This is a genomic window from Anaerocolumna sedimenticola (assembly GCF_009931695.1).
GTDB lineage: Bacteria > Bacillota > Clostridia > Lachnospirales > Lachnospiraceae > Anaerocolumna > Anaerocolumna sedimenticola.
Window position 1 is genome coordinate 4,126,688 of the sequence record NZ_CP048000.1, and the last position, 40,813, is coordinate 4,167,500.

Sequence of the window (40,813 nt, forward strand, 5' to 3'; positions counted from 1 at the left end):
ATCTCCCAGTGGTTCCAAACCATTATAAACCATTTCTTTTGCTGCTTCAAAATCAATTTTCATACCTGCATCTTTTACAATAGGTGTATACAGATCATACATATGAAGTTCGTTAAGACCCAGAAGCTTTTTGCGGAGAGATACATAACGGTGGAGAAGAGGTAAATTTTCATGTACCACATCAATCAGATTCGTATATACGGAAAGAGGGACATTACTTTTATCCAGTTCTTTCGCCAGGGTAGACGGATATTTTCTAACCTTTGCATAAAATGCTTCCTGTTTTACATTGGCACTGAAGGTAGCCGCCAAGGTATTTTTAAATTTTTTATATGTGGCATAAAGAGTCTGGAAAGCTTCCTGTCTGACTCTTCTGTCAGAACTTTCTAAAAAGGATACATACCTGCCATGGGTCAATTCCACCATTTCTCCGTCTTCATTTTTAATCTCAGGGAATTTTAAATCCGCATTATTAAACATGGAAAATATGCTGTCCGGAGCATCTGCCATTTCTCCTGTATCTGCAATCAGTTCTTCCATCTCAGTTGATAAAGTATGAGGTTTCTGCCTTATGATTTCTTTTATGGCAAATTCGTATGTTTTTAATTCCTGATTAGAAACAAGGAAAGAATTTAAGGTCTCTTCGGGTATACTTAAAATCTCCGGTACCATAAAGGATAAGGCACTGCTTACCTGGACGGATAAATTCGTTGCCTGATTGGATAATGCCTGGTAAGTACTCTCTCCAGTATCCTCATGATATTTTTGATTGGCATAAACATATACCCTCTCTAAATGCAGAGAAATCTCATCATGTAATTGCCAGAACTCGAAAAGTGTTTCTGCTGATTCAGATAATTTTCCTTGATAACTGCTGATTTTAGGAATTAAATCCTTTGTTAGTGCAAATTCTTTCTTCCACTCTACATCATTAGGAAATAAATCTTCAATCGCCCATTTGTATTTCCTATCTACTTCATTTCTTTTTTTTAACTTTTTCTTCTCCATATTTTTTCCTTTCCGGGTTGTATTTAATAAAAGCTTCTATAAATAAATATGATTAATCATATGATATTAATTATACTACAGTCCTGATTTTTTTATTTTAATGAGTTTGAGACATTATAACATAATTTCCAAATATATGAAAGTCCGGCTGTTAAATTACCGGTAAGTATTTAAACAAAACGTAGACATATCTTGGACTGAAAAACAATAGATTATAGTAATAATTATACTGGAGGAAGATAATGCAATTACCGACACGCTTTAATACATTTCAAAAAAATTTCAACAATAAGAATCGTATCAGGCAGACTTCTTATGATAATAGAAGAATTTATTCAAAGGCAGGTATTGTCCTGTTTTTGGCGATTATACTAATCTTCCCCACTTCCTCCTATCAAGGAGCAAAAAAGGGGCTGCTTTTATGGTTTAATACAGTACTTCCTACTTTATTACCTTTTATTATTGTTTCAAATCTAATAATAGGACTGCAAATAACAAAACCGCTTAGTAAATTACTTTATCCATTTTTTCATTTTTTGTTCGGTATTAGTAAAGGAGGCTGCTATCCTGTTCTAATGGGATTTTTATCCGGAATTCCGGTAGGAGCCAAATCCGTTGCGGATTTAGTAAATCAGGGAAGTATCGATGAGGACGAAGGCCAATATTTACTTGGTTTCTGTAATAATGCAAGTCCTATGTTTATAATGAGTTACATTGCAATTTCTCAATTAAAGCTTCCTGGGATCCGGTTTACTTTATTGTTAATCATTTACATATCCGGTATAATTTCTGCTTTTTTGTACTTCCGCCTTCTTCCGGGCAGGAATAATAGAAGCAATGCGGTATCCATCATGGAGTTCAGTCAAAATAGTATGAGAAACTTTAACAGCGAATCACCAAAATTTGATTTTGCATTACTGGATTCTGCCATAATGAACGGTTTTGAAATAATTACAAAAGTCGGCGGTTATATCATATTGTTTTCAATTCCGGTTCAAATTATATCCGGTCTTGGTAATGATAATTATTTAAAATTACTTCTTATTGGAATTTTAGAAATTACCACCGGTATAAATAAGATAAGTCAGTCTTCCCTGGATATGGGTACAAAAATAGCCTTTATAACTATGCTTACGGCTTTTGGCGGTTTGTCCGGTGTTGCACAGACTAAAAGCGTAATCAATAGTACAAGGCTATCAATTGTTACTTATATAAAGTCAAAATTAATGCATATGGCAATAGCATTTATTCTAACGGTAATCTATATACAGTTGGTTTTATACTGATTTTGATCTGCAGTATCATTTACTTAATATGTTTATTTAATATGTATGAAATTAACTTGGAAATTATTATTTATATCAATCAATGATAAATGTGTTTATTCGATATCCTCTAAGAAAGTATTTTCGTCAAAATTAAAATCATCGTCAGAATATTCTTCGCCGGTTTGTTCGGTTGCACTTTCTTCATTGGTATATTCTTGTCCACTGTTTTTTAATTCGTTTTTGTTATTAATAACGATATCCAGATTACCTTTTAAGGCATTTAATAAATTCTCATATTTCGTTCTGCTGCTTTCATATGCGTTGGTTAAAATGTTTTCAACATCTGAGAGCATCTCCTCCGTATAAGATAGGGCACCTGCTCGGATTTGGTTAGCATCATTATTAGCATCGGCTATAATTTTATCAGCTTCAGCTGCTGCCTTGCTAACCATTTCATTTGCCTGATAATATGCCTGCTGCATAATTTCATGATCATTTATAAGGGAATGTGCCTTTTCTCCTGCTTCAGCCATAATAGCCGCTGCTTTCTCTTCAGCATCTGCTATAATAGCATCACGATTCGAAATAATCTTTTGATATCTCTTAATCTCATCCGGAGTCCTTAGTCTTAATTCATCTAATAAATCATATAATTCATCCTTTGGTACGATTACTTTAGTAGTTGAAAGTGGTTGCATTCTACAGCTTTCTACGAATTCATAAATATCTTCAATTAATTGCTCTATTCTACTGGCACCCATATTAACCTCTCCTTAATTTATTATATTTTTCGTAAACAGACTGCACAATACAGGCAGGCACAAACTGTTCTATTTTTCCACCATAACTGGCTATTTCACGAACTGTACTGGAACTTAAATAAGCATATTCAACACTGGTTGTTAAAAATACCGTATCTACTTTGGGATTCATCTTATGGTTGGTCTGAGCTAACTGCAATTCATATTCAAAATCCGTAATAGCTCTTAATCCTCTTACGATTACATTTGCATTTTTCTCATCCGCAAAATCAACTAATAAACCCTGATAAGCTTCAATAGTAACATTAGGTATATCTTCTGTTACCAGTTCCAAAAACTTCACACGTTCTTCGGAAGTAAATAAAGGTGATTTACTGCTGTTTTTTAAAACTCCGATAATTAAATGATCCACTAACTTTGATGCACGTAATATAATATCTAAATGTCCCAATGTAACAGGATCAAAACTTCCGGGATAAACACCTATTCTCAATATAATTCCTGCCTTTCCTAGCTTCGAGTCTTTCTTTCGAGCCGGATAATGGCTAATATTTAATGTGAAAAACTTCAGCGCTATAACATATTCTTGCTTTTTGCTAATTAATCTTATGTGTAATTATTTTAATTCAATAAATACATGTTTATTTGTTTTATATTCTTTTTCTTTATATATCTGAAATCTTGAATTTTCAAGATATTCAAAACCAGTTTCTATGGAAGCTTCCACAATAATTAAGGTATTGTAATAAATAATATTGGAATTCATAAGAGCTTCTAAAACCTGTTTCTCTAACCTTTTATTATAAGGCGGATCCATGAAAATAATATCAAATACTTTACCCTGAACTTCTAAAGCCCTTATTGCTGATAAAACATCCATTGCCAGAATGCTGGCACCAATATCTAACCCGGTATTATGCAGATTATATTTTATGCAGTCCACCGCTCCTTTGCCATTCTCCACAAATACGGCTGAACCTGCTCCTCTGCTTAATGCTTCTATCCCGATGGCACCACTTCCGCTGAACAAATCTAAAAAATCACAATCTGCTAACCTGGGGTTTAAGATATTAAATAAAGTTTCTTTTATTCTATCCGTGGTAGGTCTGGTTTCCAGTCCATCAACTGTTCTTAATTTTAACCTTTTTGCTTTACCTGCAATAACTCTCATTCTTGCTCCCATTGATTAAATCATGTAAATATGTACATCCATTAGAAAAAATAATAGAAAACTCTAAAAATATCTATTAATATTGTATAATATAAAATTGTTTTGTCAACTTAATTTTACCTTTCTAGAGCATTTTTACTAGTTTTCCATCCTTTAATTTTACTCCATAATATTATATTATTCAACAAAAATTTTGATTTTCATAAATTTGGTAACGTATTTAATCAGATAAAAAGTATTATTTTATTGGATAATAACGAAAGAAAAAAGGCTGCTTTTTTAATAGCAGCCTTTTTTTTATGAGATAAACCTAATTTGTTTTTGATTCATTCGTAAATTATTGCTGACCAGACATAAGTTTTTCTTGTTCAGCAATCATTTTCTTTACCATCATACCACCAACGCTACCATTCTGGTAGGAAGTTAAGTCACCATTGTAACCATGTTTTAAAGGTACACCAATTTCACTTGCAACTTCGTATTTAAAACGATCTAATGCTTCTTTTGCCTGTGGTACTTCTGCTCTGTTTCTACTTGCCATAATAAACTCCTCCATTTTCTTATTTTGAGTCCAACTAGTTAATTTTTTTGTGTGCTTTGATTCAAAATAATTCTGTGTTGTTGTTTGTTACGCTATTATTATGTGCAATCTGTTTTTTAATAATCAGGTAATTTTTTGAAATAAATTTAAAAATAATGTGATTTTTACCGGTTAATTTGAAATATTGCAATTCTTTTGATAAAAAGTATTTTTACTTAATTTTTAACCTTTAGGTTCAATGTGAATAACATAGGTTGCATATGTTTTATCATTCGCTGCCGGAATCGAAAAAACCACATCACCCAAACTTTTTAATAAGGTATCATTAACAGTCTCATATTTCTCCATCTCACATTTACCTACATAAATATATTCAATTTGATATTTATCAATTAAAGATTTAACCAGTTCCTTATCCGATGAAGTATATATGTTCTGTATATCGGCAGCTCTTTTATCAATTACTTCCGTGTTACCTCTCCATAACCATTCATGCACGTACCATCCAAGTACGGTGGGAAGACCGGTAGCTACCGATACACGTTCATAATCGGAATAACTGTCGCCGTTTGCTTCCAGGATAACCGGAGTTCCTTTTATATTCTCATTCATCCAGTTTATTGCTTTAAAATCATAGGGCATCTGTGTTTTTAAATAAGCCGCCGCATCCAAACCTTTATACCCCGCCGTATTAAATATATTACCATACCAGGCTCCGATGGATACTTTGGAGTACCATAAACTGCTTAAAAACAGAATTAACGTAAAAATAACAAATTTTATCTGCCACCGGAACCTGCGCTCTCTTATAAATTTTAGAAAGATAAATCCGGCAGAGGTTCCAAACAGGATAAATGCCTGATAGGTCAGTTTAAACATAGTATTGGCTCTTTTATAATCACCAGAATAGATATCTTTAACATAAACCAGTTCCGGTATTAATACCAGACCAATTCCGCATAATCCAAGGGTTAAAATAAACAATTCGGAAATATTTAATCCGGCTAAAAATTTTATAATCAGATTTGAATGATTAGATTCATTAATTTTTAGTTCACCGGACTCCAATGTTTGGGGTTCTTTTGATTTCTGATTAAATTTTTGAATCAATTCAATGAATAAGCCAAGTACTAAAGTAATCGGAAGTCCCCATAAAATAATGAGCTGATAAAATGGTGTATGTGCATAGGAAATTTGTATTTTCGTTGATATTTGATCAAAATTCAAAGTGAATGGTAATGCAGTTAATTTAGCAACAATGATAACAGTAATCCCCTGAAATGCAGTAATCCAGAATGGTTTTTGAGATAGACGGTATCTGCCGTCTTCGTTTAAGGCAATATCCATTCCATAATCAACTAAATTCGAAAATAATATAACTGCGCCTGCAACTACATAATAAATCGGGAAATCCCAGAAGTTTGTTGTATGGAATAAACCAATGAAAAAACCTATCAATAATATATATGGATTTAGTATCTCTTTCCAAAGCCGTTTCTTATGGGATTTTTCTTCCTGTCCGATCATATTCCTTTGTTTTTTACGGTACAGCATCCATGCAAACAGAATTCCCAGCACTGTCAATACAAATATAATATTTATAACATGTGCATGCAGATCCCCCAATATAAATGAATAACTGGGAAATTCATGTATGGTTTTATCTTTCGTATCCGGATTGTAACCGATATATCTTGTGGAGTCCGGAAACCAGTAATGGGAATCGTCATCACTTTTAATTCCGAGCAGGTTCCGGAGTATTGGAACAATCCAATAAAATAAAGTAAAATGCATATTACCGGCAAAGCATACTCCTGCACCGGATAAAAGACCTGCGAATACGGGGGTCCTTTTATATTTAATAGTATAATCCTCTAAAAAATTTTGGGTTACATTATATATCAAAGAAAGAGGAAGAACGAATGCAAAAGCGGCTAATGTCATTAACATCAGGTTATACCCCACATTTACGGTGCATAAGGAAAGCTTTGTCATAAAAGCTGCCATATATTGACCGACATAATAATAATTAATCGTACTGCCGGCAAACCATAAATCTTTTGGAGGCATATAATCCCCGCGCATCATAATAGTCATAAACCCATAGTCCATGAATTTCTCTGTTCCGTAAGCCTCCGGTTTAAACCCTCTGATATACGTCCAGATTAAAAACAAAAACAGAAAAAGCAGTTCTTCCGTTATCATTGCTGTAATTTTATCCGGTGTAACCATGGAATTTTAGCTTCTTCTTTCGTTTTTATAAAAAGAAAAGCGTTAATACACAGAAACAGTAAACCTGCTATAACACAGGATAAAGAGTTAAATTTCATAATCCTTAAGGAGGAAAGAAACCACATAAGATAACCGGTTAAAGCAAGACCCACTGTCTTTGAAAATAAATATCCGTTATCATGAAAAAATCGAAAAAGTTTCTGTGTCATGGGTAAAAATATAATACCTAGCAATAATAAAACAAACCACCATTTAAAAAATGGAAAAAAATCTTCTTTTAGCAAAAATTTTGCCAAAATGAAAATAAATATTCCAAACATAACTTGAATTACATACTTTATTTTAAAAGGATATCCGCCTTTATCAGGCTCAATTATTGAATTCTCCATAATTAATCTAGACTCCCATCTGTAATCCGTTAACTGATATATTTATTAATTGCCATAAAATCTTTTACTGCCTGTCTGCCTATCCTAAAGATTTTTTTCATGTTAATGGAATTAACTCCGCCCTGTCTTGGTCGGAAAGTAATTGGTAAATATTTTACCGGCAGCTTTTTCTTGCCGTAAATGACAGAAACTAATACATTGGATAAGTTATAATCTTTTGGTATAAACCTGATATTCTCTTTTAAAGTTTCTGCCTGCATAAGGCGAAAAGGTGTATTGGCATCTTTTAATGAGATACGAAAACACAACTGTAATACCAGTTTTAAAACCTTTGTTACAAATAATCTGGACAATCCATCCTGCCGGTTGTTCCTAAAACCTATTATCATGGCATATTGTTTTCTTAGTTCCCAAAATTTCCAAAATTCTTCCGGTAAAGTCTGGCCGTCTGAATCCGTTTGAAATATATAGTCGGCTCCCTGCTTAATCCCATATTTATATCCATATAAAACGGTTGCACCATGACCACCGTTTTGTTTGGTTAATGGTTCAAAAGAAGGTCTAGTCTCTGCTTCTTTTTTCATAATGGAATAAGTTGAATCCCTGCTTCCATCATCAATTATGACTAATTTGCTGTCATTTCCAATTTTATCCACAATATTATACCAATCATTAATTATGTCCTGGATATTTTCTTCTTCATTGTAAGCTGGAATTACAATATAAAGTTTATCCATTTAAACCTCCCTGAAAAATATCAAGAGCCCGTCTTACAACGGCGTCCATGTTATAATAACGGTATTCGGCCAATCTTCCTAAGAATATAACATTTTTTTCTTTATCCATCTCAGCCTGGTATAAACCGAATTGTTCCTTACATTCTTTCGTAGGGAATGGATAATAAGGTTCACCCTCACTGCAGGGATATTCTTTTAAAATAGTAGTTTGTTTGTGTTCCTGCCAGGTTAACTTTTTAAATTCCGTTATACGGGTAAAATCGTAATCGTTTGGATAATTTACTACCGGAGCAGCCTGATATTCTTCCTTGTTAAAAGTTTCAAATATAAAATTAATACTGCGGTATTCCATTTTTCCGAATTTGTAATCATAAAAATAATCCGTAGGCCCGGTGTAAATTAATTTATCATACTTAAGATCCTTAATAACTTCCTTATAATCTGTATTAAGTAAAATCTTAATATTGGGATTAGATACCATTTTTTCACACATCTTGGTAAAGCCGTATTTCGGCATTCCCTGATAGCGGTCATTAAAATATCTGGTGTCCCGGTTTAAACGGATTGGGATTCTGGAGATTACGGATGTGTCAATTTCACCGGGATCAATTCCCCACTGTTTTTTTGTATAAGTCTCAAAAATCTTTTCATAGATATCCAAACCAACCTTGCTTAATGCAACATCCTTGCTGGTTTTAATTTCATCAATTTGAACTGCTTTTCCTTTTAAGAAATTTTCCACTTCATCACAGGAAAGATTCAGGTTATAGAGTTTATTAATGGTTTCCACCGTAATCGGCATTGGAATCAGGTTTCCATCAACATAGGTAAGAACTCTGTGCCAGAAATCATTCCAGGGAGTAAACCGGCTTAAATACTGATAAACCTCTCTATCATTGGTATGGAAGATATGTGGACCGTAATTATGAATTAGAATTCCATCCTCATTATAGGAATCATATACGTTACCGCCGATATGATTTCGTTTTTCTATAATTAATACCTTTTCCTTTAACTCAGCTGCTATTCTTTCCGCTATTGTTAGGCCTGCAAGTCCTGCTCCGACTACGATATACTTATAATACATAATAATCTCCTTTGATTGTATTTTATTTAACTTTTTGTAAAAGTCAAAGCGGATATTCGCAATCCGCTACGCTACTTGTAAGGTTAAACTTCTTTTCCACCCTTTATGCATTTTGCAATTAAATACCGGGGTCTTGCTTTTACTTCATGATAAATTTTGGTAAGGTAGATCCCGATTATTCCAAGGCTAATCATAACGGAACCCCCAATAATTAATTGCAGTAATATTACCGTGGTAAAGCCATCTAAAGCGCGCCCGGTTATTTTCATATAAATTGTCTGTATACCAATGATAAGAAAAAGGATAAATAACACGATACCCATTAAAGTAATGAAGTGTAAGGGAACTGTAGTATAAGAGGTAATCGCATTTAAAGCTAATTTTATCAGTCTTATCATGGACCATTTACTTTTACCGTTCACTCGTTCTTTCACATCAAATCCAATCGGTTTTCTTGAAAATCCTACCCAGGCAGACATTCCGCGAAAAAAAGTAGTACGCTCCGGCAGCTGCTTCCATGCCATTATCACTTTTTTATCAAGGAGTTTAAAATCAGAAGCATTACTAAGGTCTATATTGGAAGTTTTATATATAAACTTATAAAAAACCTTTACTCCAAGGCTATATAGAATTTTTTCTTTTCCACGGGCGTTTTTTACGCCTTCCACCACATCATATCCTTCTTCTCTCCAGATTTTAACCATCTCGGGTATTAATTCCGGGGGGTGCTGAAGATCCGAGTCCATTACTATGGTATAATCTCCGTCAGCATATTCCAAACCTGCACAGATTGCGGCTTCTTTTCCAAAATTTCTGCTTAACCGTATTGCCGTTATATCCGTATTTCCATACGCTAAGAATTCCAGCTGCTGCCAGGTATTATCTTTGGAACCGTCATCGATTAAAATAAATTTATGATAAATATGATTCTCCTTTAACAGATTATCTATTACGCGAATGGAATTTAATATATGACTGCCTTCCCCATATATGGGAATTACGATGGATGCCACCGCTTCTGCAGTCCGATCTTTCTTCTCCGTTAAGCCACTTACCAAAGTTTCCACAAACAGCATCTCCTTGTATAGTAGAAGCCATTCCAAGGAATATGAGCATAATTTATTTCACTCATACTGTCACAGGTATACATATTCGTGACCTCAAAGAAACCGCTTCCTTTATAATACATTATAAATATCTTCCGGTAATACTTCCGATAATTGTTCTTTGGTAGGTCTGTCATATGTTACTAAACGGTTTGCCTGATTTACAACAATCTTTTCAAATACATTCCGTATTCCTCTTGCATTTCCAAACTGCATCCTATTTCTCTTATCCATAGTATCTAGTTTATTTTTTACTTCAATAAGTGTCTCTTCTTCTATAACAAGGCCGGCTTTCCCAGCCATTGCTTTCAAAATAAGTATCAATTCCTCATTGGTATAATCTGCAAAATCGATAAATTTATTAAATCTTGATATTAATCCGGTATTTGCTTTTAAAAATTTCTGCATTTCATCCCGATACCCTGCAACAATGACAACTAAATTATCCCTATGATCTTCCATCATTTTTACTAAAGTATCAATCGCTTCGGCTCCGAAATCATTGGAGCCGATACTTCCAGCCAGGGAATATGCCTCGTCAATAAACAAAACTCCTCCAAGAGCCCTTTCTACTACTTCCTTAACTTTTAGTGCCGTCTGCCCGACATATCCTGCTACCAGTCCGGAACGGTCTGTTTCTATCATATTACCTTCGGATAAAATGCCTAATTCCTTATAAATTTTTGCTACCAATCTGGCAACTGTAGTTTTACCGGTTCCAGGATTACCGGTATAAACCATATGGAAAGACATATCCATCATAGGCATATTATATTCTTCACGAAGTTTCCTAACCTTAATCAGGTTAATCAAGGAATTAATCTCCGTTTTAACCGAATCCAAACCAATCAGGGAATATAACTCTTCCAGATATTCCTCCAGTTTTTCTTTTCTTTCATCCCCTGTCTCTGATTCTGTACGTGAAATCGTTTCTGCAGCAGTATGATACGATAAATCATTTTGTACATGCACTTCGGCTGGTTTGTTTTCAAACTTTTCTTTCTCTATTACTGAATCAACTGCCTTGTTTTGAATCTTTCGGATATTAATCTTAGCTTTGTCCCGATTTAAGATATACTTGTCTTTATATTTTTCAAAATCACCATTGGAAGTGAGCTGCAGGGCATTACTGTATTCCAGTTCTTCACAGCTGATTTTTCGAAAAACGTATCGTTCATCTATTATATAATTTAATTTATCATTACCCTTTAAGAAAGCACTGACCTGATGATAATATCCTAAGATAAAAGAAGTTAATTTCGTATTTTTGGAATCATTTATATATGACATCGTAAGTAATATATTAAGTAATGTATCAAAAAACATTCCGCCGATACAGGAAGATTTCTCTATATCCCGCAGGCTGCACAGCTGAAGTAATATGGGCGGTGCGTGAAGGACTTTTTCCGCCTGATATACTAATACCGTATCATTTTCCAGGACGGATGTCAAACCAAGCATATTGTGTTCCGGTATATCAGCTATAAATTGCCGTTCATCCGGATTAAAACAACCACAAAAAACCGCTAATTGAACCAGGAGCGCCTGAAGGTATAAATCCAGCATTTCTTCAATCGGACGGCGGAGTACAGCTTCCGGTTTTTCCCAGTAGCCCTCCTGTAATAACAGGTCACAATATTTTGCTAAGGTATTGTAATTATCTTTTCCAATCTGATAAAGTTTTGCTTTTGTATAACCCTGGCTCATTATGACACTCCTCCCCTGAATAATTACTAATTATTATACTATATATTTCCATAAATAAAAAGAGGATGTTACGAAATCCAACCGCCTCCCTTTTGGGAAATATTGCCCAAGTCTTACAGCGTACCCATATCAAAAAAGTTTATCTTATCCGCTAATTCCGGATTTTCTTCCAAAAACAGGTCAAATTCCGGTTTTGTTAAACTTTTTGCTGCCTCATTGGCCTTCATTAGCACAGAAGCATCATTATATATATCACCGATTCGAAACTCCATGTCTCCGCTTTGCCTGATACCAAACATATCCCCCGGACCTCTTAATTTAAGATCCTCACCGGCTATATAAAATCCATCATTGGATTTATTTAATATTTCGAGCCTTTCTTTCGTTTCTCTTCCACCCGATCCGCTGACCAAAATACAGTAGGACTGATGTTGACCTCTTCCAACTCTTCCCCTTAACTGGTGCAGCTGTGCAAGTCCAAAACGCTCCGCATTTTCAATCATCATGACGGTAGCATTAGGTACATTCACACCAACTTCTACAACTGTAGTAGAAACTAACACCTGTATATCTCCGGCAGAAAAACGTTCCATAATCTCATTTTTTTCTTTCGGTTTCATTTTACCATGTAAATATTCAACGATAATATCAGAGGGCATGGCTTCTTTTAGTTTTTCCGTATACTCCAACACATTCTCTGCTTCTATTACTTCACTTTCATCTACCATGGGACAAATAACATAGGCTTGTCTGCCTTCTCTTACTTCTTTCGCAATAAAACGATAGGCAGTTGGACGATAACCGGTATCCACCACACAGTTTTTAATGGGCAGGCGGTTTGCCGGCAGCTCATCCACAATGGATATATCCAGATCTCCGTATAATATAATAGCCAAAGTTCTGGGTATAGGTGTAGCGCTCATAACCAACACGTGAGGATGGATTCCTTTACCGGATAAGGCTTCTCTTTGCCTTACGCCAAAGCGGTGTTGTTCATCGGTTACAGCTAATGCCAGATTGTCATATTCCACTTTTTCCTGTATTAAAGCATGGGTACCTATTATCACATCCACCTCATGATTTTTAATCTTTTCATAGGCTTTCTTTTTCTCAGAGGTTGTCATGGAGCCTACCAGCAATATTGTCTTTATCCCATAGTCTGAAAACATCCGGTTCATGGATTCATAATGCTGTTTTGCCAATACTTCAGTAGGTACCATTAAGCTGCCCTGATAACCGTTTAATGTTGTTAAAAGCAGGGCAAGTGCTGCAAGTATGGTTTTACCTGACCCAACATCACCTTGTACTAACCGGTTCATAGTATGGTTTCCGGTCAAATCAGATTTTATTTCTTTCCATACTTTTAACTGTGCTTTCGTCAACTGATAGGGTAATTCACTTATGAACCGGTCACATCCTTCCTGTTCTATAATCCTGAAATCATTATTCCAGACTTTCTTTTTTTCTTTTAAAGCCTGTAAGGCTAATGTAAACTGAAAAAATTCATCAAATACCAGTCTGGTTCTGGCATCTGCCATTGTGTCAAAACATTTTGGAAAATGAATTTCCTGTATGGCGTTTTTATAATTTATTAAATGATACTCTTTTAATATTCTTTTCGGCAGATAATCTTTCGATAAATCCAATTGTTCCAACGCTGTTTTAACCGCTTTGGAAATCGCATTATTGGTAATACCCGCCGTTAAAATATAAACCGGCTGTAATACATTCATCTTTAACCTATATTCTTCTCTTGTATAGATATTTGGCTGTTCTATAACTAAAATACCATTTTTTCGGACTACCTTGCCGCGGAATATAAAATGATACCCCATATGTAATTTGTTACGTAAAAATGGCATATTAAACCAACTCAAATGTAATTTTCCACTGGAATCCTTCACCTGACAGCTGATTATTTTCAGATTCCTTACCTGTTTTGCCTGTACGGCCTGAATAACGGAGGCTTCAATCGAAACTATTTTACCCTCGGTAATATTGATTATAGGAATTGGAGCTTCAAAGACATCATAAGCTCTGGGATAATGCTTCAATAAGTCTTCTATCGTATATAATCCCATTTTGTTAAAATCTTTCTCAGTTTTTTCACCAATTCCTTTGATTGCCCTTAAAGGACCGGTTAATGTTATTAAACCACTATCTCTCATACCTTTCTCCATTTCTGCCTGGGCTTTTTAATACTTTTGACATAATAAATCAAACCTTACTTACCACAACCCTGGTTACTGTACTATCTTCTGTTATATCATGCGATAAAAAAAAGAATCTCCGTGTTTGCCCATAGCAAACCGCTCTAAAGACTTATCCTATTTGCTAAGCTGCTTTAGAGAGCCTGTTAAGCTCGAAGAATCTTTTTATTAGACCCAGGTCAAACCCAGGGATTATTCTACTGAAAGAACGTAGTAGTAAATTGGCTGACCACCAAAATGTACTTCCACATCCATTTCGGGATATTCTTTCATAATTGTTTCAGCCAGTTCACCTGCAGTTTCTTCTGTGATATCTGCACCATAATACAGACTGATTAATTCCGAATCTTCATCAACTAAACCTTTGATCAAATCAAAAGTGGTATCGGAAATATCTGAACCTACAGAGAGAATTGTCTTATCATCCAAGCCCATAATATTGCCTTGTTTAATTTCTTTACCGTCAATGTTGGTATCTCTGACTGCATAAGTTACCTGTCCACTCTTTACTTTTTTCATTTCCTCGGTCATTCGCTTTTCATTTTCTTCAACCGATTTATCATGCACGTAATTAATGATAGAAGTGATACCCTGCGGTATGGTTCTGGATGGAATTACCACAATTTTTTTATCTTCCGTTAAATCTTTGGCCTGCTGTGCGGCAAGTATTATATTACTGTTATTCGGGAATATAAAAATGGTTTCTGCATTGACCTGCTCAATTGCATTTAACATATCCTCCGTACTGGGATTCATAGTCTGACCCCCGGCAATAATATAATCTACTCCAAGTCCTTTAAATATATCGTTAATTCCTTCTCCTATGGAGACGGAAATAAAACCAACTTCCTTTTTAGATGTCTTTGCAGGTGTACTGACTTTCGCCTGCTTCTCTTCTTCTGCCTGTTTTACAGCGATTTTTTCCGCATCTTTAATTAATCTCTCGTTATGCTCTTCTCTCATATTATCAATCTTAATCTTAGATAATGAGCCATAGGTTAAAGCGCGTTGAATGGCAAGTCCCGGATCATTGGTATGTACATGAACCTTGACAATGTCATCATCTGAAACTACTACCAAAGAATCTCCGATAGATTCCAAATATCCTTTAAACTCATGTTCGGTATCCTGGTTAAATTCTTTTTCCAATATAATTAAAAATTCTGTACAATATCCAAACTTAATATCTGCTGCATTAAGTGTATCTAAATTAATGGATACATCGGTATTTCCTTTCACAGTTTGAGTCGTATCAAAATCAACTTCTTTACCAAGTAATACATCATAAGCACCTTTCACAATTTCAAGAAGTCCCTGTCCGCCTGAATCAACTACTCCTGCTTCTTTTAACACGGGAAGCAGTTCCGGTGTATGTGCCAGTACCTCTTCCATGTAATTAATAACCTCTTTGCCAAAGAAAATGAGATCATCTGTTTCCGTAACCAACTCTGCAGCTTTTTCCGCACCGCCTCTGGCCACTGTCAGAATTGTACCTTCCTTAGGTTTCATAACCGCTTTATAAGCAGTTTCTACTGCTTTCCCAAAAGCGTTCGCCATTATAGTTACATTTATTTCATTAAAATCCTTTATTTCCTTGGTAAAACCCCTGAACAGCTGAGATAATATAACACCGGAATTACCTCTTGCACCACGCAGTGAGCCACTGGAAATTGCTTTTGCAAGTCCTTCGATGGTTGGATTTTCCATCTGAGAGACTTCCTTTGCAGCGGACATAATCGTCAATGTCATATTCGTACCGGTGTCGCCATCCGGTACAGGAAATACATTCAATTCATTAATATATTCTTTCTTACTTTCAATGCTTTTTGCTCCTGCTAAAAACATCTTTTTAAGAGTTAAAGCATCTATTGCATTTATAACCACAAGTTTGTTCCTCCTTAAATGTAATTCGTCCATTAGTCTATGACTCTTACGCCTTCGACAAATATATTAATCTTCACAACTTCCATCCCTGTAAATTCCTCAACCTTGTATTTTACGTTACTGATCAGATTTTCAGCAACGGCTGAGATACTTACCCCATAGGATACAATAATATGCAAATCAATAATTATTTTGTTGTTATCTACCGTAATATTAACGCCATGACTGAGACTTTCACGCCTTAAGAGTTTAACAAGCCCATCTTTTACACTGATAGATGCCATCCCCACGACTCCAAAACACTCCACAGCTGAAGAACCGGCATATTTAGCCAATACGTCATTATCTATTGAAACTTCACCGATTTGTGTATTCATGTGTCCTTTCATAGGAACCCTCCAATTCTTATATTTTAACATTCGAAGTAGTACTAATTTACTACAGCATATATGTTTCCATTCATTACTATTATAACCTTTTTTAGAGTAAAATGGAATACTTATTTTAAATTCTACATTTTATATATTTTGCTCTTCTTTTGTGACTATTCAGTCACTGCGATTCCTAAGAACAGTGCATTCATATGCTTATGCACACAAAAAGTATAAAAAGATGCATATTTTGGTGCCAATAACTTAAAAATCTACGATTTTCCCGGGTACATTTCATAGTAATCATCTTTTTATTATTCCATGATTTAGCCTGTTTATGATATAAAGATTGAAAGATATGCATATATTGTATTGTAAATTGCCTGTTTTACTTATCATCAAAATTATTGGAAAATATATTTTATTTAACACCCTGATTATTCAGCTGCCATAGACAGCAGATGGGAGTATATATGAAAAGAATGCTAGGTTTTATATTATTCTGGGTAGCTATCGGTATGACTATAATGCTGTTTATTACCAACGGTATCTTGGCAGTGTGCATCATAATTCTGTTTTTAGTCTTAGGATATAATCTCTTTACCTGTTAACTACGCAAAAAAGCCTGTCCTAATACTAATAGTTTAAACTTCAGTAAAATACTTTAGATTTAAAATATAAGTTTTGGACAAGCTTTCCCATAATTATTCAATATTAATTATGCTCTTTCTACTTTACCGGATCTAAGACATGAAGTACATACGTAAGTTTTTTTAGCTGCACCGTTAACTATAATTTTAACAGATTTTACATTAGCTTTCCACATCTTATTAGATCTTCTATGAGAATGACTCACAGCATTTCCAAAGTGAGCACTTTTTTCACAAATTGCACATTTAGCCATTTAAAGCACCTCCCTAGGTTTTTTTTAAGTCGCACGACCTGCAAACAAATCTATTCTAGCAGAATAAAGCAAATATTGCAAGATAAATTTTAAACTTTTATAAGTAATTCTAATTGAAACTACCAAGAATACTCGAGAAAATAAAAGAACTTCGAGTTAATCAGAGCAAAGCATTCATAAATTACTATATGTTTTCGCCGTTGATAACTTCATTTACTTTATCGTCTATATCATCATCTTTATCTTTGTTGTCTTTTTTAAATCTATTGATAAACTCCGGTACCATGTCCAAAATTTTAGTAATGCTATCCTGATTCTTAACATTAACCAGGCGTGCTGTTCCGTCCTTAATCACTAATACCGCACTTGGTGTCATTTTACCGCCCATACCACCTCCGGCATTATTTTTACTGACGTCTTTAGAAAATGCACCTGCTCCTACACCAAAGCTTACATCAACTAAAGGAAGTATAATTGTTCCGTCATCAAATTTGATTGCATCTCCCACTACAGTTTTTGTTGTTATAAAACTATCCATACCTTTAAATAATGATTCGACTGTTGCATTAAAATTATTTTCACCCATTATAAATCCTCCTTAAGAGCTTTCAAGTTATTCAGTAATTTCCTAAAATTTTTATCTAATATGAGCTGTATACATATTATTAGTAATGTAAGTAATCTTATTCTCCCAGTGCAAAACATGGAACCCTCCAGGATCTCCTCTTCAAAATTAGGTATCACTTGTATGGACCTTCCATAAAAACTATAAAAGACTGCCATTACCCCCAATATTTGACCGGTAGAGCAGGGATCGCCTGTTCCAAACTCAAGTTCCATTTGTAATTTTGTCGGACGTATATGTTTTAAAACTTTTTTTATCGTTAGATAAGATTTGGATAACGCCTTTTTATTACTATCATCAATTAAAAATAATTTTATTCTGTTCCATTTTTCAGAAATATTTAAAATTTTCTCTTTCAGGTTGAATAATTTAACCTTAATACCATGAAACCGCTCTGGTAATTTAACAAAGAAAACTTTAATTTTTTGGAAAACCCTTTTCAAACCTGCTAAAAAACCGCTCTTAGTTTCTTCTGTAATCTCTTCCTCTGTATCAAGGTCCGATTCAGCTATCGTTTCATTTTTAGTAGTATTTCTGCTAATTTCGGCTGCTTTGATCTCAGTTTTGATTATATCTGCCGGGATTTTATTGGTTACTTTCGTTCTCTTTTCTTCAGTTTGTACCTTTTTTATTTCTATTTTATCAGGTTCTGTTTTTTTTGATTCCGTAACTGATGTATTAATATCTATCGATTGTATTTTCTCTGTCTCTGATTTTGTTTCGGTTTTTATCCCGGTTTCAGTTTTAATCTCTGTTTTTAACTCTGTTTCTTTTTGAGGTTTTCTTTCGTTTTTTGGTTCAGTTATTTTTTCAGTCTTACGAATTTTGCTTATTTGTTTTCTTTTTCCAGGCTGCTCGCTGCTTTTCGGATTCCTGCTGTCATAAAAAATTCTTCCAAATAATTTTAATCTTATAAGCAGCTTATTATCCGAATATAATATCAGGATGTTGATGATACTAAGTAACCAGCTAATTTTTGCTTCAGCCCTTATTTCGTCCCTGTTATCAGCATTAATTCGATATCGTATCGGGACCAGAAGCACAACGAGAATGAGAAAAATAAACAATCCCAAAATGGAGGCAAGAATGATTCCGATTATTTTTAAAAGGAATAAAACAATATGGAGCATATATTCTTGGTTTCCTCCTTTTAGCACTCATTCGTTTTTTAAAAATACTCTCTGACACGGAAATCACCGGTTTTATCATATATTTCCATCAGCATATCCTTTACTAAATATTTAGCTTGTCCTTTAGAACCGGCTAATCCAAGGATATAGACATCCCTTTTGGAGTAGTATGGAAATATAAGTTCATTGGCATTGATGATATCAAATAAATTATAGGAATTTGATGCAAAGGTTATACAATAAACCTCGAATGTCAATTCACCTTTTTCGATTGATTTTATGGTCCTTAATTTTTTTTGTGCTTTAGATCTTCGCTAAAATACATTTTTTCTGCCCATCTTATCATATCATAACACCTATTCTTCCATAAACTACCATTAAATATCTTCTGTAATAATTAAAACCGTCTAGTCTGAGTAATTTCACTTATTTTTCCAATTCCTGCTTTCCATAATACCATGGGAGCTTGCGGCGTTTATGTGTATTATACCACAATTTTACATTAAAAATACAGAGTTAATTCTCATAAAGCGACCTAATTATATTAATACAGGCAGTTTTCTCAGCTTTATCATGGCATTGCTCCAGAGTATTTTTTATATAATCCGTTACATCGTTAACTGATTGAAAAAAAACAGGCATCTTATTAATAGTATTTGCCATAACCCCTCTATTAACATATTTAGAATTTTTCCGGAATAAATCGGAAAGTTTAAGAATTAATTCATTCTGTGCATTTAATAAATACTCTTCGTCCACAAGCTTATTTTCCATTATCCGGTCCAATTCCACAAACAGGCTGGTGCCAAGCAGATTCTGTGCCGTATTTAAACAATGGAATAATGGTCCTAACATTAAACTTTCTATCATTTTTACATGTTCAGACTTTATATCATAAAAATAAGCTTCCAAGCTTTGAATTTCTTCTGTCATAAGTTCCTGCCTGCCTTCGGTATAAGTCAATTTTTCTTCCGTCTCTTTTTCCAAAGGAACCTTTTTCTCAGCAAAAAAATGCTGATTTATATCATGAATTAATTTCTTGCAATTATCCTCATCTGCAGGCAATAAAAGGAACTTCATTTCTCCCTGGGGCCCTTCAATACGGTAACCTTCCATATAAGCGTATGGAGCTAAAATTAACATAACGTACAGATGATTTACACATTCCTGTAAGCCATAATAGTAATCCACCGAAGAGTTAATGAAAAAAGCTGCCTCATCAATTTTTTCAGTATATGAAAGATACTCTTCTTTCGTTAGGTTTTTATAATCCAGTGTTTCCAGTTCTTTTCTCAGATTATATAAATGGGGGTATGCCGTATCCATATCCTCCTGCTCATATAACATTGCTCCCGTTTTTATCATATAGAGATAACTGTCAAGCGAGGATCGGTCAGCACCCTTATAAATGGTTAGACTATCTTTAACCAGATCGAAATATCTGGATTTTGTTAATCTTACCGGAAGCTGTCCTATTACTTCTTTTATTTTTTCATTAATGATTACGTTATCTTTGGTATCAAAAATATAACTGATAACTTCTGAAACAAATGCCTCATCATCTATTTCGTCAATCTTATCTTCGTAATTATACTCTATACGGTTAAAAATATATTCATAAACCTGGAATATATCCGTATAAGCAGTCAAAATCTTCATTCTGCTTATAATAGTATTCCGAATTGAATCTAGTTCTTTCACTCCGGTTTCCATTGTTTCACCGGAAAAATTATTCAATAGATTATCTCTGACTATTTGATTCATTTCTTTTAAAAGAGCTTCTTCTTCGACCGGACGTGATTTATTATCTTCTGCATAATTTTCATAAAAAGTATAATAAAGCATGGAAAATTTTATTTTTGCATATTGTTCATATAACGTAACTAAACGGTTAAAATACTGGGGTATATTAAAATCCAGATTTACTCCCTTTTGTATATCCTTACAAATTGTTTTCATATTTTTGTTCATTTATTTCATTTCCTCCGACAACTATCGATACTGCCTTTTACTTAATAGTCTGTTTATAATAAGTAATCCGCAGGCTGTTATAATAAATTTAATATAGGATATATAAGTTATACCCTGCAAATTTTTATTTAATATTATAGCAGTAAATTCGTCAATAAACCAGCTATTTGGAATAATTTTCGAAATTTTTAATAACTCATTGCTTAAAAATCCTGCTGTTATGGTTAAAAATCCAAAGAACCCAAAAAACAAAATACATATAATTCCAATAAACTGGTATCTGCCTGCCTTTCCGGCTAGTTTGCCTATTATGAGAAACCATAAAATCATTACCCCTGAAAATAATTCCAGTAACAGAAAAAGCAGTAAAATCTGTCTTACGGACAGGTTGGTGAATTTACCTGCCAGACTTGCCAAAAGTACAATACTAAACGTGCTTTGTAAAGTTAAAACAGCAGTAAAATGACTTAAATCCAAACTAAATGGCCCCAAAAGCGTAATACCTGTTTTTTCCCTGATTCCTGTCTCTATTTCCAAAACTGCTCCCACCGACATTAGCATAGCTGTAAACCCTAACAACATGGCTATTATCCCCCAAATAACCTGCAGATACAGAATGGTGTTTTCTATTTTATTACCGGTATTACGATTATCCGTATTAACCATGGAAATATCAAAAGCAAAATTAAAATCAGGAGAGACCATTAATGAATTGACGTAGTCCATGTATTCGTTCTGTGACAGCTTCTTACCCGGATTGGAACCTAACCTAAAACTGTTATCTTTCCAGGGTAGAAATTGATATTCGTTATATCCTTTATACAAACATATTTTATATAACATTTCACCGGCTATAATATCGGATAAGATTTTAGCTGATTCATCTCCATCCAAATAATTCATAGTTACTAATTCATCCGTTTTACCCATTTGGATTGAATTTTCATACTCCTTATGTATAATAAGGTAGGCACGGATTTGTTCTTTCAATAACAGCTCTTTTAAGTACTCTTCAGAACCCTCATATACATAAAAGGAAGGTACTTTTTTTAAATTTTTGATTAATTCTTTGGAACTTTCACTTTGATCAAGGTTTAAAATTCCAATCGGTATACTGCTTCTCTCTTCTGCATGAATCGAAAAATTAATTATAATAAATAAAAAGAGGAACAATGATATTATTAAAATACCACAAGTTAATCTGTCATTTAAAATAGCTTTTAAACGGAAAATATAGAGATTATTCTTCACCTGTAACCTCCTCCCGCCTGTATAAGAATATACTTATAATATAAAAAACTACTGTACCAAGGAGGAATGCTGTAATTATTTCCAGTATAAGCTCCTTACCGATCCCTTTCTGTATGAAAAGCATGGCACGGATCATCCAGTAATTGGGGGTTAATAATGAGAGTTTAACCATAAATTCCGGCATATACAAGACAGGAATTATCCCTCCGCCTATTATTGCAAATAGAAAATTAATGTAATTACCTGCTAACATATATTTACGTAAATCATGAAATAATCCGCTTAAAAATACTGAAAAGCAAATACTGAATAAAACTGCTGACATTAAGAATAATTCCATTATAACAGAGATACTTTTCTCAAGAAAAAGATTCGGTATAATATAAACAGCCGACAACATTATAAAAATCATTCCTGCTGAAAATAGTATCTTTTCCAGTAAAAATGCAGGCACCGTAATACCCACCGTATATAAACGTTTTAAAATGCCTGCTCTCTTTTCTTTACTGATTAAAAATCCCACATATAATCCCATAAAATTAAGCAAGATCGTTAATAAGGCAAAACCATAATACGTTAAAAGTGTAGAAACCGGAAAATCAGATACTTTTTTAAAGTTAAAAAATTTATCCTTACCTAATGCCGTAAAGATTAAATCATAAGAAATTTCCACATTTTTTTTATTAATAAGTGCTGATTTCATATCTGCCTGCTGCATCGTATCAAATAAAGCAACACAATTAATTTCCACTGCACGTATGTATTTCTCATAACTTTCCAGCATATTTCTTAATAAAACTGCTTTTACTACATCTGTAGTACTAATAAGAACTTTTATCGGCTGATGTTTGAGATAAATCATATTTTCCGCAAATCCGCCAGGAATCTGCAGAAAAAGATCAAGATTTCCATGATAGAATAAATTCTCAAGCTCTTTCTTATTGCCTTCTACTATCTTTATATAGGAAGAAAAATTTTCATTTTCTCTAAAATATTCCACCAACATTTTAGAATAAACGGAATTGTCCTCATCAGCTACCCCGAACCGGATTCTATTATCTGATGAATTTTTCTGATTTTTGACATTATAATAAGTGCTTATTATTAATATAATAAGCACTAAAATAATTAACAGGATTCTTTTTTTATTTTGAAATAATTCTTTACAGTCTTTTATCCATAAATAAAGCACGATACCGTTTCTCCTAATCACGCTTTGTATTTTTAAATGAAAGCCAGTGGGTTACGATTGATCATTCGGTGCTTTTCTCACATGCTCATGGGTAAATAAATGATCCATGCAATACTCGTAGTTACCGTCACATTTTGAGCAAAAGCGGAACTCTAAGTTTTCATCATCTAATTCAGTACGTCCGCAGACAGCACATTTGTGTCTGGTAATTGTCTTTTTGCCTTTAAAATCTACGATATTACTTCCCCTTCCGGAATTAACCTGACGTTTATAGTTTGCTTTACGTTTAAATTCATTCGGTGATATTCTTTTATAATTTCTTGTCGACAAGAAATAAATGAGGAAGTTACCTAACGCTACCGCAATGGCAATACCTACATAATATTGTTTTACCATAACTGCCGTAAATATTTCATAAAGTACATAAGCACCATAAATATAACCTAAATATTTAACCTTTACGGGGATTACAAAGAACAATAAAAACTGTACATTGGGATAAAGTGCTGCAAATGCAAAAAACATGGAACGGTTAATGTAGGTTAAACCTAAGAATATACTTTGTCCAGTAAAAATGTATACAATAATTACCGCTAATATATTAAATAATATTCCGGATATATAATATAAATTAAAACGGAATGCGCCCCATGCATTCTCCAGAGCATTACCTATCATATAATATAAATATAATTCAATAGCCAGGAACAAAATATTATTACCACTGGTAGGCTGGATAATAAAGGTAAAAATTCTCCATATCTGGCCGTGCAATACTTTATAAATATCCAACATGAGATAAGTCTCATAAAAAGCAGGGTTAATCATATTGATTAAAAATCCGGCTGCATATAAAAGTATGATATAAAACATTAAATTCGAAATTGCGTATCTTCCGTATTTACGATTCAGCTTATTGATAAAGTTCATTTCAGGTACCACTTCTTTCTTATTTTAAAAATCATATGCGTAATTCAAACAGCTTTCAAAACAGGTCTTTTTTTCTGAATATTAAAGCAACAATAAATGTAATGACAAATGCAACGGCCGTTACAATATAAAAACCATAAGGGGAACCATTACCAGGTATTCCATTCACGTTCATTCCAAAGAAACTGGCTATCATGGTAGGAATAGCCATAACTATGGTTACGGTAGCCAAAAATTTCATTACTATATTTAAGTTATTTGATATTACAGATGCAAATGCATCCATGGTACCGCTTAAAATCCCACTGTATATATTAGCCATCTCAATCGCCTGTTTATTTTCTATAATAACATCTTCCAGTAGTTCCGTATCCTCCGGATATTGTTTGATATTTTCTATTTTCAGCATTTTTTCTAACACTACTTCATTTGCTCGTAATGACGTAGTAAAATAAACAAGGCTCTTTTCTAATTCAAGTAGATCTATTAGTTCACTGTTCTTAGTTGATATATGAAGCTTATGTTCAATCTCTTCACTTTTTCTGTCTATGATTCTTAAGTATTGAAGGAATACCGTAGCATTCTTATAAAGAATCTGCAGAATAAATCTGGTTTTTTTAAAGGTAAAAAATTCTCTGACCCTGCCGTCCATAAAACTTTTTAAAACCTTAGTTTCCTCCAGGCAAATAGTTACAATGACATCTTTAGCAACAATGATACCCAACGGAATTGTAACATACCTGTCCTTATTATTTCTCTCTTCCATCGTTGGTATATCCACTAAGATTAAGGTATAATCATCCTCAACTTCAATTCTGGACCTTTCCTCTTCATCCAGAGGTGCCCTTAAATGATCTATATCAATATGACAGGTTTCTGAGATCTCCAAAAGTTCAGTAGCAGATGGGTTAGTCATAACAACCCAGCATCCTTGCTCAATTTCATTAATTTGACGGATTCCATCCTCGTAAGTTTTTAAAATTTCTATCATGTTCCGCTCCTTCTACCGCACAAAAAGGCAGTAGAAAGAATCTATTCAATCTATCTAAACTGCCTTTTGCAGTGATTTATTTTATTATTATACCGTCGATAATTACAACTGGGCCCCGCTTCCATTCGGTTCACATCCTTTCGAATATCTTTTATTATTTTGTTATATTTTAGTATCTTCTTAATTATATGTTTTATATCATCCTTTGTCAAATAAAAAACATATTATAATATACTACATTGCTTTTTCTCAAATTTGAGATACTATTAGTATAAATTTAGATCAGATGTGATAGGAGATCTCAAGTTGAAAGAAAATTTTAATAATGAAAGGAATGCCATATATCGATTCTTTCAACCTTTTATATGTGGCAGTAACACATCTACTAACAGATGTGTTGTGCAATGGGTATTAATATGATTTGTATTTTAGATAAAAATTATTTTCGTTTTTCTGGAAGAATCTTAGAAAAAAATGGTGCACCATGCCTTGGTTTCACCAATTCCATGGTTGAATTTTATATAAAAAGTACTGGTAAAACTTTCGTTAAGGCTAATATCGGAACAAATAAGACGGACGTAATAGATCGGGCAAGACTAAAAGTTTTTATTGATGATTCCAAAGAAGCCTCCAATTTAATTGTATTAGAACAGGAAATGGATTCAGAATTTACTTTAGCAACTTTTGCGGATGAAAAAATTCATAAAATTACTTTAATTAAAATAACGGAAGCCTCCAAATCCTATGCTAAAATTAATGACATATTCGTTAACGGCGGCGAGCTGATTCCTTTTCAGGAAAAAGAGGACAACCGCTCAAAAATTGAATTTATAGGTGATTCCATCACCTGCGGATACGGTGTTTATGGGGCACCTGATGCGGAATATGATATTAAAGATGAAGACGGTACCGTGGCTTATGCCTACCTTGCAGCGAAAGAATTAAATTTAAACGCAAGGTATTTTTCCGTATCAGGATTTGGTGTCTTACTTAAGTGGGACGGTGACCCGGAAGGAAATATTCCAAAAGTTTACCCTTATACCAATTATTTTTTTAATAAAAACGAAAAATATGATTTCAGTGAGTTTATCCCTGATTTATTAGTGATTAATCTGGGTACCAACGATTCCACTCATTTAGTTAAAGAAGAAGTACAAAAAGGATTTATATCTAATTATATAGGGTTATTAAAATTCATAAAATCCTATGCCCCTGATAGTAAAATACTATGTATTTGCGGAACCATGTGTACCAATGCCTTTCCATTTATTGAAAAAGCTGTTGAACAGGCTAAAAAAGAAGGTTTAACAGATCTCTACACTATGGAACAGCCCTATCATGATATCTTAAGGGATGGAATGGCCGGCGGACACCCTTCGTTAATAACTCATCAGAAAAGCGCAAAACAACTGGTATCAAAATTAAAAGAGATCATGCGTTAAATATAGATTTATATAATATGGGGATTGGCTGATTTGGAATATGGCCAATCCCCATAGTCTTTATAATACTATCTGTTTAACTTCTTACGTAAGGTTTTCTCATATTTTGCTGTTTACATATCATAAACTGGAATCAGAATTGTCATTCCTGGGGTTAAGTCCATTCCGCTCATATTATTAAATTCCAGAACATCTTGCAAATCAAGCCCATATTGATTAAGTACTGCTTGAAGAGATTCCTCATCCTGTACAACATAAGGAATTACATTATTCCAGGTTACCGGACTAGTAACAGGAATACACAATTCATCACCTACCTGTAGATTATATATATCTACATAAGGATTTGCTCTTAAGATTAAAGCTAATGGAACATTATTTGCTCTGCTTATGTTATAAAGTGTATCACCTTGCTTAATGTTATAAATCATGCAAGAATAACCGTTATTGTTCATGCAAACCAACTTTCCCAAGGCAGGATATCCTCTTAGGATTCACCTGCTTATAATCAATTTGTAACATTATATTCAATTTATTCCCAGGAGGTTCCATTCCTGTAGTCTTTGGGTTCTAAGGATTATATTCTGATATTTGATAAAATTTATCAATTACATTTCAGAGTATCCTATTTATTAATAATTTAATAATTTTTATAAAATTTTAAATTTGGTTACTAAATTCTTTTGTTGAACTTAATTGACATGTGTCGTATAATACTACATGACATCGATTTAATAATTACATGTAAATCTTTCACAAATGTTTATAATAGGAATATTTTAACATAGGTAAGCATCTATAGGAATTGTCAGCATCTTCAATGCATAATCGAACTAAGCTTTGGTTACTGCTTAATGGGAATCCCACCATAATAGATTATTCGTTACTTGCGAACGAATCAGTTTAAATATAGCAAGGAGATAAAATTATGATAGATAATAGAATTATTACCTTAGGAATTGATATAGGCTCTACAACAGTTAAAATTGCTGTGCTGGGGCAGAATAAAGAAATACTTTATTCTGAATATGAACGCCATTATGCTAATATTCAGGAAACCTTAGCAAAGCTTATGATAAATGCTCATGAAAAATTGGGTGATTTAAGGATTGCACCAATGATAACCGGTTCCGGCGGCCTGACTATTTCAAAACACCTGGGAGTACCTTTCGTTCAAGAAGTCGTTGCAGTTTCAACTTCCCTTACAGACTACGCTCCGCAAACAGATGTAGCCATTGAGTTAGGCGGGGAAGATGCTAAAATCATATATTTTACGAATGGAATTGATCAGAGAATGAACGGTATCTGTGCAGGTGGTACCGGCTCCTTTATTGACCAGATGGCAACTTTGTTAAAAACAGATGCCTCCGGATTAAATGAATATGCTAAAGATTATCAGGCTATTTATCCTATCGCAGCCCGCTGCGGTGTATTTGCTAAATCCGATATACAGCCGCTTATTAATGAGGGTGCCACCAAACCCGATTTAGCTGTTTCCATATTCCAGGCCGTAGTTAATCAGACTATCAGCGGTTTAGCCTGCGGTAAACCAATCCGGGGTAATGTGGCATTTTTAGGGGGCCCTCTGCATTTCTTAACGGAGTTAAAAGCAGCATTTGTAAGAACTCTTAATTTAACCGATGAGCAGATTATCGCACCGGCACATTCCCATTTATTTGCAGCTATCGGAGCTGCAATGAACAGTAATGGGGAATCTGTAACTAACTTTGATGATTTAATTAAGAAGTTAACCTCAGGAATTAAAATGGAATTTGAAGTCAGCCGTATGACTCCACTATTCAAAGATGAATCCGATTATAATAAATTTAAAGAAAGACATTCCCTGCATTCCGTTAAAAAAGGTGATTTAAATACATATGAAGGCGACTGCTTTTTAGGTATTGATGCCGGTTCCACTACAACGAAAGTAGCAGTTGTAGGTGAAGACGGTACTCTTCTTTATTCTTTTTACAGTAATAATAATGGCAGTCCATTAAAAACAGCTATAAAAGCAATCAAAGAAATCTATTCCATCATGCCGGACAGTGCCAGAATCGTACGTTCCTGCTCAACAGGATATGGTGAGGCCTTGGTTAAAGCGGCCTTAATGTTAGATGAGGGTGAAGTAGAAACGGTTGCGCATTATTATGCAGCTGCTTTCTTTGAACCTAAGGTTGACTGTATCTTAGATATTGGCGGCCAGGATATGAAATGTATCAAGATTAAAAATAATTCTGTTGACAGTGTTCAATTAAACGAGGCCTGCTCCTCCGGATGCGGTTCCTTTATAGAAACTTTTGCCAAATCTTTGAATTATGAAGTCGCAGATTTTGCTAATGTTGCATTATTTGCAAAAAATCCCATCGATTTAGGTTCCAGGTGTACGGTCTTCATGAATTCGAAAGTAAAACAAGCACAAAAAGAAGGGGCCAGCGTTGCTGATATTTCCGCCGGATTAGCTTATTCCGTAATAAAAAATGCAATTTACAAGGTTATTAAGATTACAGATCCGAAAGACCTTGGTGAAAATATCGTGGTTCAAGGCGGAACTTTTTATAATGAAGCAGTACTTAGAAGTTTTGAACTTTTAGCAGGCTGTGAGGTAGTACGACCGGATATTGCCGGAATTATGGGTGCATTTGGTGCCGCACTGATAGCCAGAGAACATTATGCAGGTGAAGAAACAACCATGCTGACTATTGATAAAATTATAGCCTTAAAAATCGAAGCCTCCATGGCAAGATGCAAAGGCTGCACCAATAACTGCCAGTTGACCATTAACCGTTTCTCAGGCGGCAGGCAGTTTATCACAGGAAACCGCTGTGAACGTGGTTTAGGTAAAGAAAAAAACAAAGATAATATCCCGAATTTATTTGAATATAAATTAAAACGTCTCTTCACTTACGAACCATTGGAAGATGATAAGGCTTTCCGGGGTAAAGTTGGTATACCAAGAGTCCTAAACCAGTATGAAAATTATCCATTCTGGTTTACATTCTTTACGGAAATGGGTTATAAAGTAATTTTATCCCCGGAATCAACCCGTAAAATCTATGAACTTGGAATTGTATCCATACCAAGCGAATCGGAATGTTATCCGGCTAAGCTGGCTCATGGACATATTATGTGGTTAATAAAACAAGGGCTGGATTTTATCTTCTACCCCAGTGTACCATATGAAAGAAAAGAAGTTGAGGGTGCCAATAATCATTATAACTGCCCTATTGTGGCTTCCTATAGTGAAAATATTAAAAATAATGTTGAAGAATTACGTAACGGACATATCAATTATCAGAACCCGTTTTTATCCTTTGAAAGTGAAGAAATTATAGGCAAGCGATTAATTAATATTATGAAAGATATAACCGATACCTCAGATACGGAAGTCAAAGCTGCGGTACATAAAGCCTGGATGGAATTAGAAGCCGAGAGAGCGGACATAAGAAAAAAAGGGGAAGAAACCATTGCCTATCTGAAAGAAACCGGTAAAAAAGGTATTGTTCTGGCAGGACGCCCTTATCATGTGGATCCGGAAATCAATCATGGTATTCCGGAATTAATTAACTCCTATGGTGTCGCTGTTTTAACGGAGGATAGTATCTCCCATCTGGGTAAAGTAGACCGTCCTTTAGTTGTTGTAGATCAATGGATGTATCATTCCAGATTATATGCTGCAGCATCCTTTGTAAAAACCATGCCTAATCTGGAACTGATTCAATTAAATTCCTTTGGGTGCGGTCTGGATGCGGTTACTACGGATATGGTTAATGATATCCTTTCAAAATCCGGTAAAATATATACCGTACTTAAAATTGATGAAGTTAATAACTTAGGTGCTGCAAGAATCCGTATCCGTTCCTTGTTGTCTGCCGTTAAAGACAGGGAACATAAGCATATTGTAAAAGCTAAGGTGGTATCCAATGCCTTTCACAGGGTTATTTTTACGGAACAAATGCGTAAAGATTATACAATTCTTTGTCCGCAGATGTCACCAATCCATTTTGATATTTTAAAACCTGCTTTAAAATCGAATGGATATAATGTGGAAATCCTTGATAATGACAATCACTCTGCCGTTGATGTAGGCCTTAAATATGTAAATAACGATGCCTGCTATCCGTCCCTGATGGTTGTCGGCCAGATTATGGATGCTCTATTATCAGGCAAATATGATGTAAATAAAGTAGCTGTTATGATAACCCAAACCGGAGGCGGATGCCGTGCAACTAATTATATTAACTTTATCCGCAGAGCTTTAGAGAAAGCAGGCATGACTCAAATTCCTGTTGTATCATTAAGTGTAACTGGCCTTGAGAAAAACCCGGGTATGAAATATACTCCGAAGCTTTTAATCAGCGCTGTTCAGGCTTTGGTATACGGAGATGTATTTATGCGTGTGCTCTACCGGACCAGACCATATGAAGCAGAACCTGGTTCAGCCAATGCCCTTTATAAAAAATGGAATGAAATATGTAAGGTTTCAGTTACCAATGGTAAATGGGGCGAATTTAAAAGAAATTTACGTAATATCGTAAAGGAATTTGACACACTTCCACTCAAAGAAATAAAAAAACCGAGAGTCGGAGTTGTTGGTGAAATCCTGGTTAAATTCTTACCGGCAGCTAATAATTATATCGTTGAACTGTTAGAGGCGGAAGGGGCGGAAGCCGTTGTCCCTGATTTAATTGATTTCTTTATGTATTCATTCTATAATGCAAACTTTAAATCCGAATATTTAGGTTTTAAAAAATCCTCTGCTACTATTGGGAACCTTTTAATTAAAGCAGTGGAATACTGCAGAAAAGAAGCCCGGACCTCCTTAGAAAAAAGTACCCGGTTTACTCCTCCGGTACCGATTCAGAAATTAGCAGAATATGCATCTCCTATCGTTTCCGTTGGTAATCAAACCGGTGAAGGTTGGTTCTTAACCGGCGAAATGATTGAGCTGATTCATTCCGGAGTTGAAAATATTGTCTGCACCCAGCCATTTGCATGTCTGCCAAACCATATTGTCGGTAAAGGTGTTATTAAAGAATTACGCTTACGTTACCCTAACTCCAATATCGTTGCCGTAGATTATGATCCCGGTGCAAGTGAAGTTAACCAGTTAAACCGGATTAAACTTATGTTAGCTACTGCTGTAAAAAATCTGAATCAGTAGTATATTATTTAGGAATAAAATTTCCATCAATGAAAGCTGTAGCATTTATCCTTTACTCCATGAGTTACAGATTATGCAGTTCCGAGTTTTAACACCTTCGTTTATAATAATAGGTATGATACTTTCACTTTATTGGCTGTGATTTAATATTTAAAATATTTAATGTGAATTTTTTATATAAGCAGGAAGTTTATCATAATGTCCTTAATTTAAGACATTACTATAACTCTCCTGCTTTTGTATTACCCAATTATATAACCTGAACGTTTAATTAAACATTTAAACCTATAATTTAAGTTACACAAATAAATGAAAATAAACTGAATGAATTATTTGATTAATTATATAAATCGATTATTTAATAATTTTAAGAAATTTCTTTTTCCCAATCTTTAGAATATCTCCGCAGACAAGTACCATATCGAGATCTTCTAATACGATACTTTCCTTGTTTATTTGCACGCCGCCCTGGGTAATAAGCCGCCTGAATTCACTGCCGCTTGGAATATACTTATCTCGGATCAGAAGCGGAATAATGTCAGCGAGTTTATCCTGATCCAGATCAATGATTAGTTCTGGAATATTATCCGGAATTGATTTCCTGCCAAATGCAGTATCATAGTAATTCATAGCCTCTTCTACATCCAGCGGAGTATGGTACAGAGAAGTTATGACCTTTGCCAATTCATATTTAATATCTCTTGGATTTTCACCGTTTTCCAATTTATTTTTAATCTCTTTTATTTTATCCGGATGTTCATCCGTTGCTAACTCATAATACTTTATAATTAATTCATCCGGTATCTCCATGATTTTTTTAAACATAACCTGGTGTGGTTCATTGATACCGATATAATTACCAAGGCTTTTACTCATTTTTTCTTTACCGTCCAACCCCTCCAGAATCGGCATAAATAAAGCTGTCTGTTGTTCTAAACCCATAGTTTTCTGCAGATTTCTTCCCATCAGGATATTAAAAGTCTGATCCGTTCCGCCAAGTTCAATATCCGCTTTTAAGGCAACAGAATCGTATGCCTGCATTAAAGGATAAAAAAATTCATGTACTCCGATTGGTACGTTACTTTTGTATCTGTTTTGGAAGTCATCACGCTCTAACATCCTTGCAACCGTTGTTGTAGCTGCCAATTTTATAACATCGTCTAATTTTAGTTCACCAAGCCACTCACTGTTAAATCGTACCTCGGTTTGATCTGGATGTAATATTTTAATAATCTGGTCAGTGTAGGTTTTCGCATTTTCTTTTACCTGTTCATCCGTCAGGGCTACCCTCCCTTTCGATTTACCGGTTGGATCACCGATTTTGCCAGTGAAATCACCAATGACAATTACCGCTTTATGGCCTAAATCCTGCATCTGTTTTATTTTACGCAGTACGACAGCATGGCCTAAATGTATATCCGGAGCGCTTGGATCCAGCCCAAGTTTAATAATTAATGGCTTTTTCTCCCTTATGGAGCGTTCCAGTTTTATTTTCAGTTCATCCACACCAACCAATCGGTCCGAACCTTTGGTAATAATTTTAATTTGTTCCTCAATATTTGTTAGCATTCCTTTACTCCTTTTTCTTAATAAATTAAGTTAGGATAAGTACAGGCAGGGGTAATTCCACATGTTTAGGTTTTTATCTCTTAGGATATAAATTCCTATGATTAGATAAAAAAAACTCCCGTCCTTCTAGATCAAAAGGACGAGAGTAATATCTCGTGTTACCACCTTAAGTTTATAGACAATTCACATTGCCTACCTCTTCAAGTACTCCACCTAATCAATGGGTTATACTCTAGCACTATAACGTGTGCAGGAATCCGTCACAGCCTACTTGTATAACGTTCGGTGTGAAGCTCAAAGATGTATTCATAATCAGCCTGCCATGCACCTCTCATCAACCGGTTACTTTCTGTCTGGATTACTGGTTATTACTTATTCTTATCAACGCTTTTAAAATTCGATTATTTAATTTAATTACATTCAATATGCATATGAAATAAATTATATTTATTATATTTACATTTTAGGAATCTGTCAAGTGAAATTTCTACTCAAACAAATATGTATGACTTTAAACTAAATATATTCATTCTGATACTTTTTTATTTAGATATCTTCGATTTGCCAATCAATCGGCTCTAAACCATGTTCTGTAAGAAATTGATTGGTATTACTAAATGGTTTACTTCCAAAAAATCCTCTGAACGCTGATAAAGGACTAGGATGAGGAGCTTCCAGGATGAGATGCTTCGGGTTATTTAACATCGCCTTTTTTAATTGGGCCGGTCTGCCCCATAATATAAAAACAATTGGTCTGTCCTCTTTATTTACAGCTTGAATAACTGCATCCGTAAATTTTTCCCATCCCTTGCCCTGATGTGAATTAGCCTGATGCGCTCTTACGGTAAGGACCGTATTAAGAAGTAACACACCTTGTTCGGCCCATTTAACCAGATATCCGTTATTCGGTATCTTACATCCTAAATCATCCTGTAATTCTTTATAGATATTTACTAAGGAAGGTGGAACATCCACATCCGGTTTTACGGAAAAACATAATCCATGTGCCTGACCATCGTTATGATACGGATCCTGTCCAATTATTACAACCTTTACTTTCTCTAGTGGTGTAAAATGAAATGCGTTAAAAATATCATCCGCTTTTGGAAACACCACATGATGATTATATTCATTTTTTACAAATTTATAAAGATCCGCATAATATTTTTCATGAAATTCATCGCCTATTACATTTAACCAATCATTTGTTATTGCACTCATATCATTACTCCTATAATAAAAGATTAAGATAAAACCAGTTCTTGAATTTAAATTTCCAAAATTAAATTCGTAAAGTTAATATTCAAAGCTTAAAATTTTATTTTTCTAAACTTAATTCATAAATTTAAATTACATAACTTATTTTTTTGAATTTAATATCAGAAATTAATTCAGAAACATATTAATGAATCTAATTCAGAAATTAAATTTCAAGAACATTATCTTACACTTATACCTTTGTCTCTTAAGTATTTCTTTAAATCAATTATTTCCATTTCCTTATAATGGAATAAGGAAGCTGCTAATACTGCATCTGCTTTGCCTTCTGTTAATGCATCATAAAAATGTTCCATTTTACCGGCTCCACCGGAAGCTATTACAGGAATGGAAACGCTTTCGGAAACAGTCCTGGTTAATTCCAAATCATAACCATCTTTGGTACCATCACAATCCATACTTGTAAGAAGTATCTCGCCGGCTCCCAATGAATCAGCTTTCATAGCCCATTCCACAGCATCAGTACCCATATCTACTCTGCCGCCGTTTTTGTAGATGTTCCAGCCGGATCCATCTGCTCTTCTCTTGGCATCAATTGCAACAACAACACATTGACTGCCGAATTTATCGGCTGCTTCAGAAATCAGATTAGGGTTTATAATTGCGGCAGTATTTACAGCAATCTTATCTGCACCCTCCCTTAATATTACTTTAAAATCTTCTATAGTACGGATTCCGCCTCCAACTGTAAATGGAATAAATACCGTTTCTGCAACTCGCCGTACCATATCAATTTTAATAGTTCTTGCATCAGAAGATGCCGTTATATCTAAGAATACAAGCTCATCAGCGCCTGCTTTATCATAAGCTGCACCAACTTCTACGGGATCACCCGCATCTTTTAGATTAACAAAATTTATCCCTTTTACAACACGTCCGTTATGAACATCCAAACAAGGAATTATTCTCTTCGTAAACATATTTTCCTCCAATTTCTGCACAGGTTTTACTACTCTGACTATAATTCTGCAAAGTTTTTTAATATTTTTAGCCCAACATCACCACTTTTCTCAGGATGAAACTGACAGGCATATATATTTTCTTTTTCAACCGATGCATGAATTAAGGTACTGTAATTTGTAGTAGCAGCCACTTCATTTTTATTTTCCGCAACCAAATAATAGGAATGAACGAAATATACATATGCATTATTTTCTATACCCTTAAAAAGTTTGGATTCCGGCTTAATATTCAGGGAATTCCATCCCATATGAGGGATTTTTAACCCCTCACAATCCGGTATTCTTACAATCTTACCTTTTAAGATTCCTAAACCGGGAACACCCTCCGACTCTTCACTGCTTTCAAAAAATAACTGAAGCCCTAAACAAATACCTAAGAAAGGTTTTTTAGATAAAGCTACTTCTTTAATTGTATCAACTAAATTGTAACTATTTAATTTTTCCATTGCATTTCCAAAGGAACCTACCCCGGGTAAAATAACTTTATCAGCATTTAATATTTCGTCTCTATCTCTTGTTATTATTGTATTTTCGCCTAAGTATTTCAGAGCTTTTTCTACACTTTTTAAATTCCCGGCATCATAGTCTATTATAGCAATCATCCTATACCCATACCTTTCTTTATTATCTGGTTATTTTCTTAGCCATCACGGAAATAAGCATAAAGGGTTGTTGCGAAAACTATGCAATAACCCTTTATGCCTCCTTGCAATCTTTATTTCATTTTTTCCAAAACTGTATTAAATACTTTTATACTGTACTCTGTTTGGTCTCCACTTTCATTTAGAGCAATCGCTTCTTCTTCCGTTAAATCAAATTTCTGCTTTAACTCTTTCATGATTTTCTTTTTAACATTTTCCATATCTTTTTGAATACCTAGATCAGTTGCATGTTTAATATATTTATCATAGCGCTCAATACCTTTTAATAAAGAATCCAGTGCTTGTGGATACATCTTTATATCCATATAATTATTGTAAGAGTTTAATTCTTTATTAACAAACATAACCGTCATGATTTTTTCATAGGTTTCTTTATCTTTCTTTTTAATATCTAACCCATATATTTCATTATAAGCTTCCGTATACCGCTGCCTTGAAAAATTAATATTGGCATTTTTAATATCCAGAGAATAAGAATATTGATTTGTTCCTATTATAACAAATCCACCAATTAAAATAAAGAATGTCATTACAAAAATTACAGCCAATTTATTAATTTTAACATTATCATCTATTTCTTGTATAACTTCTTTTACTTTAGGTTCTTTCTGTACCTTAGCGACTTTCTTTTTTTCCGGTTTTTTCTTAGCGGTTTTCTTTACTTTTACTTTCTTCTCTACTACTTTCGTTTCTTCATCACTGGTGTTTTTAGCCTGAATTTTCTTTTCTTTCTTAACTGTATTCTTTTCCGTTTTGCTTTTTTTTACTTTTTCCGCCTTTTTCTTGTCAACTTTTTTATCTTTCTCAACTTCCGCATTGACTTCCAAAGTTATATCTCTTTTTTTATCTTCTTTTTTACCAAATATTTTCTGCCAGAAACCTTTCTTTTTTCTTTGGTTTCCATTTTATTATTTTTGTTATCCGCTTCAGGAACTGACGGATTGCTGTTGTTTAATTTAATTTCATCCTTATCCTGCAAAGAATCTACAGCACTTAAAACGTCTGAGAAAATGCCCCCCATATCATTTGCAGTATTGGGCTTCCCCTCATTAGTATCCGATTCTTCAAGAAAATTATCCGTTATTTCTTCCGGTAAATCATCAATGGATAAAAAATCTTCCACATCAGGATAAGGCGACTCTTCCGATACAGAAACAGTCTCTTCTGGTTCATGTACAGATTTATAGAGTTCTTCTGCTTTATTGTTATTGGCTTCATCCTGTGCGGATATCATATCCAATAAAGCTAATAAATCCTCATCCGTATCTTCCATCTCCGAACTGTCTTTCTCATCATAATAAGAATTTTCATTATCATTATCTGATTGCTTCTCTGAATCCGTATCAACATTAGAATCTTGAAGCAAAGATAAAATATCGTCATCTGTAATCGTATTTAATTCGTTTTCTTTATCTTCGTCTCTCAAATTTTTTTCATCCTGTTTCGTAATATTTTGTGTTATATTTCTATTAAATAATACTTTTTCATTAATCGATAAAGTATTATAACTACTCGTATTCGCAAAATCAGAATTTATATCTGGTGTTAATTTCTCACTTCTTAGCGTTCGTTTACTAATCTGAGAATTTGTGACAGATTTTAAAAGATTATCTAAATAAGATTCATCCAGTTTTGCTCTTTCATTATCAAAACATTTTTCGCAGTATTCATTACCATCATCCGGAATATTGGTTTTGCACAATTTGCATACTGCCATCTGAAGCTCACTCCTCATAAATTCGATGAATGTTCTTTGTTACTATAGGCGCAAAAATCATGTTCCTGCGGTCAATGAACGTACCGGCGAAAAGTACCGCCTTTTATCCTCAAAATTAAGAGGGTAGTCTCAGCCGTTTTATATGTAAAAGTATGAAATAGAAACTACTTTGCTGTTTCTTTTCATGCGCCATTTACGGCAGCCATGGGAAGCCATGACTTAATGTGTGAAATACAATTTATTTTAATATAAAATTATCTAATACTTCTACCAGGGAACCTATTTCCGGTTTTGTTATTTGCGCATCCGCTCCGATTGATTCTCCTTTTCTCATCATTTCCTCATTGATTAAAGAGGAGAAAATGATAACTGGTATATTTTTTAATTCCGGATCTGTTTTAACTAATTTGGTTAAATGATGTCCATCCATCTGTGGCATTTCAATATCTGTTATAATACATTTAACATCTGATTCAATGGTTTTGCTTTTTTTATATCCCTGAAGTTTATTCCATGCTTCTAAACCATTAACCGTAGCAATAATGTTCGTATATCCAGCCTTAATAAGGCACTCCTGTATTAATTTACTTAATAATGGAGAATCTTCAGCTATTAAGATAGGAGCTTCATTACGATTTCTAACTCCTAAATGATTAATATCGGACACTTTTAAACCTGTCTCAGGACTAATATCGGATATAATCTTTTCAAAATCAAGAACAATAATAAGTTTTTCTTCTAATTTAATAATTCCTGTTGCAATTGAATTAATCGTTTCATCCGGTTTATTGATATCTTCCCATGAAATACGATGGATGCCAACTACACCATGGACATGAAATGCAACATTTAATTTATTAAAATTAGTTATTATATTCATATCTGTTGCTTTATTAGAATCAGGAATATTTAAACATTTAGCCAAGTTAATAACCGTAATTATTATATCTCTTGGCATAAAAATACCTTCAATGCATGGATGGGCATTGGGTATCGGTGTTGGTGTCTGATACGATAATATTTCTCTAATCTTTGCTACATTAATTCCATAATAATTATTTCCAATCTTAAATTCTAATATTTCTAATTCATTCGTTCCACTTTCCAACAATACTCCACTATCCATAGTCCTAACCTCCGTTATGCAAAGATTCTTTTCGGTAATTTTTTATTTATTAATCTTATTATATTATATTTTTCTGTAAAATTCAAACTTATTTGATAAATTTCGGCATTAAAAAAGACCTAAAAAATCTACCTTTTAGAATTTTTAGGTCTATAATACTATATTAAATATTAACATTACTCTCCACTCGACTAACACATTGATTATTTTCCGTTATCATGAACAAATACCTTATGGTCAAGCCCTCGACCTATTAGTATTAGTCAGCTCCACACATTACTGCGCTTCCACCTCTAACCTATCCACCTTGTCGTCTTCAAGGGGTCTTACTAGCTTACGCTATGGGATATCTTATCTTGAGGGGGGCTTCACGCTTAGATGCCTTCAGCGTTTATCCCTTCCAAACTTGGCTACTCGGCCATGCACTTGGTAGTACAACCGATCCACCAGCGGTTCGTCCAACCCGGTCCTCTCGTACTAAGGTCAGCTCCTCTCAAATATCCTACGCCCGCGCCGGATAGGGACCGAACTGTCTCACGACGTTCTGAACCCAGCTCGCGTACCGCTTTAATGGGCGAACAGCCCAACCCTTGGGACCTACTACAGCCCCAGGATGCGATGAGCCGACATCGAGGTGCCAAACCACTCCGTCGATGTGAACTCTTGGGAGTGATAAGCCTGTTATCCCCAGGGTAGCTTTTATCCGTTGAGCGATGGCAATCCCACTTTATACCACCGGATCACTAAGTCCTACTTTCGTACCTGCTCCACCCGTCGGTGTCGCAGTCAAGCCTTCTTATGCCTTTGCACTCTGCGAATGGTTTCCAACCATTCTGAGAAGACCTTTGAGCGCCTCCGATACCCTTTCGGAGGCGACCGCCCCAGTCAAACTCCCCACCTGACATTGTCCACTGCCCGGATCACGGGCACATGTTAGAAATCCAATACTGCAAGGGTGGTATCCCAACAGCGGCTCCACCACGACCGGAGTCGTAGCTTCTTTGCCTCCCACCTATCCTGTGCATGCAATACCGAATCCCAGTATCAAGCTAGAGTAAAGCTCCATGGGGTCTTTCCGTCCTGGCGCAGGTAACCAGCATCTTCACTGGTATTTCAATTTCACCGGGTGCATTGTCGAGACAGTGCCCAAATCATTACGCCTTTCGTGCGGGTCGGAACTTACCCGACAAGGAATTTCGCTACCTTAGGACCGTTATAGTTACGGCCGCCGTTTACTGGGGCTTAAGTTCAACGCTTCGGATCGCTCCTAACATCTCCCCTTAACCTTCCAGCACCGGGCAGGCGTCAGCCCATATACTTCACCTTTCGGTTTTGCATAGACCTGTGTTTTTGCTAAACAGTTGCTTGGGCCAATTCTCTGCGGCCTGTATTGCTACAGGCACCTCTTCTCCCGAAGTTACGAGGTTATT

The 40,813-nt window shown here is 34.6% G+C and carries 35 protein-coding genes, 1 rRNA gene and 1 other annotated feature (2 of these 37 cut by a window edge); of the genes, 4 read left to right on the plus strand and 32 right to left on the minus strand.

Features of this window, described 5'->3' with window-relative positions:
- Positions 1–1,008 carry the 5' portion of an oligoendopeptidase F gene (gene pepF / locus Ana3638_RS18320; protein ID WP_161839323.1) on the minus strand. It extends 798 nt beyond the left edge of the window, so the window shows 1,008 of its 1,806 coding nt (coding positions 1–1,008); the start codon lies at positions 1,006–1,008; its stop codon lies off the left edge, out of view.
- A gap of 242 nt (positions 1,009–1,250) precedes the next feature.
- On the opposite strand from pepF, the gene Ana3638_RS18325 reads away from it, so the two are divergent.
- The gene (locus tag Ana3638_RS18325; RefSeq protein WP_161839324.1) at positions 1,251–2,294 is read left to right on the plus strand and encodes a transporter; all 1,044 of its coding nucleotides are present in this window, start codon (positions 1,251–1,253) and stop codon (positions 2,292–2,294) included.
- A 95-nt stretch (positions 2,295–2,389) separates the two neighbouring features.
- Here Ana3638_RS18325 and Ana3638_RS18330 read toward each other — a convergent pair whose 3' ends face one another.
- From Ana3638_RS18330 to Ana3638_RS18390, 13 genes are all read right to left on the minus strand, one after another.
- Positions 2,390–3,037, minus strand: coding sequence for an ATPase (locus Ana3638_RS18330; RefSeq protein WP_161839325.1), 648 nt, complete (start codon positions 3,035–3,037; stop codon positions 2,390–2,392).
- A 1-nt stretch (position 3,038) separates the two neighbouring features.
- A complete protein-coding gene (gene coaD / locus Ana3638_RS18335; protein WP_161839326.1) occupies positions 3,039–3,530 on the minus strand; it encodes a pantetheine-phosphate adenylyltransferase in 492 nt (163 codons plus the stop codon).
- Between the two features lie 123 nt (positions 3,531–3,653).
- Entirely contained in the window at positions 3,654–4,208 is a 555-nt protein-coding gene (gene rsmD, locus Ana3638_RS18340; RefSeq protein WP_161839327.1) for a 16S rRNA (guanine(966)-N(2))-methyltransferase RsmD, read from the minus strand.
- Positions 4,209–4,545: 337 nt separating this feature from the next.
- On the minus strand, positions 4,546–4,749 hold the full coding sequence (locus tag Ana3638_RS18345; protein WP_161839328.1) for an alpha/beta-type small acid-soluble spore protein: 204 nt from the start codon (positions 4,747–4,749) through the stop codon (positions 4,546–4,548).
- A 222-nt stretch (positions 4,750–4,971) separates the two neighbouring features.
- A complete protein-coding gene (locus tag Ana3638_RS18350; protein ID WP_161839329.1) occupies positions 4,972–6,981 on the minus strand; it encodes a DUF2298 domain-containing protein in 2,010 nt (669 codons plus the stop codon).
- Positions 6,951–7,370 (minus strand): hypothetical protein, encoded by a 420-nt coding sequence (locus Ana3638_RS18355; protein ID WP_161839330.1) that lies wholly within the window; start codon positions 7,368–7,370, stop codon positions 6,951–6,953. The genes Ana3638_RS18350 and Ana3638_RS18355 overlap by 31 nt, the downstream gene beginning before the upstream one ends.
- A 29-nt stretch (positions 7,371–7,399) precedes the next feature.
- On the minus strand, positions 7,400–8,107 hold the full coding sequence (locus tag Ana3638_RS18360) for a glycosyltransferase family 2 protein (RefSeq protein WP_161839331.1): 708 nt from the start codon (positions 8,105–8,107) through the stop codon (positions 7,400–7,402).
- Positions 8,100–9,194 (minus strand): UDP-galactopyranose mutase, encoded by a 1,095-nt coding sequence (gene glf, locus Ana3638_RS18365; RefSeq protein ID WP_161839332.1) that lies wholly within the window; start codon positions 9,192–9,194, stop codon positions 8,100–8,102. Before glf ends, Ana3638_RS18360 begins: the two co-directional genes overlap by 8 nt.
- Before the next feature lie 83 nt (positions 9,195–9,277).
- A complete protein-coding gene (locus Ana3638_RS18370; protein ID WP_330587649.1) occupies positions 9,278–10,261 on the minus strand; it encodes a glycosyltransferase family 2 protein in 984 nt (327 codons plus the stop codon).
- Between the two features lie 111 nt (positions 10,262–10,372).
- Positions 10,373–12,007 (minus strand): AAA family ATPase, encoded by a 1,635-nt coding sequence (locus Ana3638_RS18375; RefSeq protein WP_161839333.1) that lies wholly within the window; start codon positions 12,005–12,007, stop codon positions 10,373–10,375.
- A gap of 113 nt (positions 12,008–12,120) precedes the next feature.
- Complete coding sequence (gene recG / locus Ana3638_RS18380; protein ID WP_161839334.1) at positions 12,121–14,175, minus strand: ATP-dependent DNA helicase RecG; 2,055 nt, start codon at positions 14,173–14,175, stop codon at positions 12,121–12,123.
- A gap of 234 nt (positions 14,176–14,409) precedes the next feature.
- The gene (locus tag Ana3638_RS18385) at positions 14,410–16,101 is read right to left on the minus strand and encodes a DAK2 domain-containing protein (protein WP_161839335.1); all 1,692 of its coding nucleotides are present in this window, start codon (positions 16,099–16,101) and stop codon (positions 14,410–14,412) included.
- Between the two features lie 32 nt (positions 16,102–16,133).
- Complete coding sequence (locus Ana3638_RS18390; protein WP_161839336.1) at positions 16,134–16,490, minus strand: Asp23/Gls24 family envelope stress response protein; 357 nt, start codon at positions 16,488–16,490, stop codon at positions 16,134–16,136.
- Between the two features lie 455 nt (positions 16,491–16,945).
- Here Ana3638_RS18390 and Ana3638_RS24720 point away from each other — a divergent pair, with 455 nt between their 5' ends.
- Positions 16,946–17,083: a hypothetical protein gene (locus Ana3638_RS24720; RefSeq protein WP_184094785.1), complete on the plus strand. Its 138-nt coding sequence runs from the start codon at positions 16,946–16,948 to the stop codon at positions 17,081–17,083.
- A 107-nt stretch (positions 17,084–17,190) separates the two neighbouring features.
- Here Ana3638_RS24720 and rpmB read toward each other — a convergent pair whose 3' ends face one another.
- The 9 genes from rpmB to Ana3638_RS18435 all read right to left on the minus strand — a co-directional run bounded on the left by rpmB (position 17,191) and on the right by Ana3638_RS18435 (position 25,466).
- On the minus strand, positions 17,191–17,376 hold the full coding sequence (gene rpmB, locus Ana3638_RS18395; RefSeq protein WP_161839337.1) for a 50S ribosomal protein L28: 186 nt from the start codon (positions 17,374–17,376) through the stop codon (positions 17,191–17,193).
- A 184-nt stretch (positions 17,377–17,560) separates the two neighbouring features.
- Complete coding sequence (locus Ana3638_RS18400; protein ID WP_161839338.1) at positions 17,561–17,962, minus strand: GerW family sporulation protein; 402 nt, start codon at positions 17,960–17,962, stop codon at positions 17,561–17,563.
- The gene (locus Ana3638_RS18405; RefSeq protein ID WP_161839339.1) at positions 17,962–19,131 is read right to left on the minus strand and encodes a DUF2953 domain-containing protein; all 1,170 of its coding nucleotides are present in this window, start codon (positions 19,129–19,131) and stop codon (positions 17,962–17,964) included. The genes Ana3638_RS18400 and Ana3638_RS18405 overlap by 1 nt, the downstream gene beginning before the upstream one ends.
- A 38-nt stretch (positions 19,132–19,169) precedes the next feature.
- The gene (locus Ana3638_RS18410) at positions 19,170–19,388 is read right to left on the minus strand and encodes a hypothetical protein (protein WP_161839340.1); all 219 of its coding nucleotides are present in this window, start codon (positions 19,386–19,388) and stop codon (positions 19,170–19,172) included.
- A 259-nt stretch (positions 19,389–19,647) separates the two neighbouring features.
- Positions 19,648–21,102, minus strand: coding sequence for a hypothetical protein (locus Ana3638_RS18415; protein ID WP_161839341.1), 1,455 nt, complete (start codon positions 21,100–21,102; stop codon positions 19,648–19,650).
- A 21-nt stretch (positions 21,103–21,123) separates the two neighbouring features.
- Entirely contained in the window at positions 21,124–22,353 is a 1,230-nt protein-coding gene (locus Ana3638_RS18420) for an ABC transporter permease (protein WP_161839342.1), read from the minus strand.
- Positions 22,343–23,545, minus strand: a complete 1,203-nt coding sequence (locus Ana3638_RS18425; RefSeq protein WP_161839343.1) for an ABC transporter permease — start codon at positions 23,543–23,545, stop codon at positions 22,343–22,345. Before Ana3638_RS18425 ends, Ana3638_RS18420 begins: the two co-directional genes overlap by 11 nt.
- 51 nt (positions 23,546–23,596) lie before the next feature.
- Positions 23,597–24,475, minus strand: a complete 879-nt coding sequence (locus tag Ana3638_RS18430; RefSeq protein ID WP_161839344.1) for a rhomboid family protein — start codon at positions 24,473–24,475, stop codon at positions 23,597–23,599.
- A 55-nt stretch (positions 24,476–24,530) separates the two neighbouring features.
- The gene (locus Ana3638_RS18435; protein ID WP_161839345.1) at positions 24,531–25,466 is read right to left on the minus strand and encodes a magnesium transporter CorA family protein; all 936 of its coding nucleotides are present in this window, start codon (positions 25,464–25,466) and stop codon (positions 24,531–24,533) included.
- Between the two features lie 404 nt (positions 25,467–25,870).
- On the opposite strand from Ana3638_RS18435, the gene Ana3638_RS18440 reads away from it, so the two are divergent.
- On the plus strand, positions 25,871–26,908 hold the full coding sequence (locus Ana3638_RS18440; protein ID WP_161839346.1) for an SGNH/GDSL hydrolase family protein: 1,038 nt from the start codon (positions 25,871–25,873) through the stop codon (positions 26,906–26,908).
- A gap of 113 nt (positions 26,909–27,021) precedes the next feature.
- Here the strand turns inward: Ana3638_RS18440 and Ana3638_RS18445 are convergent, their stop codons facing one another.
- Positions 27,022–27,339: a LysM peptidoglycan-binding domain-containing protein gene (locus Ana3638_RS18445; protein WP_161839347.1), complete on the minus strand. Its 318-nt coding sequence runs from the start codon at positions 27,337–27,339 to the stop codon at positions 27,022–27,024.
- Between the two features lie 494 nt (positions 27,340–27,833).
- On the opposite strand from Ana3638_RS18445, the gene Ana3638_RS18450 reads away from it, so the two are divergent.
- Entirely contained in the window at positions 27,834–32,069 is a 4,236-nt protein-coding gene (locus Ana3638_RS18450; RefSeq protein ID WP_408609530.1) for an acyl-CoA dehydratase activase-related protein, read from the plus strand.
- 354 nt (positions 32,070–32,423) lie between these two features.
- Here the strand turns inward: Ana3638_RS18450 and tyrS are convergent, their stop codons facing one another.
- The 8 genes from tyrS to Ana3638_RS18490 form a co-directional block, all read right to left on the minus strand.
- On the minus strand, positions 32,424–33,638 hold the full coding sequence (tyrS, locus tag Ana3638_RS18455) for a tyrosine--tRNA ligase (RefSeq protein WP_161839349.1): 1,215 nt from the start codon (positions 33,636–33,638) through the stop codon (positions 32,424–32,426).
- 132 nt (positions 33,639–33,770) lie between these two features.
- Positions 33,771–34,032, minus strand: a binding site (T-box leader).
- A gap of 152 nt (positions 34,033–34,184) precedes the next feature.
- Positions 34,185–34,859 carry a uracil-DNA glycosylase gene (locus Ana3638_RS18460; protein ID WP_161839350.1) on the minus strand — a complete coding sequence of 225 codons (675 nt, stop codon included), beginning with the start codon at positions 34,857–34,859 and terminating at the stop codon, positions 34,185–34,187.
- A 218-nt stretch (positions 34,860–35,077) separates the two neighbouring features.
- Positions 35,078–35,836 carry an imidazole glycerol phosphate synthase subunit HisF gene (hisF, locus tag Ana3638_RS18465; RefSeq protein WP_161839351.1) on the minus strand — a complete coding sequence of 253 codons (759 nt, stop codon included), beginning with the start codon at positions 35,834–35,836 and terminating at the stop codon, positions 35,078–35,080.
- A 38-nt stretch (positions 35,837–35,874) separates the two neighbouring features.
- Positions 35,875–36,480: an imidazole glycerol phosphate synthase subunit HisH gene (hisH, locus tag Ana3638_RS18470; protein WP_161839352.1), complete on the minus strand. Its 606-nt coding sequence runs from the start codon at positions 36,478–36,480 to the stop codon at positions 35,875–35,877.
- A gap of 113 nt (positions 36,481–36,593) precedes the next feature.
- Positions 36,594–37,367 carry a hypothetical protein gene (locus Ana3638_RS18475; RefSeq protein WP_161839353.1) on the minus strand — a complete coding sequence of 258 codons (774 nt, stop codon included), beginning with the start codon at positions 37,365–37,367 and terminating at the stop codon, positions 36,594–36,596.
- A 2-nt stretch (positions 37,368–37,369) separates the two neighbouring features.
- Positions 37,370–38,257 (minus strand): hypothetical protein, encoded by an 888-nt coding sequence (locus Ana3638_RS18480; protein ID WP_161839354.1) that lies wholly within the window; start codon positions 38,255–38,257, stop codon positions 37,370–37,372.
- A gap of 238 nt (positions 38,258–38,495) precedes the next feature.
- The gene (locus tag Ana3638_RS18485) at positions 38,496–39,383 is read right to left on the minus strand and encodes a chemotaxis protein (protein WP_161839355.1); all 888 of its coding nucleotides are present in this window, start codon (positions 39,381–39,383) and stop codon (positions 38,496–38,498) included.
- Between the two features lie 233 nt (positions 39,384–39,616).
- Positions 39,617–40,813 (minus strand): 23S ribosomal RNA (locus Ana3638_RS18490) (it continues 1,760 nt past the right edge of the window).

Bases quoted from the DNA above. Each gene is read 5' to 3' on its own strand.
- hisH (WP_161839352.1), bottom strand. From the start codon at position 36,480: ATGATTGCTATAATAGACTATGATGCCGGGAATTTAAAAAGTGTAGAA.
- Ana3638_RS18460 (WP_161839350.1), bottom strand. From the start codon at position 34,859: ATGAGTGCAATAACAAATGATTGGTTAAATGTAATAGGCGATGAATTT.
- Ana3638_RS18330 (WP_161839325.1), bottom strand. From the start codon at position 3,037: ATGGGTGCCAGTAGAATAGAGCAATTAATTGAAGATATTTATGAATTC.
- Ana3638_RS18355 (WP_161839330.1), bottom strand. From the start codon at position 7,370: ATGGAGAATTCAATAATTGAGCCTGATAAAGGCGGATATCCTTTTAAA.
- rsmD (WP_161839327.1), bottom strand. From the start codon at position 4,208: ATGAGAGTTATTGCAGGTAAAGCAAAAAGGTTAAAATTAAGAACAGTT.
- Ana3638_RS18390 (WP_161839336.1), bottom strand. From the start codon at position 16,490: ATGAAAGGACACATGAATACACAAATCGGTGAAGTTTCAATAGATAAT.
- Ana3638_RS18435 (WP_161839345.1), bottom strand. From the start codon at position 25,466: ATGATAGAAATTTTAAAAACTTACGAGGATGGAATCCGTCAAATTAAT.
- Ana3638_RS18480 (WP_161839354.1), bottom strand. From the start codon at position 38,257: ATGGCAGTATGCAAATTGTGCAAAACCAATATTCCGGATGATGGTAAT.
- tyrS (WP_161839349.1), bottom strand. From the start codon at position 33,638: ATGCTAACAAATATTGAGGAACAAATTAAAATTATTACCAAAGGTTCG.
- Ana3638_RS18405 (WP_161839339.1), bottom strand. From the start codon at position 19,131: ATGCTCCATATTGTTTTATTCCTTTTAAAAATAATCGGAATCATTCTT.
- Ana3638_RS18415 (WP_161839341.1), bottom strand. From the start codon at position 21,102: ATGAACAAAAATATGAAAACAATTTGTAAGGATATACAAAAGGGAGTA.
- Ana3638_RS24720 (WP_184094785.1), top strand. From the start codon at position 16,946: ATGAAAAGAATGCTAGGTTTTATATTATTCTGGGTAGCTATCGGTATG.
- hisF (WP_161839351.1), bottom strand. From the start codon at position 35,836: ATGTTTACGAAGAGAATAATTCCTTGTTTGGATGTTCATAACGGACGT.
- Ana3638_RS18375 (WP_161839333.1), bottom strand. From the start codon at position 12,007: ATGAGCCAGGGTTATACAAAAGCAAAACTTTATCAGATTGGAAAAGAT.
- Ana3638_RS18350 (WP_161839329.1), bottom strand. From the start codon at position 6,981: ATGGTTACACCGGATAAAATTACAGCAATGATAACGGAAGAACTGCTT.
- Ana3638_RS18400 (WP_161839338.1), bottom strand. From the start codon at position 17,962: ATGGGTGAAAATAATTTTAATGCAACAGTCGAATCATTATTTAAAGGT.
- Ana3638_RS18430 (WP_161839344.1), bottom strand. From the start codon at position 24,475: ATGAACTTTATCAATAAGCTGAATCGTAAATACGGAAGATACGCAATT.
- Ana3638_RS18440 (WP_161839346.1), top strand. From the start codon at position 25,871: ATGGGTATTAATATGATTTGTATTTTAGATAAAAATTATTTTCGTTTT.
- Ana3638_RS18325 (WP_161839324.1), top strand. From the start codon at position 1,251: ATGCAATTACCGACACGCTTTAATACATTTCAAAAAAATTTCAACAAT.
- rpmB (WP_161839337.1), bottom strand. From the start codon at position 17,376: ATGGCTAAATGTGCAATTTGTGAAAAAAGTGCTCACTTTGGAAATGCT.
- recG (WP_161839334.1), bottom strand. From the start codon at position 14,175: ATGAGAGATAGTGGTTTAATAACATTAACCGGTCCTTTAAGGGCAATC.
- Ana3638_RS18345 (WP_161839328.1), bottom strand. From the start codon at position 4,749: ATGGCAAGTAGAAACAGAGCAGAAGTACCACAGGCAAAAGAAGCATTA.
- Ana3638_RS18445 (WP_161839347.1), bottom strand. From the start codon at position 27,339: ATGATTTATAACATTAAGCAAGGTGATACACTTTATAACATAAGCAGA.
- Ana3638_RS18360 (WP_161839331.1), bottom strand. From the start codon at position 8,107: ATGGATAAACTTTATATTGTAATTCCAGCTTACAATGAAGAAGAAAAT.
- Ana3638_RS18485 (WP_161839355.1), bottom strand. From the start codon at position 39,383: ATGGATAGTGGAGTATTGTTGGAAAGTGGAACGAATGAATTAGAAATA.
- glf (WP_161839332.1), bottom strand. From the start codon at position 9,194: ATGTATTATAAGTATATCGTAGTCGGAGCAGGACTTGCAGGCCTAACA.